The sequence below is a fragment of the Novosphingobium sp. Fuku2-ISO-50 genome (assembly GCF_001519055.1).
Classification (GTDB): Bacteria; Pseudomonadota; Alphaproteobacteria; order Sphingomonadales; family Sphingomonadaceae; genus Novosphingobium.
This window is the reverse complement of sequence record NZ_KQ954285.1, coordinates 112,949-169,408: the sequence shown is the minus strand read 5'-3', so window position 1 is coordinate 169,408 and position 56,460 is coordinate 112,949. Positions and strand designations below refer to the sequence as shown.

Sequence of the window (56,460 nt, the reverse complement as noted above, 5' to 3'; positions counted from 1 at the left end):
AAGTGCTGGGTCAGCGCGATCAGGTCATGTCGCGGCTCGATCTGGCCGCTTTGCGTGCCGATCTGTTGACTCTGCCGTGGGTCAAGGATGCGCGGGTTTCGCGGCAATTGCCCGATACGCTGGTGGTCGATGTGGTCGAGCGCAGCCCCCGCGCGGTTTTGCGCGATGCTGGCCGTTTCGTGCTGATCGACGATACCGGCCACGCGCTTGAGACGGTGCCTCCGTCGCGGGCCAAGGGCATGCTGGTGCTGGCGGGCAAGGGCGTCGAAAATCAGGTTGCGGCGTATGACAAGCTGCTCGAAGCCGCGCCCGCGCTCAAGACTCAGGTGGCCGAGGCGGAATGGGTCGGCAATCGTCGCTGGAATCTGACATTCAAGACCGGACAAGTGCTCGCGCTGCCCGAAGGCGATGACGAAGGTGCCGCTGCGCTCTTGTCGTTTGCGCGGATGGATGGGGTCGACCGGCTGATCGGCGGTAAAGTCGCCGCATTCGACATGCGCGTGCCCGAACGGGTCTATCTGCGCATTCCCGGCCATGCCGATGACATCGCCGCCGAAGCCAAAGCGGCCGCCGTGGCGCGCGCAACAAAGGCCGCCGGTGCCGATGGCCCGGCAAAATCTGCCAATCATGCCGCCAATCATGCCGAAAGCGCGACGCATGCCCTGGCGCATTCCGGCGCCACGGCGCACGACTGATGCGGAGAGTGTGAACCCCAAACGATGGCCATTCCGCGCATCACCAAAGTATTTGCCGCCGTCAATATCGGCTCGTTTCGCACGTCAGCGATGATCGCCGGGCTCGCCGAAACGGGCGATCTGGTCGTGCTCGGCTCGGGCCACCGCGCCAGCGCGGGGATCAAGCGCGGCTATGTCATCGACATGGTCGCCGCGACGCATTGCGTGCGCGATGCGATCGAACGCGCCGAAAAGATGGCCAATGCCAGCGTGCAATCGGTGTGGATCGGCTGTTCCGGGGCGGGGCTCGCCAGCACCACGGCGCGGGTCGAAGTCGAAATCGGCGGACGACGCATCGAGCAGGATGACATCGAGCACCTGCTGATCGCGGGGCGCGAAGTGATCCAGCCCGAAGGACGGCAAGTGCTTCATGCCCAGCCGGCCCATTATACGCTCGACGGCGCGCATGGGGTGCCCAATCCCAAGGGGCTTCATGCCGAACGGCTGGCGGTCGATATTCACGTCATGCTGGCCGACGGCGCGCCGATCCGCAATCTCAAGGAAACAGTCGAACAGGCGCACTTGCGAGTCGAGGCGGTGGTCGGGTCGCCGGTTGCCACCGGGCACGCCTGCCTGACGCCCGAAGAGCGCGAGATCGGCGTGGCATTGGTCGAATTCGGCGCCGAAGTGACGACGGTTTCGGTCTATGCGGCGGGGATGCTGCTCGGGATGCAGGTGATTCCGTTCGGATCGGGCGACATTACCGATGCGGTCGCCTCGGCCTTCGGCATTCGCCGCTATCAGGCCGAACGGCTCAAATGCATGTCGGGTTCGGCCATCGCCAGCCCCGCCGACCATCGCGAGATGATCCCGGTCAACGCGCCCGGCGATCCCGACGGGGCCGGGCCGGTCGCGCGCCACGCCGATGACAAGAACCGCATTCCGCGCGCCGAGCTGATTTCGGTGATCACGCTGCAACTGGGCTATTTTACCGAGGAAGTGTCCAAGGCGCTGAAGGCGATGGGCTTTACCGGGCAGCGCGGGCAACAGGTGGTGTTGACCGGCGGCGGCGCGCAAATGCCGGGGCTGGCCGATTTTGCGCAAGGGGCGCTGGGCCGCCCGGTGCGGATCGGATCGCCGCCGACGATGCTCGGCCTGCCGCCAGGCAATGCGACGCCCAGTTCCTCGACTCTGGTCGGCCTGTTGCTCTATGCTGCGGCCGAGCCGGTCGACATTCGCGCGATCGGGCCGAAGTGGAAACCCGAAGGCGATTATCGCGGGCTGGCGCTGATCACGCGAATCTGGCGCGCGCTGCGCGAGTATTTTTGAGCCGTGTCTTGCCGATTTTTCCCTTACTTTCGGCGCCGGGCGGAGGCAGACCGCGAAAACGGCACGGCTTGGCGCCGATTACGCGCTGCAATCTGTGGAAAAGCCGTGATTGACTTTGATTCGTCGAATCGTTGTGTGCCAAAGCAAGGGTTACTTTGAGCATCCAGCTTTCTGGACATTCCTTTTTTCGGGGCCTTGCCCCGGACCGTACCGGGAGACCGACATGAGCATCAACATCGGACCGCCGTCGATCGATGAACTGCGGCCCCGGATCACGGTGATCGGGGTTGGCGGCGCGGGCGGCAATGCCATCGCCAACATGATCCGCGCCGGAATCGAAGGCGTCGATTTCGTCGTCGTCAACACCGATGCGCAGGCGCTCAACAATTCGATCGCGGATACGCGCATCCAGCTCGGGCCTGCGATCACGCAAGGGCTGGGCGCGGGCGCCCGTCCCGAAGTCGGTCGCGCCGCTGCCGAAGAAACGCTGGTCGAGCTCGAACGCGCGCTCGACGGGGTGCACATGGTGTTCATCGCCGCCGGGATGGGCGGCGGCACCGGCACCGGCGCCGCGCCGGTGATCGCCGAGGCGGCGCGCCGCAAGGGCGTGCTGACCGTGGGCGTGGTGACCAAGCCTTTCCTGTTCGAAGGCGCGCGCCGCATGCGCTCTGCCGAAGCCGGCATCGAAGAGCTGCAAAAGCACGTCGATACGCTGATCGTCATTCCCAACCAGAATCTGTTTCTGGTGGCCAAGGCGGAAACGACCTTCAAGGAAGCGTTCGGGCTGGCCGACGAAGTCCTGCAGCAGGGCGTGCGCTCGATCACCGACCTGATGGTCATGCCGGGCCTGATCAATCTCGACTTTGCCGACGTGCGCTCGGTGATGGGCGAAATGGGCAAGGCGATGATGGGCACCGGCGAGGGCGATGGCCCCAACCGTGCGCTCGAAGCGGCGGAACGCGCGATTGCCAATCCGCTGCTCGACGGCGTGTCGATGCAGGGTGCCAAGGGCGTGATCATCTCGATCATCGGCGGCGACGACATGAAGCTGCTCGAAGTCGACGAAGCGGCCAATCACATCCGCGAACTGGTCGATCCCAACGCCAACATCATCTGGGGCTCGGCGTTCAATCCCGATCTGGATGGCAAGATCCGCGTCTCGGTCGTTGCCACCGGGATTGAGCAGACCTCTGAACAGGCCGAGATCGCGGCGCGCCCGGCTTCGCTGGGCAGCTCGCGCGGTCCGGCGTTCCCCGGCGCAACGCAAGGCATCGCGCCGCGCCCGCCGGTTGGTGCACAGCCCCCGGTTGCAGCGCCTGCCGCGTCGGCGCCCGTCCAGCCGCCGCTCGCCGAGCCCGTGGCGCCGCAATCGGCTCCGTCGCCGACCGCTGCGCCCGAACCGCTGGCATGGCAGGCCGCCCCGCCTGCCGCGCCCGAGGATGAACCGTTCGACCTGACGCTCGACCTCAGCGAAGAACCGGCCATCGAAGCGCCCGCGCAGCCTGCAACGGGCCTGCCGCGTTTCGGTCGCGCCGCTGCGTCGTCCGATTTCGGCGAACCGCCTGCTCCGGCACGACCGGCCGCCGGTGGCTCGACGCTGTTCGAGCGCATGGCCAACTTGTCGCGCGGCAATCGCCAGGGCGAGGAGGGTGAAGCCGAAGAGGATGGCAAAGCGCTGAATATTCCGCGTTTCCTTGGCCGTCAGAACAATCAGTAGCGGCGGGCAGTAAGCGCGGACGGTAAGCGCGATTTGCGGTTCATCGGGTTGGCGGCAGGATCCGTCGCATCGCGTCGCCGACCCGGTCCTTTTGCGTTAGAGGCGCTGACAATGATTCGGTTTGCCTCTTTGATGTCTTCCGCCGCGATGGCCCCGGCGCGCTTGCGCGACCGGGTTGTCTCGCTTTTGGTGGGGGCGGCGCTTTTGGTTGCGCCGCCGGCTCTCGCCGCCGCGCCGCAAGATGACCAGCAACCCCCGGCCAGCGTTTCGCATCCGGTGGTGGAGCCGACCGCGCCGAGCGCGGGCCGGGCGCTCAATGCCGCGCTGGGTCGGTTGGCCAAGGATCCGCGCAATGCCGATGCGCTGGTTGAAGCGGGCAACGCCGCGCTCGCGCTGGGCGATAACGAAGCGGCGCTGGGCTTTTTTACGCGCGCCGATCAGGTTTCGCCCGCCAATGCGACCGTCAAGGCGGCGATTGCCGGCGCCCGGCTTCATCTCGGCGATCCGGTCGAAGCGTTGCGCTGGTATGCCGAAGCGGAAAAGACCGGGTCCGACCCGGTTGCCTTTGCGCTCGATCGGGGCCTCGCTTTCGATCTTGTCGGCGACAATGCGGCAGCGATCGCGCAATATCGCCTCGTGCTCGCGCGGAGTTCCGATCCGGCCCTGCATGACGAGGCGACCCGGCGCGAAGCCTTGAGCCTGGCGATCGGCGGCGACCGGCGCGCGGCGGATCTTGCGCTTTTGCCCTTGCTGCAACGTCAGGACCGCGCGGCGTGGCGTGCCCATATCTTTGTGCTCGCGATTGCCGGTCGCGCCGAAGAAGCGGTCAGCGTGGCGCATGCGACAATGCCGCCCGATCTGGCCGAGGCGATTGCGCCCTATCTGCGTTTCATGGTGCGGCTGACCCCGGCGCAAAAGGCTGCCGTTGCCAGCCTTGGCCGTTTTCCGAGAGCCGCCGACATCGGGCGCGACGATCCGCGCATTGCGGCTTATGCCGCCGCGCATCCCCGCGTTCCGCTCGCGCCGTCCGTCGCGCCCGCTCTGGCGCAGGCCGCGCCATCGGCCGCCGATGCCAAAGCGGCGCGGGCACGCCACCGTCGCGGCCAAAGTGCCTCGCCCCAAGCCGCTGCGGCGACACCGGCCCCGGACGCCGACATCGCGCTGCCGCCCCCGCCGCCGCCTGTGCTCGCGGCACAGGCCACTGCTGCGCGCGGACCTGTGCCTGCCGCCAAGGCGTCGCCGCCGGTTGCCCCCGTCGCGAGCCGCACCTCGACTGCGGCACAGCCCGGTTTCGATCTCGCGCGAGTGACCGGCAGCGCCCCGGCGTCTGCAAGCGCCGAGACCAAAGTGCCGACTGCAACTGCTGCGCCGAGCGTGCCTCAGCCTACGGTGCTTTCTCGCCTCGACATGCCGCCGCCTCCGCGCCGTGCGCCTGCGCCGCCGGTGCGGGTCGCAACGGTCAGTGCGCCGCCGCCTGTCGTGCCCGTCGCTGCCGCGCCGCCGGTCCAGCCAACGGTCGCTTCATCGTTGCCCACAGTCGGGGCGCCCGCTGCGCAAACCGCTTCGGCGCCGGTTGCTTCCGAAGCGGCGGCCCCGGGCATTGTCGCGGTTCCGCTGCCCGCATCGGCCGTGGCCAGCCCCGCACCGGTCGAGGAACCGGTGATGACGCAGCATCCGGTGGTTCAGCCGATCCCGGTGGCTGCCGCCGCTCCGCCCCAGGCCGGACCGGCTTCCGACAAGCCCGTCTTCGACAGGACGGGGCACGAAGATGCGGCCGTCAAAGCGGCAGCGGTCAAGGGTAAAGAGCCCGTCGGCAAGGGCAAGACGGCCTCTGACAAGGCAGGCTCCAACAAGAACGGACGGGAAAAGGCCGCCAAAGACGAAGCCGCATCCGCCCGGTCGGCCAAGGACAGCAAGGGCCGGATCAAGGCGGGCAAGGACAAGCCTGCCGAAGATACCGGCAATACCGAGGATGTGCCTGCGAAAGGCAAGCTTGCGAAGGGCGCTGCCTCGAAAGGCTCTGCTTCGAAAGAGAGGGCTGGCGCGAAAGGCAAGGCGGCGAAGGACGAAGAGGCCGACAGCGCGCCGGCGCCGTGCAAGCCCGTCGCCGCAACCAAGGGGCGCAAGGGCAAGTCCGCAGCGAAAGTCGACAGCGCACGCGCGGCCCATGGTGCAAAGGGCAGAAAGCACGCCGCCGATGACAGCGAGACTTGCGCTGCCGTTGCGCGTGGCGACCGGCCTGACGGGCCCGCAGGCGTCTCGCGCGACAGCGACACCGAGGATAGCCGCGCCGCCAAAGGCAAGGGCAAAGGCAAAGGCGGCGAAAAGGTCACGGCCAAGGACAAGGCTAACGACAAAGCAGGGGACAGGGCCAGCGAAAAGGGCGGGCGCAAGGCGCATTATGCCAGCCGCATCTGGGTCCAGGTGTTGACCGGCGGCGATCGCGACAAGATGCCCGGCGAATGGCGCTCTCTGGTGCGCAAGGCGCATGCGCTGAAGGGGCACAAGCCCTATCTGACGCCCTGGCGCAGCAATTTCCGTCTGCTCACCGGCCCATTCGACAGCGATGCCGATGCGCAGGATTATATCGCCGAATTGCGCAAGGACGGCGTGTCGGGTTTTGAATGGACCAGCCCGGCCGGGCAAGCCGTCGACGGCCTGTCGCTTCCCTAGGAAAGCTGCGCGCCTGTCAAAAAGGCGACCGACTTCCCCTATAGGGGGTGGTCTGGAGGGGGCTGACATGCCAACTTAACCCCCATGTCCACAGGTTTTACACAGTCTTGTCGAGTTTTGCGCAAGGGGTGTGAGGCCTGTCATTGCCGATTGCCGATGCCTTGGCGATGGATCGGGGCAAGCGACAGCGGGGTTGGTTGACGTGCGATGGGCGGCTCTCAAGGGCCTTGCCTGCCATGACCGGACCGATGTACTGGAGTGCCGATGATGCGGACTGCCCACGATAATGCCGAACGCGAGGATGCCGCGCCTGTCGACATGCTTGCCTCGCTGTTCGAAGCGCGGGGCTGGCCCTTCGAATTCGTGTCCGATGACGAGATCCATGGCGAAATCCAGGGCTCCTGGGCCAATTTTCAGATCCGCTGCATCTGGCGCGAAGAAGACCACGTGCTGCAGATGCTGTGCCTGCCCGACATCCGCGTTGCCGATGACAAGCGTGCGGCGGTCTACGAGGTCATGGCGCTGATCAACGAGCAAGTCTGGGTCGGTCATTTCGACATGTGGTCGAACGGCGGCGTGCTGCTCTATCGCCACGGGCTGATGCTGGGCGATGAAGGCCTGCTCAGCCTGAGCCAGGCGCAGGCGGCGATCGAGGCGGCGGTCGATGAATGCGACCGGTTCTATCCCGCGTTCCAGTTTATCCTGTGGGGCGACAAGAGCCCGGCCGATGCGCTGGCCAGCGCGCTGGTCGACGCGGTCGGCGAAGCCTGATCCCTTTTTCCCTTTTTTGATGAGGCCCGCTTTGCGCTTTTTTCAGTTCGGCTGCGGCAACATGGGTGGGGCGATGCTGGCCGGATGGCTGGCGGGCGGGCTTGATCCGGCTGCCTTTACGGTGATCGATCCCTTCCTCGCTGCGGCGCCGGAGGGTGTGCGTCTGCTCGACGCGGCGCCGGACGAAGCATGCGCCGATGTCGTCCTGCTGGGCTTCAAGCCGCAGCAGCTGGCCACTGCCGCACCGGCTGTCGCGCCGTTGGCGGGGCCGGGCACGCTGATCCTGTCGATCCTCGCCGGGGTTGACCTTGCCACTTTGCGCGCGACGTTTCCGCAAGCCGGGGCGATCGTGCGCGTCATGCCCAATCTGGCCGCTGCGCTGGGGAAATCGCCGATCGCGCTGTTTGGCGATGCCGCAGGTGCCGCGCGCGACCGGACCGACGCGCTGATGGCGCCGCTGGGTCAGGCGGAATGGCTGGCCGATGAAGCGGACATGGATCTGGTGACGGCGCTGGCGGGATCGGGACCGGCATTTGTCTATCGCTTCATCGACGCGCTGGCGAGCGGGGCTGCGGCGCTCGGGCTTCCGCGCGAACAGGCCGATCGACTGGCGCTGGCCATGGTCGAAGGCGCAAGCCAGCTCGCGGCTGCATCGCCGCACAGCCCGGCGGAACTGGCGCGCCGCGTCGCCAGTCCGGGCGGCGTGACCCAGGTCGGGCTCGATGTGCTCGATGCCGATGCACGGCTCGCGCGGCTGATCGAGGACACCTTGCGCGGCGCGCGCGATCGCAGCGCCGAGATGACCGCAGAGGCAATCCGCCGGTTGCAAGCCTGAATCCGGACAGGCAATCGGAACAGGCCATCGCGCTTGGGCGTTCAGCGATCCGCAAGGGATCGTATGGCATGACAATATTCGCCGGTTTCGCTTGAAAGCGCGGGCAACCGGGGCGATATTGCGCTTGTGGGTCCGCTGCAGGGCCCGACACATGGAGACTTGAAGCACATGGCAAACTGGAACGACCCTCAGCCCTCGTCGACGGGCTTCGGCGCGTCCCCGAGCCTTACCGGCGCTTGGGACCGTAGCACTGTCTACGATGCCGGGCTGCGTCGGCACATGCTTTCGATCTACAATTACATGGCCTCGGGCGTGTTGCTGTCGGGTGTGGTGGCGCTGGGCTTTGCCGCCTCGGGCATGGCGGAAGCGGTGTTGATGAGCCCGCTGCGCTGGCTGATCGCGCTGTCGCCGCTTGCATTCACCATGGTGATGAGCTTTGGCGTGAACCGTCTGTCGACGTCTGCGATGCAGGGGTTGTTCTGGGCGTTCAGCGTGGCGATGGGGCTGTCGCTCTCGGCGATTTTCCTCGTCTATACCGGCCCGTCGATCGCGGTGACGTTCTTTGCTACCGCCGGTGCGTTCGCGGGGCTCAGCCTGTTTGGCTATACCACGCAAAAGAGCCTGTCGGGCATGGGCACGTTCCTGATCATGGGCCTGTTCGGCATTCTGATCGCGTCGCTCGTCAATATGTTCCTGCGCTCGCCGGGCCTTTCCTGGGGTATCAGCTTCCTTGGCGTGTTGATCTTTGCCGGGCTGACGGCCTATGACACGCAGCGGCTGAAGGATCAGTACAGCTATGTCGCGGGGACGACGATGGCCGGCAAGGCCGTCGTGCTGGGCGCGCTGCAGCTTTACCTCGACTTCATCAACATGTTCATGATGCTGCTGCGCTTCATGGGCGATCGTCGCTGATCGATCCGGTTGCCGGCTTTTTCGGCGTGATTTGAAATTCACACCCGGCGGGATTTTTGCATCCTGCCGGGTGTTTCTCTTTTTGCGCGGACGCCGTATGTGTTAACGATCTGGCGAAGGCAGTTGTAACCGGGGCTCGTTCTCCGGTGGAAAGGGCAGCGCCGAAGGGTGCGGGCCGAAAGGTGCAAATGGCCGTGAATGATAGGGATCGATTGTCGTCGGGGCGCAAGGGCCGCTCCATGGTTTGCGGCATGAGGCCCTTTGAGGCCCGCGCGCGCCGCTGGCGCATGGTTACCGGGGCTGCTCTGGCGATGGCGCTCGCCGCCTGCGCCCAGACGCCGCCTCCTCCGCCGCCGCCGCCTCCTCCCCCCCCCGTGGCCGAAATTCCGCCGCGCCCGATCCCGCCCGATGGCGCTGCGCCAGGGCTGATCACGCCGCAAGTCGATGCCGAGGGGCAGCGGGAATCGGTCAATCGCAAGGTTTCGACCAATCAGATCATGTGGAACTTGCGCTCGGCCTATACGGTTGCCGCGCTTGACTGCCAGGATCCGCGCAATGCCGAAATCGTGCCCCACTATCGCGATTTCCTGATCCGCAATGCGAAAGTGTTGAAGGCGGTCTATGACCACATGGATCACGAATTTCGGGCGAAATATGGGCGTGGCGGCGAAACGCTGCGCGACGATTACCTGACCACGCTGTACAACCATTACGCGCTGCCGCCGACCAAGGCCGAGTTCTGCGATGTGGTCGATCTGATCATGCAGGAGGGCGCCCAGATTCCGCCCGAAGCGCTCGATGCGTTTGCCGCCGCCAAAGTGCCGTTGATCGAAAAGGTCTTCGACGACTTTTACGAACGCTATGACAAATACCGCAATGCGCTTGCCGCATGGGATGAAAAATACGGTCGCGTCGGACGCGTTCGCGTTGAACCGCTGGCCGGACAAGCGCCTGCGCCGCCGGTTTTCGATCAATTGAGCCAGGCCGGTCGTTCCGCGACGCCCTGACCGTATAAAAACCGGCCAGGTAAATTTTTTCGTGTCCGGGGCTTGGCAAACGGGCAGGTCGTGCGCTAAGTGCGCGCCTCCCGACAGGCAAGGGTGACCCGGACAACGGGCCATCGGCGCCGGATCGGTATGAACACTGGAACGGGGCCGTAGCTCAGCTGGGAGAGCGCGTCGTTCGCAATGACGAGGTCAGGGGTTCGATCCCCCTCGGCTCCACCAGGGTTCGACAGGACACAGCGCATGGCCCCGGATCGCCCGGCAGGTCCCGCGATGATGAACAAGCCTGCGTCTAGCGCCTGATGCCCGGTTGCGGTCTCCCGCCGCCGGTCGCTTGCGCCAGAGGCGGGCCTCTTGCCGTTTTTGCGAAGCGGATATTTTCGCGCCCGATTGCCGGACTTTTCAAGCGATGCATTTTCTCGACCAGGCCAAGATATTCATCCGCTCGGGCGCCGGCGGCCCCGGCGCGGTCAGCTTTCGTCGTGAGAAATACGTCGAATACGGCGGTCCCGACGGCGGCAATGGCGGCAAGGGCGGCGACATCGTGTTCGAGGCGGTGGCCGGGCTCAACACGCTGATCGATTTTCGCTATACCCAGCATTTCAAGGCGCAGCGCGGCTCGGGCGGCGCGGGCAAGAACCGTTTTGGTGCGGGCGGCGAAGATCTGGTGATCAAGGTCCCGGTCGGAACGCAAGTGCTCGATGATGATCGCGAAACCGTGTTGCTCGATCTGATCGAGCCGGGCGCGCGCGTCGTGCTGCTGCGCGGCGGCGACGGCGGTCGCGGCAATGCCAGCTTCAAATCATCGACCAACCGGGCCCCGCGTCAGTGCGGGCCGGGCTGGCCGGGCGAGGAATTGTGGGTCTGGCTGCGGCTGAAACTGCTGGCCGATGCGGGTCTTGTCGGTCTGCCCAACGCGGGCAAGTCGACGTTCATCAACCAGATCAGCAATGCCAAGGCCAAAGTCGGCGCTTATGCCTTTACCACCACCCGGCCGCAGCTGGGCGTGGTGCGCCATCGCAATCGCGAATTCGTGCTGGCCGACATTCCCGGGCTGATTGCCGGGGCCGCCGAAGGCGCCGGGATCGGCGACCGGTTTCTGGGGCATATCGAACGCTGTCGCGTGCTGATCCACCTTGTCGACATCAATGGCACCGATCCGGCAGAGGCGATGCGCGTCGTCGCCGACGAACTGGCCGCCTATGGCGCCGGGCTCGATGAAAAACCGCGCTTGATCGCGCTCAACAAGATCGACACGGTCGATGGCGAATTGGTGCGCGCCTTTGCGAGCGAGCTGATCGCCGCCGGAGCCGATCGCGTGTTCCCGATTTCGGGCGCGACCGGCAAGGGCATGGATGCGCTGCTCGATGCGGTGCTCGAACACTTGCCCGCCGCGACCGCGACCGAACGCCCCGCCGGCGAAGTCGAGGATGAAGACGCGCGCGTGCCCTGGTCGCCTTATTGACGTCGCCTTATTGACGTCCCCCTGTTGACGTCACCTTGCTGCGGCAGGACTTTTCCGCGACGGACCGAGCCAAGGATGCGGGCAAGACGCTTCACCTGACCCGCAGTTTAGCCTAAGCGGGCGCGATCATGACCATTTCCCAGCTCGATCACCTCGCCGATCCCGCGCTTGCGCCCCGTCTTGTCGTCAAAGTCGGCTCGTCGCTGCTGGTCGGGGCGGATGGTGAGCCGCGGCGCGCCTGGCTTCACGCGCTGGTCGCCGAACTCGCTGCGGCGCGGGCGCGCGGGCAAGAAGTGATCGTGGTTTCCTCGGGTGCGATCGCGCTGGGTGCGCGGCGGCTGGGCCTTGCCAAAGGCGGGCGCGGCAGCCTGGCCGATGCGCAGGCGGCGGCGGCCGTCGGGCAGATCGCGCTGGCGGGAATCTGGGCCGAACTGCTTGGTCAACACGGCGCGACTGCCGCGCAAGTCCTGCTGACGCTCGATGATCTCGAAGACCGGCGGCGCTGGCTCAATGTTACGGCGACGCTGGGCACTTTGCTCGCGCGCGGCGCGGTGCCGGTGATCAACGAAAACGACACGGTCGCCACGCAGGAAATCCGTTTTGGCGACAACGACCGCCTGGCCGCGCGTGTCGGGCAAGCGGCGGCGGCGAGCGCAGTCTTGCTGTTGTCGGACATCGACGGCCTATATGATCGCGATCCGCGCGAAGCCGGGGCGACGCGCATCCCCGTGGTGCGCCGCATTACGTCCGAGATCCGGGCGATGGCGACCGGCGGATCGTCGTCGGGGCTCGGCTCGGGCGGGATGACATCGAAATTGCAGGCGGCGGACATTGCCGGGCTCGCGGGGATGGCGCTGGCGATTATCGACGGTCGCCCGCAAACGCCGATCGGCGCCGCGCTCGGTGCCGGGCGCGGCACCCTGTTTCTCGCCCGGCCGCGCAAGGCCGCACGCAAGGCCTGGCTGGGCGGCAAGATGCGCATGCGCGGCAGCGTCCATGTCGATGCGGGCGCAGCGGTCGCGCTGGGGCAGGGCGCCAGCCTGCTCGCCGCCGGGGTTACCCGGGTCGAAGGACAGTTCGTGCGCGGCGATGCCATCGCGGTGCTCGGCCCGACGGGCGATGTGCTGGCGCGGGGGCTGTCGGAATACGATGCCGCCGAATGCACCGCACTGGCCGGGCGCAACACCCGCGATCATGCCGAAATTCTCGGCTATGCGCCGCGATCGGCGCTGATTCACCGCGATCAACTGGTCCTCGTCTGATGGCTTCGCGCGCTTCGGAACTGATTGCGATTACGGGGGCGACCGGGTTCGTCGGCAGCGCGGTGCTCGATGCGGCGGCAAAGGTCGGGCTCGATGTGCGCGCGCTGGCGCGGCGGCCGCAGGAGGCGCGCGCCGGGGTCGAATGGGTCCAGGGCGATCTGGGCGACGAACGCGCGCTCCGGCGGCTGGTCACTCGCGCCAGTGCCGTGATTCACATCGCCGGAGTGGTCAACAGCCCCGACGCGCAAGGGTTCGAGGCGGGCAATGTGCGCGGCACGCTGAATGTGGTCAATGCTGCGCTGGCCGCCGGGGTCAATCGGTTTGTCCATGTCTCGTCGTTGTCGGCGCGCGAGCCGCAGTTGTCGATTTACGGCGCGTCAAAGCGCAAGGGCGAGCGCATCGTTGCCGCCTCCAGCCTCGATTGGACGATCGTGCGGCCGCCTGCGGTCTATGGCCCGCGCGACACCGAAATGTTCGAAGTGTTCCGCCTCGCGCGCAAGGGGATCGTTCCCTTGCCGCCAGCGGGGCGCATGTCGTTGATTCACGTCGGCGATCTGGCCGCGCTCCTGCTCGCGCTGATCCCTGGCGACGAGGATGTCACCGGGCTGACGTTTGAACCCGACGATGGTCATGCGGGCGGCTGGAGCCATGTCGAGATGGCGCGCGCCGTTGGCGTGGCGGTGGGCAAGCGGCCTTTCACGCTGTCGCTGCCGCGCCGTGTGCTCGAATGGGTGGCGCGGGCCGATCGCGCAGTGCGCAAGGATCGCGCCAAGCTGACGCTCGATCGGGTGGGCTATATGTGCCACCCCGACTGGACCGCCAATGCCGCGATGCAGCCGCCGGTCGAACGATGGCGCCCGCTGATCGAAACCACCGTCGGGCTGCACGCTACGGCGGGTTGGTACAAGGATATGGGCTGGCTCAAGTAACGCCCCAGGGGCATGCCGTTCAGGCATCCTCTCCCAAAACTTTCAAAGGCCGGCCAGGCAACTGGCCGGCCATTTTTTGGGATTCATCGAACCAATGGCCAGTGCCGGGTCCGCCCGGATTTGGCAGCAATATCCGGGCAATGCGCCCGCACCAACCGGTGCCGCAAGATTCGATACGGGCGATCGAATCCCCCCGTCGGTCAGCCATGGCCCACTGATCTCGGCGCCGGGATCGCCCGCCCGCGCCGGCTGTGACACCAGGCCCAGTCAAAGCATGGCGATTGCCGTGACCAGCCGGCCCCGTGCGGTATGGTGCGCGGGGCTGGTCGGCATCATTCCGCCGCCTCGGCCAGCGTCGGCGCGTCGGGCCCGACATATTCACCCGGAAACGCCCCGGTAAAGGCGCCGCGGTCGAACGTCGGCACGCCATTGACCATGGTCAGGCGCATCGGTGCAGGCTGACGGGTATAGCGATAGGTGCGCCCGCCTTCACCGTCGGGCACGTCCCAGGCCTTTTCCTCTGGCCGACGTTCGATTTCATCGAGGTCGAACACCACGATGTCGGCCTTGCGCCCGACTTGCAACACGCCCCGATCGTCAAGGTTGAAATGCCCGGCGATGCGTCCGGTCAGGTATTCGATCCCCTGTTCGATGGTCAGTTGTTTGCGTTCTCGGACATAGCGGGTCAGGAACAGGACATTGTCGCCCACGCCGCAGAACATTTGTCCGTGCGCGCCTGAATCGCACAAGTTACCGATTGCCTGGGGATCGGTCAGAAGCTTGTCGAGTGCGGATTCGTTGTTGGCAAAATCGCTGATCTTGATTGTCGAGTCGGTGCCGTTATCGAGCAGCCAGTCGGCCAGGCCATCCGAAGGATGGGTCTGGCCGTGGATATCCATATAGTCCTGCAAGGTGCCGGTTACCGGGCCGACGCCGGTGGCGCTGTCGAGGAAATGGATGTCGCAGGCATTGCGCACGGGCGAGATTTCAAAGGTCTTGTCCCAGGATTCGCGCGCCCTTGCGCGCCATTCGGGATCTTCGAGCATGGCGAACTTTGCCGCTTCGCCCCTGGCCTGGATCAGCTCGCTCCACACATAGTTGTTCGATTGCGCAAACAGCAACGAGGAATTGAAGCTGACAATGGTGGTCGGCGAAATGACATGGAACCCCGGCCAGACATCGTTGCCTTCGGCCTTGTTGCGCGCGTGCAATGCCTCGGCGCCTTCGATTGCGAACGCCTGAAACGCCAGGGTCGGCACTCCGCCGGCGATCTGCATGCGGATGCCGTGCTTTTTGGCCAGCGCGCTCATCCGTTCGGAATTGGGCAGGCCATCCAGCCGCATGAAGAAATCGACGATGACCTGCACGCTGGTGCCGGGATGCCGCGCGATCACCGCGAACAGCGCGTCGAATTCGGCATCGTCGGCCTTGCGGGTGGGGATCGGGCGGTCGTTCTTGTCATGGTCGAGCAGGTTGCTCGACATGCCAAGCGCACCGGCGGCCAAGGCGTCTTCAAGCAGGGCGCACATCCTTGCGATTTCGGCCGGTGTTGCGGCGCGGTCCCAGGCTTCGAGCCCCATCACGGCAAGGCGGATGGCGATATGCCCGACATAGGCGGCATAGTTGACCGGGATCTTCACATTGCGTTCGAGCGAGGCCCTGTATTCGCTCCAGGTCTTCCAATCCCATGGCAGCAGGTCGCGGAAAGGCTTTTCCGGGATGTCTTCAAAAAACGAGAAGATATCGACCATTTCCTGGCGGACCGCCGGATCGTCATGGACCGGCGCAGCGGCAAAACCGCAATTTCCGTTGATCGAGGTGGTCACGCCATAGCCCGGCATCGGATCGAGCGTGGGCATCCACCACATCGGTGCGTCATAATGATTATGCGTCTCGATAAAGCCCGGGGCGACATAACAGCCGGTGGCATCGATCACCCGCTCTCGCCGTTCGGGCTCCATGTTGGGGGCGATGGCCGCTATCCGGTTGCCACGCACGCGCACGTCGCACCTGTAGGCCGGCGCGCCCGTGCCATCGACAACGGTCCCGTTCTTGATGAGGTACTTGTCCTGCATGGTGATCTCTCCCCAGGTCTCGGGCCTGTCAGGGTGGCCCGCGATCCTGCACGCGCATTCTACCGCGCCATGGATCGGACGCAGACCCCCGTCATCGACCAAACGGATATTCAGATGATCCGAAACGGCCAACCTGGTGATCCCGCTCCAGCGATAGCCCGTCCGATCCTGCGCCGGGTCATGGCAAACGCGTTAGGATCACAAACGACTGGCACGGTGCAAAGCCCCGACCAGAACCACAATACGGGAGAATCGCGATGACCGAACTGTCCCCCATTCCGATGGCAACCCGTGACGACACTCCGGGCTTTGCCCGCGGTTGGTACGTTGTCGCCGAAATCGCCGATGTGCCGCCCGACGCTCTGGTTCCGCTCGCCTTTTTCGGCGAACAGTTGATCGCCTATCGCGACGAGGACGGGGCATTTCGTGTCGCCGATGCCTATTGCCCGCATCTTGGCGCGCATTTCGCCAGCTTTGACGGGCGCATTGAAAAGGGCGAGATCGTCTGCCCGTTCCACAAATGGCGCTTTTCCGCCAAAAGTGGCAAGTGCACCGCGATCCCCTATACCAAAGTGATCCCGCCGCAGGCCGCGCTGACCACGTATCCCACGCGCGAATTCGCCGGCACAGTGATGATGTGGTGGGATCCGTCAGGCGGCGCCCCCGACTATGACCCATCCGACTTGCGCGACACGTTTGCCGATCGCACCTGGATCCCCTATGCCGAAAAGCGCAAGGAAGGCCGCGCCCCGTTCCGCGACTTGTTCGAAAACCTGTTTGACACCGCGCATATCGAACAATTGCACAAATCGGTCGGCCTGCCGCAGATTGACGCGGTGACCCGCACCGCCTGGGGCATGCAGGTCGATTACGCGCCGTCGGCAGAACAGATGTTCCCGATCGGCCACATGCAGTTCAACTTTTCCGGGATCAGCTTTGTCAGCCATGTCGTGCTGGGTGAAGGGTTCGGCTTTATCCAGAATGTCTCGGCCACGCCGATCGACAAGGAACGGTTCCAGTTGCACGTGCGGATGTACATCAGCGACACCGGGTCGAAAGAGATGAACGACATGATCGGCGGCGCCTTTGTCCAGCGCGTGCTGGACGAGATTGACCAGGATTTTGAAGTGCTCAATTTCAAGAAGCACCTCAAGCGACCGCTGATCTGCGCCGGTGACGGCCCGATCATGCGCTATCGCGAATATGCCGGTGAATTCCTGCCGGCGTGAACCATCCGGACCGGGGGCGAATCAAATCGTCTCCGGCTTTCAGGGGCCCGGATTTCAAGATACCCGGTGATCATCGGTATTCCGGCCAGGTGAGCGAGGCCGCGCTGGTGTCGAGATCGACTGCGCCGACAATGCCAAGCGCTGCGCGCGCTTCGCCCAGCGGCAGGTGAAACACATCCTCGAACCGCCGCATCCAATAGGGGCCGGATTGTTCGCCCACAGTCATGCCGCAGCGCATGGCCTGCATCGCGGCGGGAAACGCGGAATGATAATGCAGCCCGGTGCGGCAAACGAGTCGCAGTGCGCCCAGCACTTGCCCTGCATTGATCAAACCGACCAGTTCCGGATCGAGAAAACGCGGCAAATTGCTCAGCCGCGCCCAATAGGGAACCAGTTCACCCAGAATGTCGAACCCGCCCCCCAGCAGGATATGTTCGAGATCATGCGTTTGCCCGCTGCGGAGCGAGAAATATTCGAACTGGTTGCGCGGGACAAATCGCGGGACGATATCGATCTCGAATCCATTGTCGCGGATATAGCGGCCAAAGATGTGTCCGAGAGATCCTTCGGGGTTGGCCAGCAGGTCTTCGACGCTGAAGCTGGAGGAAAAGCCCGCGTCGAACCACGCATCCAGTTCGGGCCGGCGCTTGCGTTCTGCGGTGAACAGCGCCTCGATCCGGTCAACGTCGAACACATCCCGGAGAATGGTGTAGAGTTTGTAGGCGTCGTGCGTCGTCGGCGAATCTTTCCCGCTTTTGCGCAGGAATGCCGTCGCCAGCCAGTCGCGCAGGCGCGGTTCGTTGAGATAATCCGACGAACTGATCAGCGTGGTGCTCTCGGTGGTGATCTTCTGGCCGCCACGCGCAAGATAGGGGGTCGTCTCGGTCATGGCCTTTATCCCTCAAGACTGGCCGCGAGCGCGGCGGGAATGCGAACAGGCATTTCCAGCAGGTGCTGGCCCATGCCCTTGGCCGCCGGGTCGAGCCGGGGCGACAGATTGATGCCGCCGCCTTGCGCTTCGTGGACGACCAGATTGAGCGCGTGGCAACCGGGCACCTCGAAGCGGTCGACCTTAGCCCCCGCGGGATCGGCAAAACAGTGGCGATACCAGTCGGCGACGGCCTGCGGGGTCAGCGCAGCGCGGATCCACGGCAGATATTCGGGCCGGCGGGCAATGGCGGCGACATTGAACAGCCGCCCTTTGTCGCCGCTGCGCGCAAAGGCCAGCCGGATCAGCGGGACGGTGCAGGTATCGGGGCCCGGATCGAGATCGCCGGGCACTGCCGGGCGCACGATCGCGGCAGGGTCGAAGCCGGGCACAACCGGATCGGCAAAGGGCACCGGCACGCCATCAAGCGTGACACGCGGAACAATGCCGTCGCGTGCAATCAGCGCGAACACCATGTCGGTCAGCGGTTGTGCGCGCGGCGCGGCGATGATCGGCGCGATCGAGGTTCCGGGCGCCATGTTCATGATCGCGGTGGTCTGTTCGCGGCCGAACAGCGCCGCAGCGGCCATCACCGGGTGATCGACAATGATCTTGAGCAGCACTTCGCGCGGGGTCAGCGCTTGCGCGCGGGGGCCATAGCCCGCCTCGGTGCCGATCACTTCGACATGCGTGCGGGTCCAGTCGCCAAGGCCGCGTTCGCCAATGATTCGGGTACACCGTTCGATCAGCGCGGCGGCCTGCCGCTCGGCCTTGGCCACGGCATCGATGCCGATCACCGGGATCAGCGCGATCGAGCGCCAGCCGGCGTCGACCGTGGCACACAGCTTGAGCATCGTCGGCGCCGGATGGCCGCGTGCGCCCGACACTTTCACGCGGTCCGCCCCGACCTGTTCCAGGCGGATCGCGGCGAAATCGCAGACCACGTCGGGCACGATATAGGCCTGCGGATCGCCGACTTCGTAAAGCAGTTGTTCGGCCACGGTAGCGACCGAGACCAGCCCGCCCGTCCGCGGCGGCTTGGTGATCACGACGCTGCCGTCGGCATGGCATTCGCCGATGGGAAAGCCGATTCCGGCCCAGTCGGGTACGCTGCGCCAGTCGGTGAAGGTGCCGCCGGTGACTTGTGCCCCGCATTCGAGCAAGTGGCCGGCCACTGTGCCGCCCGCCAGCAGGTCGTGATCGGCGGCGGACCAGCCGAATTCGTGGATCAGCGGACCAAGAATCAGCGCGCTGTCGACCACCCGCCCGGTGATCACGACATCGGCGCCCGCATCCAGCGCGGCCGCGATCGGAAAGGCGCCGAGATAGACGTGCAGGCTGGAAATGCCGCTCTTCGGAAAGGGGCGGCCATCGTACATGTCGGTCAGGCCACTTGCGCCGAGCTCGTCTGCGCGGTCGATCAGGTCATCGCCGGTGACGGTGGCGACTTTCAGATCGATCCCTTGCGCCTTGCCGCGTTCACGGATCAGCGCGGCGAGACCTTCGGGATTGAGGCCGCCAGCATTGGCGACCACCCTGATCCCGCGCGCCTTGATCTGCGACAGATAGGGGCCGATGTGCAGATCGACGAAATCGGGCAGAAACCCCGATTGCGGATTCATCCGTTTGAGATAGGCAAACAGGCCCATCGCCCCTTCGCCAAGGTAGTCGAACACGAGGTAATCCAGCCGTTCGGCGCGCAGCAGCCCCGGGACGGCAATCTCGCTGTCGTTCAGTGCGCCGCTGGCCCCGCCAATAAAGACCGGGCCGCGTGTTCCTCGCTGGGTCATCCTCGCTCCATCTGCTTTTCTTTATCGCGAATGCTAGCGCGATATATGACGCATATCGAGATCAAAATCTAGAAATACAAAGACAATGCGTAATATTTTGCGGATGGCGCAAAGGCGCGGGATGTGCCGTCGCAAGCGGTGAGCGCCTGTGGAGCTCAGCCTGCCTGTGGTCCCCGGATACGGCGGGGAACGGCCCTTTTGGCGTAGACCCTTTATCTTTGGCGCCAACCCGCCTCAAATCACGGCCTCGAATCTGTGCCCCTGGTGTTTGTGGCCGAAATGCCGCCGGCAGCATGATTGTGCGCAGATTAAAGCGCCTTGAAATTCGCAAAAGCCACTTTATAGTGTTTCATGAGCTGCAAGTGCGTCGAATCGTCGGGTTTAAAATGCCGATGCTACAAGGCCGCTGCGATACGAGAGGAGAGCCCATGCCCGCCGCAGACACGCGATCCCACGCGTTTTCGGCATATTGCCGCAGGTCATGCCCATGACCGTGCCGTCATCTGCCCAAAGCGATCCCCTTCTCGCCGAACTGACCGGGCCCGGCATGGGGTTCGAGATAGTGGAGCAGGAGGGCGCTCGCGCCTTTCGCCATGCGCCGCCGGATCTCAATCTGATGATCGAGAGCGCGCGCCGGCATGGCGACCGCACCGCGATCGTCGACTGGCGCGATGACGGCAGCGAGCGTCGCACCAGCTTTGCCGAAATCTTTGCTGCCCGCGACCGCCTTGCCGCGCAGCTTGGCGATCGGCGTGGGCAGCGCATTGCCATCTGCATGCACAACCGTGCCGAATGGATGATCGGCTTTCTGGCGGTGCTGCGCACAGGCGGGGTCGCGGCGCTGTTCAACAGTCGGGGCTCGCCCGTCGAACTGATCGCCATGATCGAGGAAGTGACTCCCTCGCTGGTTCTGGCCGACACCCGTGCCTTCGACGCCTTGAAGGTCGGCGGGTATGCCGGACCGATGATCGACCTTACCCAGCCCGATGCCGCGCCCGAGCCGGGCGAGGGGGCTGCGTCGGGCTTGATCGCCCATACGGCATCGCCCGACGATCCGGCAGCGATCCTGTTTACCTCGGGCACCACCGGGCGGCCGCGCGGCGTCGTGCTGACCCATCGCAACCTCGTTACCGGGCTGATGACGGTGCAACTGTCGGGCATGATGGTGCTCCACGGGATTGCCCAGGCGCAAGGGTTGCCGGTCGAGACGATTCTGGCGCACATGCCGCAGCAGGCGACACTGCTGGTTTATCCGTTGTTTCATATTTCGGGGCTTGGCTCGGGCTTCCTCTCGCCGTTGATCGCCGGCACGAAAACGATCATCCTGCGTCGCTGGAACCCGGCCGACGCGTTGCGGCTCATCGCCGACGAAGGGGTGACAGTGCTGTCCGGCGTGCCCACCATGCTGTGGGATCTGCTGCGTGCCGTCGAAGCGGGCGGGGCAGGGGGCGGGGCGGGCGCAGGGGGCGGGCTGGCCTCGCTGCGCAATGTCGCCAGCGGAGGACAGGCGCTGCCCGTGAATCTGCTCGATGCGATCCGCGCGGCATGCCCGCAGGCGATGATGGGCACCGGCTATGGCATGACCGAATGCGCCGGTGCGCTGGCGCAGGCGGTGGGCGCCGATTTCCTGCGCAAGCGGGCCTCGGCGGGGCGCGTTCTGCCGCTTGCCGATGTGCGCATCGTCGCGCCCGATGGCACGGTGCTTGGCCCCGGCGATACGGGCGAGATCCAGGTGCGCGGGCCGTTCGTGATGCAGGGGTACTGGAACCGGCCCGAGGCGACCGCTGCGGCGTTCACTGCCGATGGCTGGCTGCGCACGGGCGATGTCGGCTTTGTCGATGATGAACATTACATCTTCATCGTCGACCGGGTGAAGGACATGGTCATTTCGGGCGGGGAGAACATCTTTTGCGCCGAAGTCGAACGCGTGCTGGGCGAACAGCCCGGCGTGCTGGAATGCGCCGCGTTCGGCTTGCCCGACGATCGGCTTGGCGAGCGCCTCGTGGCGGTCGTCAAGGGGGATGGCGTCAAGGGGGATGGGCTCGACGCCCACACCCTGATCGAGGCCGTGGCGAGCGGCCTTGCGCGGTACAAGGCGCCGACCGAGATCGCGATCATGCATGAGCCACTGCCCCGCAACGTGCTGGGCAAAGTGGACAAGAAGGCGCTGCGTCAAACGTGGCCGAACCTCAAGGGGGAGAAATGACCATGGGCATGCCCACCGACATCAAGATCATCGACTGCATGCTGGGGATCCCCGATACGGAGGACCGTTCCGACTGGTTCGCCCCGTTCCGTCCGCTGATCAAGGATCAGCAGACGCTGCAGCAGTTTGCGATGCCCGCGCAATATATGTTCAAGGACATCCCGCAGACCGGTCAGCAGGATGATTACATCCGCTGGACCGTCGAACAGATGGACAAGCACGGTATCGAACGCGCGCTGGTCGGGTGGAACGACAATGCCACCTCGCGCCGCGCCAGGGAAATGTATGGCGACAGGTTCTTCTTCGACCTGCCGTGCGACCCCAACGGCGGCATGGACGAAGTGCGCCGGATCAAGCGGATCCATGCCGAAGTCGGCCTTTCGGCGATCAGCGTGTTTCCTGCGGGCACGCTTCCGCAAGTCGCGATCAACCACAAGTACATGTTCCCGCTTTACGCGACCGCCTGCGAACTGGGTCTGCCGATCCTGCTCAATGTCGGGATTCCGGGGCCGCGTATCCCGATGGAAACGCAAAAAGTCGAACATCTCGACGAAGTTTGCTGGTTTTTTCCTGAACTGAAAGTTGTCATGCGCCATGGCGCCGAGCCATGGCAAGACCTTGCCGTGAAGCTCATGCTGAAATGGCCGAACCTCTATTATTCGACCAGCGCGTTCGCACCAAAGCACTACCCGAAGGCGATCATCGACTACGCGAATACGCGCGGAGCCGACAAAATCATTTATGCCGGATATTTTCCGATGGGCCTGAGCCTCGACCGGATCATGGGCGATATGCCCAGTGTTCCGTTCAAGGATGATGTCTGGCCGAAATTCCTGCGCGAAAACGCGCGCAAGGTATTCAATCTTCCATAAATGAAAGGGATCTGACGATGACCGAGGCAGCAACCGACGCCCGCACGCCACCGGTGGCAGTGTGGCAGATTCTCGAGAAACTGAAGGGTGATGCGCTCAAGGAATGGCGCCTGGCCGAAGTCAAGGGGCTCGCCTCGGTCGAGGAGCGCGGGCTCGACATCGGCTTTCCGTTTGGCTGGTATCCGTTGCTGCTCTCGTCCGAACTGGCGCCGGGCGAAGTCAAGCCGCTGCGCTATTTCGGCAAGGATCTGGCGATCTGGCGCGGCGAAGACGGCGAAGTGCGGATGCTCGATGCCTATTGCAAGCATCTGGGCGCGCATATGGGGCATGGCGGCAAAGTGCATGGCAACTTGCTCGAATGCCCGTTTCACGCCTGGCGCTATGACGGTGCCGAAGGCGTGGTGGCCGAAATCCCCTATGCCCGCACCATCCCGCCGCAAGTAAAGCGCAAGTGCATCCGGACCTGGCACGTGACCGAGGCCAACCGCTGGATCTGGGCCTGGTATCACCCCGAAGATGTCGCCCCGCTGTTTGACGTGGCGCACTTGCCCGAATGTTCCGACCCCGATTGGACCGAATTCGACATCTATGAATGGAATGTCTGGGGCTCGATCCAGAATATGGCCGAAAATGGCGTCGATGTGGCGCATTTCCGTTATATCCACGGCACGGCCAATGTGCCGCTGGGCGATCTGCGCTGGGGTGACTGGGGCCGCGGCGCCGATGTGAAGGCGAAGATGGGCACGCCCTGGGGCGAAGTCGATGGCTGCATCAGCTATGACACGATGGGCCCGGGGCAAAGCTGGACGCGCTTTACCGGGATTTCGGAAACGCTGCTGGTCGCCTGTCTGACACCGGTGGAGCTGGACCACGTCCACGTGCGGTTCTGCTTTGCCCAACCGCGTGCACAGGCCGAGGGCGAACGCGCCGGGGTCGCCCGCGCCATCGTGCGCGATATCTGCAAGCAGTTCGACCAGGACAAGGTGATCTGGGATCGGCAAAAATACGAAACCAACCCGATCATCTGCGATGGCGACGGCCCGATTCCGCAATTCCGCAAATTCTACGCGCGGTACTACGCATGATTTCAAGACGCACAGTGCTGGCGGGTGCGGCGGCCACGATGACGGCTGCCGTGCCGCGAGGGATCATGGCAAAAACGACAAAGTCCGGGAGCGCGGGAATGATCGGAGATTTGCTGGCAAGCGATGATGCGCTTGGCCTGGCGGAACGCATTCGGCGGCGCGAAGTCAGTGCCGCCGAACTGCTCGACGCGGCGATTGCCCGCGCCGAGGCGATGAACCCGCGTTTCAGCTTCATGGCGCAGCGGTTGTACGACCGGGCGCATGCGGCGGTTGCTGCCGGGCTGCCCGAAGGGCCGTTTTCCGGGGTGCCGTGGCTGTTGAAGGATCTCAACACCCATATCGCCGGCGAACGTACCGGCAATGGCAGCCGGTTTTACGCCGATTATCGGGCGACCGAGACGTCGGAACTGGTGCGCAGGGTGGAGCGCGCGGGCTTTGTCATTTTCGGCAAGACGACGACCCCCGAATTCGGTCTGACCGGCACGACCGAAAACAAGGTGACCGGCGCCACCCGCAACCCTTGGAACCCGGCGCATACCACCGGCGGATCGTCGGGGGGCGCGGCGACGGCGGTCGCGGCCGGCGTGTTGCCGGCTGCCCATGCGACCGATGGCGGCGGGTCGATCCGCATCCCCGCATCGTGTTGCGGGCTGTTCGGGCTGAAACCGAGCCGGGGCAGGGTGCCGATGGGGCCGGCGCGGACCGAAGGCTGGGGCGGACTGTCCGTGCATCACGCGGTGACCCGTTCTGTGCGCGATTCCGCTGCGATCCTCGATGCGACGCAGGGCGTGGAACCGGGCTCGCGCTATGGCGCGCCGACGCCCGACGGGACATTCCTCAGTCAGGTCGGGCGCGATCCGGGCAAATTGCGTGTCGCACTGATGACCCGGCCGAATTCGGGATCGCCGGTTGATCCCGAAGTGCTGGCAACGCTCGAAGCCACGGCCAGGCTGCTTGAAAGTCTTGGTCATCATGTCGAGGAAGCCGCGCCGAAGCTTGATGCGGCGGCGATCGGCTGGGCCAGTTTCGTGCTCATGGGCTCGTCGGTGGCGGCGGACGTGACCGATCGGGCGCGCGCCACCGGGCTCGTCGTCGGGCCCGATACGCTCGAATCGATCACGCTGGCGATGATCGCCTTTGGCGAAAAGTGCAGCGGCATGGACTTTGCGCGCGCCAACAACACCTTGCAGGCCGCCGCCGTAACCGTCGGCCAATTCATGGACCGTCATGATGTGATCCTGTCGCCGACTCTGGCCGCGCCGCCGCTGCTGTTGGGCGAAATCAATCTCAGCCCCGGGGTCGGGTTCGAGGAATGGGGTCGCCGCGTAAGCACCTGGTCGCCGTTTACCCAACTGGCCAACATGACCGGCCAGCCGGGGATGTCGCTGCCGCTGGGGATGAGCCGCGACGGATTGCCGATCGGGGTCATGGCGATGGGCCGCTATGGCGAGGAAGCGCTGTTGTTCCGCCTGGCCGGGCAGATCGAACGCGCGGCGCCCTGGGCCGGGCGCAAGCCGGTATAAGCCTCAGGTCAGTTTTGCGATGTCCTCGACCGTGGCGATCGGGCCGATTGTCGCGTCGTACTTGATCGTTTGCAGGACAAGTTCGCTTTCCGCGTCGCGAATGCCTTCGAGCGCGAGCACCGCATTGGTCATGGCCGCGACTTCGGCCAGACTGTCGACCAGGCAGATCGCGACGAGCCGGTGCGCGGCATTGGCATCGTAGAGCGCGTCGACCCGGGGCATGGCGAGCAGGGCGTCGCGCACACGGTCAAGCCATCCGGCACGGCAGCGCATGGTGATAAACGCCATGTGCCTGCCGGGCGAGGCGGGGGTATCGTCATCGCTGCTGGCGATGTCGATGATCGGTTGCAGCCGCAGCAGACCGGCTGTTTGCAATCGCTTGACGCGCGCGCGCACGGTGCCTTCGGTCACGCCGACTTCGCCTGCGATCTGGCGAAAGCTGGTGCGTGCATCGCGTGCGAGCAGGGTGGCAATCTGGCGGTCGAGTAGGTCGGTGGGGGGGGATTCGACGCTCATGCCTCTTCTCTCCCATGGCCGGCGATCGGGCCGATGGCGGGGCGATAGCGATAGACGGTGTTGAGCAATTCGACATCGACGTCTTCCACCCCGGCAATCCCGGCAGAAACGTCGCGCGCCGCCTCGATCATGTCGCGCGCGCTGGCAAAGGCATAGAGACAACTGACCGGATAGCGACCCGACGTCAGGTGCACCGACAGCACGTCGTCGCGCATGGCCAGTTCCCGCGCGACGTCGTGCGGTGAGCGACCGTTTACCTGAAGGCGGATTCGCGCCAGCATGCGATAGCCGTGGACGCGGTAATCGGCCACCGCGACCACGCGCATCGTGCCCGCCGCATCCATCGCCCGGATGCGGTTGGCCACAAGATTTCCCGACAGGCCCAGATCCTCGCCGATCGCGGTGCTCTGGGCGCGTCCGTCGCGGCGAAGCGCGATAATGATGCGACGGTCGATCGCATCAAGCGCGCCACCACGTGCGCGGCGAGCGGGGCGGGAATCGCCGGCCAAAGCGGATCAACCCGGCATGTAAAGTTGCGCCGCCTTGCCGCCGTCGACCGGCAGTGCGACCCCGGTGATATAGCTGGCTGCGTCGGACAGCAGGAAAGCGATCGCCTCTGCCAGTTCATCGGGTTGCCCGCCGCGGCCCATCGGTATGGCATCGGTGGTACGCGCGGCGGCTTCGGGCGCATGCGTGTTGTATTCCACGGTGGCCGGGGTTTGCACCTGGCCGGGGACGATCGCATTGACCCGGATGCCCTGGCGCGCGCCTTCCATCGCGGCAACGGCGGTAAACTGGATCAGGGCGGCCTTTGATGCGGAATAGCTGGCCATCATCGGCGCGGCGCGGATGCCGCATGTCGAAGAGATGTTGACGATCGCGCCCGAGCCTTGCGTGGCCATCACGGCCATCGCGGCCTTGGTGCCGACGAACACCGCATCGGCATTGACGGCAAAATCCTTGCGCCAGTGGTCGAGCGTCAGGCGGGCGATCGGTGCGTAATGGACCGACATCGCGTTGTTGACCATCATGTCGAGCCGTCCGTGACGCGCCGCGACATCGGCGACCAGCGCGGCAAAGGCATCGGCGTCGGAGACGTCAAGCTGGTGCGCTTCGACCGTGCCCTCGGCCGCGATGGCCGCACGTGCGGCTTCGAGCCGGTCGGGCCGCCGCGCGCAGATCGCCACGATTGCGCCGCGCCGGGCAAGCAAGCGCGCAGTGGCAAGCCCGATGCCGTCGCTGCCACCGGTGATGAACGCCACTTTCCCTTGGAATTGGTGTGACATGGCCAGGATCCTCATTCTCTTGCTGGTTGGTTGCGACGCATATAGGCACATATAGCGGGCTATTGGAAGTGTTTTGCGTAAAAAGTGAGTGATTGAAATCCGTATTCGTGGGCGTGGTTCATGCCCGGTGCGGTTGCTCCGGGGAAAATTGCCGACGCGCACATGTCCCTTGGGGCTATGCGTGATTTGTCTGATGGAAAACTCGCGTCTTTCATAATATATGCGATATGTTATCGAATAATGCGAAGCATGATACTGCTTATGGTACGCATGAATCGTTTGGGGAGAAAGTGCATGGCAATTTCCGCGTCCACGCTGGAACTGGTGGCTGCGCGGGCCGACGAAGGACGGCGAAACCGGCGTATTGCCGACGATGTGGTGAATGCCGTCATCGCCGAAGGATTGATCCGCCACTTCACGCCCGTCGCGCATGGGGGGCTGGAGGGTAAGCCGCAGGACTTCTTTCTCGACCAGATTGCGATTGCCGAGGCGGACATGAGCACGGCCTGGGCGCTGGGCATCATTGCCGTGCACAATTACCAGATCGCGCTGATGGACCCGCGTGCGCAGGCCGAAGTATGGGCGCCGGGCCCTGACGCCATGGTGTCGAGTTCCTACAATCCGGTCGGCGCGTGCGCGCAGGCAGTCGAAGGCGGGGTCATGCTGTCGGGCCGCTGGGGCTGGTCGAGCGGCAGCCTGCATTGCAACTGGGTGCTGCTGGGCGGGGTGATCCCGGAAGAAGGCTATCGCACCTTCCTCGTGTCGGCGACGGACTATCGCATCGAGGATACGTGGTACACCATGGGCCTGCAGGCGACGGGGTCGAATGACATCGTCATCGACACGCCGGTGTTCGTGCCCGATTATCGTACCCATCGACAGATCGACGGCTTTCTCGGCGTGCATCATCAGCCGCCCGGCTATTACGACTTGCCCTGGGCGCAAGTGTTCATCCGCGTGGTCAACACCAGCGCGATCGGTGCGGTGCGCCATGCCCTTTCGCTGTTTCGCGATCGCGTCGGCCTTGGCACCACCGACATGACCAAGAGCGCGGGCGATCCCGATGTGCTTGACCGGATCGCGCGCGCTTCGCTGCTGGCAGAAACGAGCGCCAAGGTCATGGTCCGCAATTTCGAGGAAATGGAGGCTGCCGGCTTCAAGCCATCGATCCTCGACCGCGTGCGCTATCGCTATGAGGCAAGCCTTGTCGGCGATCGTTGCATCGAGGCGATGGACCTGTTGATGGACGTGGCCGGGGGGCGTTCGGTCTATACCGGCAATGCGTTCCAGGACTTGTGGCACGATGTGCGTATGGCGCGGGCCCATGTCGCCAACAACCCGGCAGGCTTTGCCCGCAACTATGGCGCGGTGTTGATGGGGGCGGAAAACACGGACATGTTCCTGTAATGGGCCGCTGCGACCGGAACCTCACGGATCCGGTCGTTGGCGCGATCTGCGCGCGGGCCGGTCAACCGAACCGAAGTTCGCTCTGATCGGGGTGGCGGGTCATTTTCCAGTAATCGGCGAGCCGGAACGGGCAGGAGATGATATTGCGCCCCGCAGAATTGAGATAATAGCTCTTTGCGCGCGGATGCGACCAGATCATCTGCTTCATCTGTTCTTCGACCCTGGTGTTCCACGCCTGATAGGCGGGGATCGTCGGTTCGACTTGCCGCGTTCCTTTCGCGACCATCAGATCGAGCGTTTCAATCATCCAGTTGATCTGGGCCTCGATCACCATATTGACCCCGGCGGCATGGTTGGGCGCGCTGTTGGGCCCCAGCACGAAAAAGAAGTTGGGATAGCCCGGCGCCATCACGCCCAGATAGGAACGCGGGTCATCCGCGCCCCAATCGTCCTGGATCCGGCAGCCGCCACGCCCGACGATGTCGAGATCGCCGACCACTTTGGCAATGTCGAACCCGGTCGCCAGTGCCAGCACGTCGGCTTCGACCCGCGTTCCGTCACGCAACACTACCGCATCAGGTTCGATATGGTCGATCGTGCGGGTTTCCAGCGTGACATTGGGGCGCCTGAGCGTGTCGAGCCAGCCGCCATCGGCATCAAGCACGATGCGCTTGCCATAGATCGGATAGTCGGGAACCAGCTTTTCAATCAGGTCGGGGCGATCGGCCAGCTTGGTGTGGATATAGTGCAGCGCGTAATTGCGCACCGCATCGTTTTGCGGCGAAATCGACACGTCCTGCTTTGGCCAGTCGGGCTCCATCTTGACGTTGCCATAGAGCCCGTCGCCCGTGAACCAGTAAACGCGAAAACGGAACCATTCCTTGTAATGCGGGATGGCGCGCAACGCGAAGCGGACATTGTCATTGACGCCGGTGTTGATGTCCGGGTTGTTCAGGACCCAGTGCTTTGACCGCTGGAAAACAGTCAGATGGCTGACCTGATCGGCGATCGCGGGTGCGAGTTGCGCCGCGCTGGCGCCGGTGCCGATCACGGCCACGCGTTTGCCCTTCAGATCGACCGAAGTATCCCAGCCGGCGGTGTGCATCTTTGGCCCGGCAAAGGATTCAAGTCCCGGGATCCCGGGCATTGACCAGCGGTTGAGCACGCCATGGGCCAACAGCACCGCGCTGACCGCGCGTTCGCTGGTGGTGCCGTCGCGATGGCGCAGGCTGACATGCCACTTTGCGGTCTTTTCATCCCAGACGGCACCGGTCACGCGGGTTTCGAACACGACGTGGCTGCGGATGCCGTTGCGGTCGGCGACCCCGGTCAGGTAGTCCTGAATCTCCTGGCCCTTGGGGTGATAATGGCTCCATTCGGGATTGAGTTCGAACGAATAGCTGTAGAAATGGCTGGGGGTGTCGACGCCCACGCCCGGATAGCGGTTTTCCCACCAGGTGCCGCCCAACTCCGCGTTCTTTTCGATGATCGTGAAGGAATAGCCCGCCTCGGCCAGCTTGATGCCCGCCGCGATGCCGCTCATCCCGCCGCCGATCACCAGCACGTCAAAGTCGGCAGGCGGCATCTTGCGTCCGGGAATGTCCTTGCGTGGCACCGCGCGCTCGAAGCCCATTTGGTCATAGAGCACCGGGACGAGGCCCGCATCGACATCTTCGCCGACACTGACGCTCATCATATGGCGCAGGAATTCCGGATCGAGGGGCGGTTCACGCGGCGGGGTGGGCGATGTCAGCAGCGCAAACAGGCGGTTGCGCAAGTCTACGGCCATCGGCTCAGGTACGGTCGACGGCATTTCGGCGGTATAGAGCGCGGTCAGATAGGGGGCAAAGCTGTCGAGATAGGCGCGATCCTGCACAAAGGTGGTGTAGACCATCAGCAGCGTCGGCAGGTTGGCGTCGTTCAGTGCGCGGCGCAATCCGGCGTGATCGGTGATCGGCAGGTTCGGTGCAGGAGCCTTTGAAATGGCGTGCATGGCGGTCCTCTCCAGAATGGCGTTCGTTTGCTGTTTTTATTATAAGTGAGTAAACACTTATAATTATGTCCAGACGCTGTCAAGCGGGTTCGCGGTGCATGGCCCTGTGCCGAATGAGCCGATGACGCTGGCGACCTGTACGCCGTGCCGACAGCAGATCCCGCGCCATGCGGCGGCGATATCCATGTATTGGGGAAAGGTTTCCCAGGTCCACGGCAACCCTTCGGTCAGCGCGGGGGGGGAATGTCCTCCACCCCTTCCATCAGCCGCACCATGGCATCGCGCGATGCCGCATCGGCACGGCACGGGGCAAAACCCACCCCGCAATTGCCGATCACAGCGGTTGTCACCCCGTGAAAGGACGACGGCGCAAGCCGGTTATCCGAGGTGACCTGCCCATCGTGATGCGTGCGTCGACAAAGCCCGGGTGACCAGCCTGCCAGGCTTGGGCCAATGGCGGCTATGCGGCCCGCGCGGATCGCGACGTCGGCGGGGCGCCTGTGCCATCAGCCACGGTTCCGCCGCGAATGACCGTGTCAAACCGGATCATGCCCCGATCTCCGGACCTTGGGCAAGGTCGATGATCCGCCCCATTGCCACGGTGCCCTTGATCGTGGTGCGGTGAACAATGCGGATCTGGTCGACCGGATGGCCGAATGCCATGTGCATCGTGCGGCGGTTGTCCCACAGCACCATGTCGTTGTTTTGCCAATCGTGGATATATTGGAACCGCGGGTCGAGCGTGTGGTCGAGCCAGACCTGCCGCAACGCCGCTGCGGTTTCGGGTGGAATCGTGCCGGTGATGTCGAGGCCGGATATTTCCCGGCCGAATCCGTCGTTCAATTCGTGTATTGCAAAGCTCATCGACGCCGCCTTCTGGACAAGGGTGAATGGGTGCGATGGTCATGACGGCAATGTGCGGGCCCCACATCATGCAAACGCACGATCGGGGTCAGATGAACCAGCTTCCCCCGTTGATCGTGACGGTGCTGCCGGTGGCAAAGCTGGCGTCGGGCCCGGCGAGGAAAGCGACGGCGCCGGCGATTTCATCAGGTTGGGCAAGGCGCTTCATCACGCTGTCGGCGGCGACCGCGTCTTTTACCTCTTGCGGCAGGGGGGCATAGATCGGGGTTTCGGTCGCGCCGGGATGCACGGCGTTGACGCGGATGCCGCGCGGGGCCAGTTCGCGCGCCATGGCGCGGGTCATGCCGATGATTCCCGCCTTTGCGGTGCAATAGGGAACGGGGCCGTTGCCCGCGACCGCGGCGGTCGAGGCGATGTTGATGATCGCGCCGCCCGTGCCTTGTTCGGCCATGATCCGCACGGCCGCGCGGCTGCAGCGGAATGCGCCGTCGAGCGTGATGGACATGACCCGCAGCCAGCCTTCATCAAGACAATGGATCGTCTGGTCGGCGTGGGCGGCAGGATCGGTCGCCTGGGCGGCCTGTCCGGCGTAATATTCGGCCATGCCGTCGCCCGGCGCCGATCCGATCCCGGCGTTGTTGACCAGGATGTCGATCCCGCCGAGCGCAGCGCGCACTCCGGCAAAGGCGGCATCGACCGAGGCGGTATCGGCGACATCGCAGGCAAAGCCGGGATGCGGATCACCGAGCGCGGCGGCAGCCTTGGCCGCGTCGAGATCGAGCACCGCAACCACGGCGCCCTCGCGCGCAAGGCGCCGTGCGATGGCCGCGCCGATCCCCTGTGCGCCGCCGGTGACTACCGCGCGCTTGCCTTGCAAAGTCTGCCCCATGGAATTTCCTCTCAGTGTGCCGGGGGATAATCGGTATAGCCGCGCGCATCGTCGCCATGGCCGGTGTAGCAGGTGGCGCGGTCGGCCTTGGCCAGCGCGGCGCCTGTGCGAAAGCGATCGACGAGGTCGGGATTGGCGATGAAGGCATAGCCGAACGAGGCCGCATCGGCCTTGCCCGCGCGGATCAGGTTTTGCGCCTTGTCGAGTGTCAGTCCGCCGTTTTCGATGACCGGCCCCGACCAGTTGGCGCGCACGAGGTCGAGCGCATCGAACCCCGCATTGGGGATATGGATCAGGTGGCACCAGGCAAGACCCAGGCCATCGACCGCGCGCAGCAATGCGGTATAAGTCTCGGCCGGGTCGGCATCGGCCATGCCGTTGAACGTGACCCCGGGGCAGATGCGAAATCCGACGCGGCCCGGCCCGATCGCGGCAGCCATCGCGGTCAGTGTTTCGACGACGAAACGGATGCGGTGTTCGACCGGGCCGCCCCAGGCATCGTCGCGCAAGTTGGAATTCGACGACAGGAACTGCATCGGCAGATAGCCGCTGGCGCAATGCAGCTCGACCGCGTCGATCCCGGCCTCGCGTGCATGGCGCGCGGCGGTCACATATTCGGCGATCACCTGCGGAATTTCCTCGGACAGCAGCGCACGCGGCATTTCGGTCGGCACCGGCACCCCGTCGGGGCCGGGGATCGGGTCGGGGCAGGGGATCGCGCTGGGGGCGACAGTTTGTGCATCGGGCGCCTTGTTGGCGCGCACACTGGCCCGGCCGACATGCATCACCTGCATCGCGATGCGCCCGCCCGCCTGATGCACCGCCTCGGCGACGCGGGCCCACCCGGCGATCTGTCCCGGCGTATGAATGCCGGGTGTGCGCCAATAGCCCTTGCCCGCAGGCGACGGCTGCGTACCTTCGGTGATGATCAGCCCGGCCGAGGCGCGCTGCCGATAATATTCGACCATCAGGTCGGTGGGTTCATCCTCGGGCCCGGCGCGATCGCGGGTCATCGGTGCCATGATCACGCGGTTGGCCAATTCGATGTCGCCAAGCCGGACGGGGGAAAACAGGTCTGTCATGTCGATCAGCTCCGCACGCGCGGTTTGGGCAGCGCCGCGCCGCGCCGCATCGTCTCGATGAAGCGTTCGAGCGGGGCCGGGGGCTCGACCGGGCCGTCGTGCGGTTTGCCTTCGCGCGCCCAATAGGTTTTCCAGCTGGGAAACAGGTCGTGGAAACTGCCGTGATAGGGCGGCACGCCGGGCCAGCGCATCTTGCGATCGCCGACCGGCGGCTTGTTGAGATCGCTGGCATACCAGTACAGCGGCAGACGGCGGCGGAAGTACCAGCGTCCGTCCATGCGTTCGTACTGATCGAAATACATCATCTGCATGATGACCCATTCGGCGCCGCATTCGTGCTCGTTCTTCGAATAGACCACGCCTTGCGCATGGTCGGGGTCGTCGAAATCGATCACATGGCCGCCGATGTGGTGGCTGGTGCCGTCGAATTGCATCGAATGGGTCTCGTCAAACCAGTCGCGCAGCGCCTTGCGGCCCTGTTTGCCGCCGCCGACGCGCACGTCTTCGGGAAACAGGTTCACCCAGGCATCGCCGTCGCGCATGTCGAGCGCGAGCGAATATTTGGCCGGCAACTGGCGGATGGAATCGAGCGATTCAAGCCTGTCGATCCGCGCCAGCAAAGCGTCCGTGTCGGTCATCGTGATAGTCTTTCAGGATAGGGGATGCAGGCGGCCAGGCGCGCCATTGGCCCAGCCCAGAATATCGTTGCTGTCGGAAGTGAACAGATCGGTGACTTCGCCGATGATCACATCATGCGTGCCATAGCCGACGCGTTCACGCATGGTGCAGAACAGGTTTGCCGGAGCATCGTCGATATACCACATCCCGTCGCGGGCGCGCCGACGCCAGTCGGCTTGCGCAAAGCGGCGATCGCGCGCGGCGGGATCGGCAAAGGGGGCGATATGCGCGTCCTGATCCGGACCGAGCAGATTGATGCAGAACTGCCCGGTGCGGACCAGCGCGTCATGCGCCGATCCCTGCCGGTTGACACAGATCGCCATCGCGCATGGATCCAGGCTGACCGGCATCAGCGCCGACATGGCAAGGCCGACCGGCGCGCCGCTGTCGGGATCCACACTGGTCACGATCCCGACCGGCGCAGGCATGAACCGCAAGACGCGTTTGAGCCGCGCTTCAAGCGCGATGGTGGCGACGGATGACAAGCCTGGCTCCCCCAGCATGGCAGTCAGGGCAGCGCCGGCGGGCGCGTGGTCATGGCTGCGCAGATTATATGCGCTTTTATATAGCCACCATTTTACGCAAATGCAAAGGCAGTATGTGTGTCGTGACGTACATACGCTGCGTAATCAGTCTTCTTCGACGATTTCCTCTGGGGGCGTAATTTTTGCCATGCGCGCGTTGTACTTGACCGTCTTGACCGCGATCGAGGTTTCGACGTGGTGCACGCCGCTGATCGTCAGGATTCGGTCCGAGGCAATCTCGACCAGCGCGTCGAGCTCATCGACCAGACACATCGCGGTGATGTTGAACTGGCCCATGGTGATCAGCACCGCGTTGACTTGCGCCAGATCGGCAATCGCGCGTGCCACTTCGCGCACTTTGTCGACATCGGCCTGCACATTGATAAACGCGAGCCGCGCGCGTTTGCCCATTTCAAACCCGGTGATCGCGGTAAAGGCGATCAGGCCGTCCTGTTGCAGCCGCTTGATGCGGCCGCGCACGGTGCCTTCGGTCACGCCAAGTTCGGCAGCGATCTTGCGGTTGGACACGCGCGCATCGCGCGACAGCAGGTCGATCAACTGTTCGTCGAGCGTGTCGATCAAAGGGGTAGCCATGACGTTTATTCCTTCGCCTCGATCGGTGCCACGTCGAACTGGTAACTGCAGATGTCGACGACAATGGCCGGGGTCAGCGAACGGATGCCGTGAATTTCCGACAGGCGATCAAGCAGGAAATGCGCGAGATCTTCGAAATCGTGCAGCGCCACCAGCATGTCGATGTCGTAGCGCCCGGTGACGATATGCACGGCAAACACTTCGGGAAGATCGGCCAGTTCATGCGCGACATCCGAAGCGGGGCGCCCATCCACTTCGACCGATATACGCAAAAGGACGTTGAACCCGTGCGCCGAAAAATCGGACACCGCGACCACGCGCAGCTGGTTGGCGTCTTCCATCCGCTTGATCCGGGTGGACACCGTGGTTGCGGTCAGCCCCAGCTTTTCGGCAATCTGCTGGTTGTTTGCGCGGCCGTTCAGTCGCAATTGCTCGACAATATTAAGGTCGGTGGCGTCGAAACTGAAAGATTGCGTCATAGGCCCCGGCATTTTTCCCGCATTGGACTGCCCGGGCGGTTTGCGCATCGACTCGCGTGTCGTCAACCTCATTGTTGGGCGATGGCGCGAACGGCCTCGGTCGCGCTGTGGATCGCGCCTTCGATATAGCCTACGCCCCGCGCATCGCCGACGGGATGCACGGTGAAGCCCGCTGCGGCAAATGCCTCGGCCAGCGACAGATCGCCTTGCGCCCCGCGCGCCACGATCACATTGTCGGCGGCCACGGTCAGGCGTGCGCCCGAAGCATCGGTGAATGCGACACTGGTCTTGTCGATCACCACATCGCGCGCCCCGCCGTACAGGCCGACGCCATGTTCGGCCAGTTCGGCCATCAGACGCATGCGTCGCACCAGAGTCAGCCCTTTGCCAAGGCGGGGCGCTTCTTCGATCACCTGTACCGTGCGCCCGCGCTCGGTCAGGAATTCGGCAAGTTCCAGCCCGACCAGTTCGCCACCGATAATGGCGATCGATTGACCCAGCGGCATCCATGCATGCGTCGCCTTGCGCACCAGCGCAAGGTTGGCTGTGGCGCCGGTCGCCGCGCCGACTTTTGTGGCGATGCGCGTGAACAGGCCGGTCTTGCGCTTCAATTCGTCCGAGCTTTCGCCCAGCATCATCGCGCGCATGTCGTCGCCGGAATAGACATGATCCTGATCATTGCCGGGGATCGGCGGCATGCCGCGAATGGCGCCGGTCGCGACGACCACGCAGGCGATACCAAGTGAACGGAGCAAGTCCGGCGTGGCCCTGGTCGACAGGCGCACATCGACACCCGCATCGCGAACCTCGCGCCGCAACCATTCGAGCAGGCGTTCGTTGGGTTCATAGGCAAGCCCGGCAAAGCGCAGCGTGCCGCCCAGCCGATCCGATTTTTCGAACAGCACGACCTTGTAGCCCAGCGCCGACAGCCTGCGGGCCGCCTCCATTCCGCCGGGGCCGCCGCCCACGACGCCGATCGGCGCAGCGTCGGTCGCGGCTGAAGGCGGCGTGCCGTCGCATTCGTGGCCCAACGAAGCATTGACCGCGCAACGCGAAGGCTGGCCCATGTAGATCGCGCTGACGCAGGTGTAGCAATAGACGCAAGGGCGCACCTTTTCCGGTTCGCCGCGCATCAGTTTTGCCGGCAGATGCGGATCGGCCAGCAGCTTGCGCCCCATGGCGATGAAATCCGCATCCCCCCGGCCGATCGTGGTGTCGGCGGTGGGGACTTCGATTCGGCCCGACCCGATCACCGGGATCGAAACCAGCCGCTTGATTTCGGCCGTGGCGGGCAGGTTGGTGTCCTCGATATGCGGGATGTTCGATGCCGAATGCAGCTTGCCATTGCCGGTGTCGTGATAGGCGGTGACGGTGATGGCATCGACACCGGCGGCTTCGACCAGTTTCGCCGCCGCCTTCGCGTCTTCGATGGTGATCCCGCCGGGCTTGCCGACTTCGCGCGAATCCAGCTTGATCCACACCGGATAGTCGCGGCCGACTTCTGCGCGGATTGCCGCGATCACTTCCAGCGTCAGGCGCAGGCGGTTTTCCAGGCTGCCGCCGTAGCGGTCGGTGCGACTGTTGGTATAAGGCGAGGTGAACGAGGACAGCAGGTAGCCATGCCCGCCGTGGATCTCCACCCCGTCAAACCCGGCCTCCTTTGCGCGCCGCGCCCCGGCGGCGAACTGGCTGACGACGAGATCTATGTCCGCCTGTTCGAGAATTTTGAGTTCAGGCACTTTCATGCCGGCAAGGCCCGCCAGTTCCTCCATCAGGAAATATTCGGTGAAATTGCCTTTGGGCGCGGGCGGCACCGCCGGCCCCCACAGCGGATGACCCCAGCGGCCATGAGAATAGGCCGCGACAAAGCCGCCATGATGCAATTGCGTGGCGATCTTTGCGCCATGCGCATGGACGCGGTCGGTCAGGCGGCGCAAGTCGGGGATAAAGCGGTCGTCAGAGATCGCGGTCTGGCCCAGCGCCACTGCACCGACCGGCCAGGCGACCCCGGCCACGCCCGAAATGATCAGGCCGGCCCCGCCCTTTGCCTGTTCCTCGTGATAGGCGATCAGTCGTTCGCCCACGGTGCCATCGTCTTCCGACAGGCTGACCCCCATGGCCGTGACCGCAATGCGGTTCTTCAACTCCAGCGTGCCAATGCGGCCGGGGGACAGGAGATGGGGGTAGAGATTCGAGGTCATCGTCTCACGGGTCCTTCAGTCGGGGCCGCGCAGCGTTGTGAATTTGCTGCCGGAAAACCGCATTTATCCTCTCATGGCGCCATTATATCTTGCCATTGCGTAGTGCATGATTGATCGTGCTACGATAATCAAGGAAAACTGGTGGGGCATGGGATGTGCAACAGACTGCGTGGCAAGGCCATCATGGTGATCGGTGCCGGGACAGGAATTGGAGCGGCCACAGTGGCGCGGCTGTGTGCGGAGGGGGCACGGGTCTGCGCGGCCGATGTCAACCTGCCTGCTGCCGAGGCGGTTGCGGAACGGATGACCGCCCTGGGGCACGATGCCTTTGCCGTGGCCATCGATATCATCGATGAAGCTTCGGTCCAGGCGGCCTTTGCCGATGCCATCGCGTGGCTCGGCGGTCTTGACGGGGTGCACGTCAATGCTGCCGATTTGCGCACCATCTTTGCCGACAGCAATGCGCTGGAGGTGGATCTTGCGGTCTTTGACCGGACGATCGCGGTCAATTTGCGCGGGCACTTGCTGTGCACGCGTGCGGCCCTGCCGCATCTGCTGGCCGCCCGCGGCGGCGCACTGGTCTATACGAGTTCGGACGCTTGCGATTCCGGAGAGCCGGAGCGGCCCTCGTATGCCATGTCGAAAAGCGGGCTCAATGGATTGATGCGCCATGTGGCAAGCCGCTGGGGCCGCCAGGCCATCACTGCCAACGCGGTGGCGCCGGGCTTTGTCATGACACCCGAAATGATTGCCGGGGGACAAGTGCCGCCCGAATGGATCGATCACTGCATCGCCCAAACCCGCAGCACGCGGCTGGGCAAGGCCGAGGATATTGCCGGGGTGGTCGCCATGCTGCTGTCCGAGGACGGTCGCTGGATCAATGGCCAGGTGTTCCACGTCAATGGCGGCGCGCTCCTGCATTGACGGGATCTAACCCCATCGGGTGATGTGTGGCCAGATGCGGCCCGGCAACAGCGGTGCACAGACAAGCCAATGGGAAGAGGATTGCAATGAGCGCAAAACAGGGCACGGCCCTTCGATATGCCATCGTCGGGGCAGGCATGGCCGGCATTCTTGCCGCGATCAAGCTCCGCGAAAAGGGCGAAGCCTTTACCGTATTTGAAAAGGCCGAACGCATCGGCGGAACCTGGCGTGAAAACCGCTATCCGGGGCTGACCTGCGACGTACCGGCGCATGCCTATACCTATTCGTTCGAGCCCTATCCCGAATGGCAGGCCTATTATGCCACCGGCGGCGAGATCCAGACCTATTTCGAAAAGGTCGTCGACAAGTACGCCATCCGGCCGGCGATCCGCTTTGGCGCGGAAGTCACCGCGCTCGACTGGGATGACGCGGCGGCCGAATGGACGCTGACGCTGGCCAGCGGCGAGCGGCAGGTGTTTGACGTGGTGATTGCCGCATCGGGTGTGTTGCATCATCCGCGCATGCCTGAAATCCCCGGTCTGGACAGCTTTGCCGGGCCCGCGTTCCACACCGCGCGCTGGGACGATACGGCGCCGATCGACGATGCCAAAGTGGGCCTGATCGGCTGCGGCTCGACCGGTATCCAGATCGTTACCGCGATCAACACCCGGGTCGCCAATCTGGTCCATTTTCAGCGGTCGCCGCAATGGATCATGCCGGTGCCGCAGTTTGCCTACACCGAAGAGGAACGCGCCGCATTCCGCGCCGATCCCGCGCTGATCGACGCGATCCGGTTCAGCGACGAATATATCGGCAACGTGCGCCGCTTTACCGACGCGATCACCGATATCGACGGGCCGCAGATGAAGATGATCGAGGAAGCCTGTCTGCAGAACCTCGAAAATTCGATAAAAGATCCGGTGCTCAAGGAAAAGCTGCGCCCCACCTATCGCGCTGCGTGCAAGCGGCTGATCTATTCGTGGTCTTATTATGATGCGGTGCAGAACCCGGCCGTTTTCGTCGAAACCGGGCGGATCGCGCACGTTGAGCCAGGCGGCGTGCGCATGGCCGACGGCACGTTCCACGAACTCGACACGCTGATCCTGGCCACGGGGTTTCAGGCCGATCGCTTCATCCGCCCCGCCGGGGTTACCGGGCGCGACGGGGCGACGCTCGATACCTTCTGGGCGCGCCGACCGACCGCGCATTATGCCGTCACGTTGCCCGGATTTCCCAATTTCTTCATGCTCAACGGACCCACCGGGCCGGTCGGCAATTTCTCGCTGATCGACATTGCCGAGCGGCAGTGGGATTATATCGATCAACTGATCGACCTGTTGCGCCGGGGCGAAGGGCGCGCGGTGGCGCCGACCGCGGCGGCGCACGCCGATTACGAGGAGCGGCGGATAGCGGCGGCCAGGACCACGATCTTCGGGTCGGGTTGTTCAAGCTGGTATCTCGATGGCGAAGGCGTACCGGCCAGTTGGCCGTGGTCCTACGACGCCTTTGACGAGGCGATGCGCCAGCCGAAACTGGAGCAATACGCGGTCACCGCGTAACCGGGTTTCGGGCCGGACACTCAGCCCCCTGCCGTGAGCAGGGGGTCGAGATGCCGGTGAATCACGGCATCGCCCATGCCGATCCCGCGCAGGCAGAACCATGTGGCCTGGCGCACCAGGTCGCCTCCGGTCACGCCATAGGGCTGGGCCGCCGGGGGTAATGCGCCGATCGCGGCGATCATCGTACCGACATGTTCGACAAACATGGCGGCGGCCGGCACGTTGAGCGCTTCGCCCGACAATCCGCCATCGGCACGGGCGGCGGCATAGGCTGCCTCCATCTCCTTGCCGTTGCGCCGTTGTGATCGGCGGTAGATCAGGCTGGCATAGGACCCGTTGCCGGCAAGGCTGGCCAGCGTCATGCGGTGGGTGTCGAGCCGTTCCGGATCACTGGCATCGGCAACCGAGGCCGCAATAAACCCGTGGATCGCCTGCACCAACCCGGCTGTCCCGGCATCGCGAATGCCCTGTTCACGCCAGCGGTCGTCCTGTTCGGCAAAGACCTGGCGCAGCACCGCGCGATAGAGCGCCAGTTTCGAGGGGAAGTGGCGATAGACCAGCGCTTCGGATACATTGGCCTCGCGCGCTATCTGCAGCGTCTTGGCCCCGTCATAGCCATGTTGGGAAAAGACGCGCCGCGCCGCCGTCACGATCTGGGCGCGTCGTTCGGTGCCGGGAATGCGCTTTCTTGTCATGAATGCTTACTCACTTGGCGGATGCAGCCTGTCAATCCCGCAGGGGCTATCCCCCGAGCGACGCGATCAGCGCGACCAGTTGCGCCTGCCGGTGTACCCCGGTCTTGGCAAAGACCGAGCGCAACTGCACTTTGGCCGTGTTGTGCGCGATGCCGATCGTCTGCGCCGCGTCGACCAGCGTCGATCCGCGGGTCAGCGCTGCGGCCAGCCGCGCCTCGGCAGCGGTCAGGCCGAACAGATCGCGCAAGGTCTGCGGATCGGTCGGCTTTTCCGGGCCGGGCCGCGCGAAAAACAGCGCCAGTGCCCCGGTTCCGGCGTGAATTGCGGTCAATTCGAGTGGACGCGCGGTGATCACCACGTCGCCGTGTATCGGGCGTTCGACGCGAAACCGGGTGAGCGGGGCGGCCGGGTCTCTTTCGCCCAGGAGTGCGATCACCGTGCGCTGATGGTCGCTGCGGGCAAAGACCAGTTCTTCGCCGCGCCGCCGCAGCCCTTCCGCTTCGGCAAGGATGTGGTCGGCGAGCGGATTGCTCGACACGATGCGACGGCTGCGATCCAGCACCACGACGGCCAGACCCAGCCCTTGCGCCGCGCTGTGAAACACACCGTGTTCGGCACCGGCGAATTGCAGCCGCTCGAACAAGTCGACCGCGATGCGCAAATGAACGACGATGTCCTGCAGGCGCATCCGTTCGGCAGGGGTGAATTCGGGCAGGCTGGTATGCCGGCTGATGCGAAAACGCGCCTCGAACCGGCCGGAAAAGCGCAAATCTATGCCCAGCACCTGATCGAACCCGGTGTCATGCATGATCGCGCGGTATTGCGCCGCTTCGTCATCGGGGCGGTTGGCCATGAACTCGCCGTAGCTGGTCACTTGTCCGTCGGGCAGGCCCTGGAACGGATCTTCGGCGAACAGTGTGCTGGCGTATGTGGCGTTGAATGCGACATCCGCGCCGGGGGTCAGGAACGTGGCCGGATGGCGCCGCCCCGGGGCCGAAATGATGATCGTGGCAAAGCTGGCATCCATCCAGCGCGCCAGCGCTTCAAGGAAATCCTGCCACGGCCGATCGCTCGCCACGCCGGCATAAAGCCGGGCGAGCAGATCGGAACATGCAGGATCGATGGCGCCGCCCATGCCCTTTGCATAGGCGGCGCCGTGTGATTGGGCCAGAGGACTTGTTGCCCGTGCCTTATTCCGCAGCTTCGCATTCGGCGGAGTCTGCCGCCTCGATCGCGCGGAAATGCGGGATGACCTTTTCGCCGATGTTGCGGATCGTTTCCATGATCACATCGTGCGGAATGCCGCCCATCTGGAACATGAACAGGATTTCGTCGGCGCCCGCGTCCTTCAGCCGCTGGACATAGCGGATGCAGTCGTCGGGCGTGCCGTAGGCATCCTGCGCGATCGTATAGTTCGACAGGTGTTCATCGCCCACCGGGATCGCTTCTTCGGACAAGTAGGCGATGGTTGCCTGTTTGCCGGCTTCGAGCACTTTGGCATGGTCTTCGGCGCTCAGGTTGTCATCGACAGTCGGCCGGGGCCCGCCCTGATACCAATAACCGATCGATTCGGCGAAGAAACGTTGCCCGCGCAGCCCCACCTTGCGCGCCTTTTCGCGATCGTCGAGCACGGTTGCGGCACACAGCGCGGCCAGATGCTCGGTCGGGCGGAAACCGACCTGGTCCTCGGCCTTGCGGTTCGCCCAGGCCTCGCGATAGATCGCATTCTTCCGGGCTATTTCCTCTGGCCCTGAAAACCCCAGAACCAGCGCGCCGATGCCGCGCGAACCGGCCGCAAGCAGCGTGTTTTCGCGCGTGCAGGCCATATACATCGGCGGATGCGGATCCTGATAGGGGCTGGGGTGGATCGGCCGTTTGGGGATCTTGATATAAGTCCCGTCGTGCTCGATTTCGTCCTGCACCATGATCTTGGGGATCAGGTACATCGCTTCATCGATCATCGGCTGCAATTCGCCGAGGTCATAGCCGAATGTGCCTGCCTCCTGCTGCGTGCCGCCCTTTCCGACGCCGAAATGCAACCGGCCCTGCGACAGGATATCGAGCGTGGCGATGCGTTCTGCCACTTTGACCGGGTGATTCATCGCGGGCGGCAGGCAGACCACGCCGTGGCCGACATGGATGCGGCTGGTCGCCCCGGCGATGAACGCCAGCACGGTTTCGGGTGCGGACATATGGGCATATTGGGTCAGCGCGGTGTGTTCGACGCACCAGATGCAGTCGAAACCCATCGTTTCGGCATATTTGGCCTGTTCGACGATCTGCAGGAACACCGCCTGTTCGTTGGCGCGGCTGGTGTCCACCATCTGCGCTTCATAGATGATCGAGAATTTCATGGCTCTCTCCCCTGGCGCCCTGACCGGACGCGCATTCTGTGTGATTGAACCCAGGGTATCGCCTGGCAGGATCCGATGCATAACCCGTTTGGGTTATGAGCTGGATCAGCGTCCGTGCGAAGAGGTCGGCCATGGACGTTTGGGCGATTGACTCCGGCTCGTGCGGCCCGCTAAAGTGAGTAAACACTAATAATAATGGACCGGGAGAGAGACGCAACAATGGCCGTCGATCCGCAAATTGCCGCCATGCTTGCCGCCATGCCCGAATGGCCTGGGGTGCGAAACGTGTCGCTCGACCTGTTGCGTCAGTCGGTGCACGACAGTTCGGTGGCCATTCCGCCCGCCGCCGATGCTGCGGTCGCCCGGGTCGAGGATCGCGCAATCGACGGGCCGTTGGGGCCGATCGGTCTCAGGCTCTATTGGCCCGAAGGCGCAGGGCCGTTCCCGATCACCGTTTACATGCATGGCGGCGGCTATGTCGTCGGTGATCTCGACACGCAGGACATGATCGCCCGTGCGCTGTGCGCCTGGGGGCAGACCATGGTGGTATCGGTCGATTACCGGCTGGCCCCGGAACACCGCTTTCCGGCGGGGCCCGAAGATTCCTATGCCGCGCTTGCGTGGATCGCGGCCAATGGCGCCACGCTGGGCGGTGATCCGGCGCGGATCGCGGTGGCTGGCGACAGCGCCGGCGCCAACCATGCCTGCGCGCTGGCCTTGATGGCGCGCGACCGGGGCGGTCCGCCTTTGCGCGGCGTGGTCAACATCTATGGCTCGTGCACGTACCCTTCGGACGACACGCCTTCGGCCCGTGAATTCGCCGATGGTCCGATCCTGCGCGGCGACGATGTCGCCTGGTTCTGGGAACAGTATCTGGCCGACCCTGCCGATCGTGACGATTATCGCGCCTCGCCCCTTCGTGCCGCCAGCCATGCCGATCTGCCGCCGCATTTCGTCGGTACGGCCGAATGCGATCCGACCCGCGACGATGCCGAAGCCTATGCGGCAAAGCTGGCGGCGGCGGGCGTGGCAGTGACCACGCAACGCTATGCCGGGATGGTCCATGGGTTTGCTTCCTGGGTCGGTTTCCTGCCCGGCGCGCGGGCGGTGCTGGGCGATGCGGGTACCTTTCTCAAGGCAGTGTTTGCCCAGTGACGGAGAACAGTCGAATGGCGCGTGACGTGGACGTTTTCGCAGGCGGCGTGGCGGTGGTGACCGGGGCCGGTTCGGGTATCGGGGCAGGGCTGGCGCAGCGCGCCGGGGCGCTGGGCATGACCGTGGTCGTGGCCGATGTGAACCTGGCCACGGCACAGGCAACGGTCGATGCCATCGTTGCTGCGGGCGGCAAGGCCGAGGCGATCACGGTCGATGTATCGCGCCCCGAAGAGCTCGACCGGTTGGCCGAAACGGTGTTCGAGCGCCATGGCGAAGTGCGCCTGTTGATCAACAACGCCGGGATCGAAACGGTCGGCTATACCTGGGAAGTGCCGACGGCACGCTGGGAAGCGACGCTCGCCATCAACCTTCACGGCGTGATCCACGGCGTGCGTGCGTTCGTGCCGCGTATCATCGCCAGCGGCAAGGAGGCCTGGATCGGCAACCTGTCGTCGGTCGGCGCGTTCGGCCAGATGCCGGGCCAGACCGCCTATACCGTGACCAAGCACGCGGTGCAGGCGTTCAGCGAATGCCTCTATCTGGAAATGGAGCTGAAAAACCTGCCGATCCACGTGTCCTCGATCGTTCCGGGGATGATCCGCACCAACATCTTCAACGCCGAACATGGCGCAGACGAACCCGGCCAGTCGCAGGGCCATCGCCGCGCGATGTTCGAAATGATGCGCGATTATGGCATGGACCTGGATGAAGGGTGCCGCCTGTTCCTCGAACAGATCGCCGAAAATCGCTTCTGGGTGCACAGTCAGCCCGAAATGAGCGCGCAGATCATCGCCGGACGCGTGAAATTCCTGACCGAACAGACTCCGCCGGTCATGCCCGACCTTGCCCGGCAGATCGCGGTCGACTGAGCAGTCCGGTATTTGCGGATGGGGAAACCACAATGGGCAAAATGCGCTTTGACGGCAAAGTTGCCATTGTCACCGGTGCCGGTGGCGGGTTGGGCAAGGAATGGGAATTATATACGAAAATAAGCCGGAATAAAAAGTTGATAGTAGTCCGAAAGGATTCTGATATTTGCGCACCACCTAGCCGAGAGCGGTAGCAAATGTCAGAATCGAATCGCTAGGAAAATCGGACACAATCGGCCAATATTGAATTAACTTCTCTATATATTGATTGACTATCAAAGGGTACGGCATGGACTTGCGCCAGTTGCGCTATTTTTCGGTGCTTGCCGAAACGCTCAATTTCCATCGCGCGGCAGAGCGGCTGCATATTTCGCAACCGCCGCTGACCGTTGCGATCCGCAAGCTGGAAGAGGATCTGGGCACGCCGCTGTTCGTGCGCGAACCGCGTGGTGTGCGCCTGACTGCGGCGGGCGTGGCGGCGCTGCCGTCTGCGCGCGCGGCGCTGGCGGCGGCGGAAGGCTTTCGCGATTCGGTGCGGCAGGGCGCAGCGGGCTTGCGCGGGCGGCTGGGCATCGGCTTCATCGGTTCGGCGATTGGACAATTGCTGCCCCGCATCATCAGCCCCTACCGCGCCGCCTATCCGCTGGTCGAACTGGCGCTGGAGGAAATGAACAGTGTCGAGATCGTTGCCGCGATCGCCGCGCGGCGGCTTGACCTCGGGCTGGTGCGCCTGCCGCTGATGGATGCCTCTGCGGTCGAGATCGCGGTGATCGAACGCGATGAACTGGCCGTGGCATTGCCCACGCACGATCCGCTGTCCGGGCGCACCTCGTTACCGCTGGCCGCGCTGGAACAGCACGGGTTCATTATCTACAGCCCAATCAGCGTGCTCAATGCAACGATCCGCCTGGCGTGCCGGCGTGCCGGGTTTACCCCGCGCGTAGCGCAAGAGGCCGTGCAGGTGCAGACGATCCTCAGCCTTGTCGAGGCGGGGCTGGGCGTCGCGCTGATCCCGTTACGCAGCGCGCGCTTCGCCACGGCCCGGGTGCGGATCGTGCCGCTCGACGATCCGATCCCGATCGAAATGGGGCTTGCCCACGCGCTCGACGCGGGGCCGCTGGTGCGCAATTTCGTGGCGGCGGCGCTGGCGGTCCAGGGCGTAAACTCATAAACCGCACCATCGAGGCGGTTTATGAGTTTACGCCCTAATCCCAGGCTTTGCGGTATAGCGCCTCGATCGTAGCTGCGTCGGGCACGCGGGGGTTGTTCGCGGGCGATCCCGAATCCAGTGCCTGCTGCGCCATTACCGGCAGCAATTCGGTCCAGCGCGCGGGGTCGATGCCATGGCTGCGCGGGCTGGGCACTGCCAGGCTGCGGTTGATGGCATGCAAGGCTTCGATCAGCCGGGCAACGCTCGCCTGATCGCCTTCGCCGGGCTGTGCCAGCCCCATCGCGCGCGCGCAATCGGCATAGCGATCGAGCGCCGCCGGGGCGGACCATCCGGTGACCACCGGCAACAGCATGGCGTTGGACAGGCCATGCGGCACATGAAAATGGGCCCCGATCGGGCGGCTCATGCCGTGCACGAGTGCGACCGAGGCGTTGGAAAAGGCGATGCCCGCCTGCAACGAGCCGAGCATCATGGCTTCGCGCGCGGGGCGGTTGCCGGGATCATCGCACACCACCTGGAGGTTGGCCCAGATCGCCCGCATCGCCGCGATCGCCATCGCATCGGAGAACGGGTTGGCGCGGACCGAAACATAGGCCTCGATCGCGTGGGTCAGCGCATCGATCCCGGTGTCGGCGGTCAGGCGCAGCGGCTTGGTCAAGGTCAATTCATAGTCGACGATCGCCAGAATCGGCACATAGGCAAGGCCCGCGCAAAGCATCTTTTCATCGTTCGCCTCGTCGGTGATGATCGTGAAGCGGGTCGCTTCCGATCCGGTCCCGGCTGTGGTGGGGATGGCAATGATCGGCAGGCCGGGCCGGTTTTCCTGGTGCGGTGCCTTCAACGCACGCAACGACCCGCCTTGTGTGGCGAGCACCGCGACCGCCTTGGCGGTATCGATCGAACTGCCCCCACCCAGCCCGATGACGCAATCGTGCCGGCCTTCGCCGACAAAGGCTGTTGCTGCCGCGACCCCCGCGACGGTAGGGTCGGGGGTCACCGCAGTGTAGGCACGCGCAGTCATCCCGGCGGCGGCAAGGATGGCGATCAAGCGATCGAGCACCCCTGACGCGGCGATCCAGCCATCGGTCAAGATGGCGGGCGCGCCAAGACCCATTTGGGCAAGCGCCTCGGGCACTTCGTTCAGCGTGCCGCCGCCGATCCGCATCGCGCGCGGCAAGACGATTGTGGCCATCCTTCCCCATCCCTGTCATTCTGGTTGTTATCTCGGCAATATCGAACATTGCCGGCCAAAGGCAATCGGCGATCACCGTACATTGCGATATTCAAAACCTATCGCTTGGCGCAAATTAAATATTTGATTACAGCCCGGCGCGCGCCCAACGCCAAACATTGCAATCGGTAAAAAGAGGAGCCGCCGCACGTGTTCGATACACTGACGCTTGCGACATTGCCCGAACAGGACGAAGCCTTGCGCAGCGTGGTGCGCGATCTGGTTGCCCGCCATGTCGCGGGCATTTCCATCGATCGGCGGGCGCGGTCGTGGCAGGGGTTCGATGCGGGGTTCAGCCGCGCACTGGGCGCGGCGGGGCTGCTCGGGCTTACTTTGCCGAAGGCTTATGGCGGGCAGGAACGTGGGCCGTTTGCCCGGTTCGTGGTGGTCGAGGAATTGCTCGGCGCCGGGGCGCCGGTCGCCGCGCACTGGATCGCCGACCGCCAAAGCGCACCGTTGATCCTGCATTTCGGCACCGAGGCGCAGCGGCAATGCTATATTCCGGGCATATGCCGGGGCGAATTGCTGTTCTGCATCGGCATGAGCGAGCCCGGTTCAGGATCTGACCTCGCCAGCGTGCGCACGCGTGCCGAGCGGACGGAAAAGGGCTGGCTGCTCAACGGGCAGAAGATCTGGACCAGCAACGCGATGCATTCCGATTACATGATCGCGCTGGTGCGCACCTCGGGCACGTCGGACGACCGCCACGCCGGGCTCTCGCAAGTGATCGTCGATCTGAAAGCGCCGGGCGTGACCGTGCGCCCGATCGTCGACCTGACCGGGGATGCGCATTTTGCCGAAGTGTTCTTCGACAATGTCGCGCTGGGCGAAGACGCGCTGATCGGGCGCGAGGGCGAGGGGTGGAAACAGGTCGGCGCGGAACTCGCGTTCGAACGCTCGGGGCCCGAACGGATCTATTCGAGCGTCGTGCTGCTCGACGCCTGGGTGCGCCATCTTCAGGCAATAGGGCGCAATGACTGCGCGCCGTTGGTCGGACGCCTCACGGCAGAACTGGCGACGCTGCGTGCCATGTCGATTGCCTGCACCGCGCGGCTCGCTGCCGGGGAAAGCCCGGTGGTCGAGGCGAGCATCGTCAAGGATCGCGGCACCGGTTTCGAACAGGAATTGCCGCTGGTGATCGGCGACGATCTGGCTGCCCATCCCGATGAACCGGTGAGCGAAGAGCTTTATCGAACGCTGCTTTATGTCACGCATGTCGCGCCGAGTTTTTCTCTGCGCGGGGGCACACGCGAAATCCTGCGCGGGATCATTGCGCGCGGGATGGGGCTGCGGTGAGTGGGGGAATGACGATGCAGGACATGGATCTTCTGGGCCCGTTCGTGCGGCTGCTCGATGATGTTGCCGTCCCCGCTGCGGTTCGCGCGCTCGAAGCCGGTGGATCGATCCGTCCGATTTGGCAGGTCATCGTGGATTCGGGCTATCTCGACGCGCTTGTGGGCGAGGATCGGGGCGGGGCAGGGCTTGCGCTGGGCGAGATCGCGCCGTTGGTCGAAGCCTTGGGCGCCCATGCCTTGCCGCTGCCGGTGGCTGATACCATGGTGGCGCGCGCGCTTCTGGCGGAGGCCGGGATCGCGGCGCCTGCGGGGCCGATCGTGCTGGTTTCATCGCTGGCGCAGCCGGTGCCGGGCGCATTGCTTGCCGACCATGCGCTGGTCGATACTGGCATGGTGGTGGTGCTGTCGCCGATCGCCGCGCTCGATCCGCAGCCGACTGGGGTGCATGGCTCGGTCTCGGCAAAGCTGTCGGGCGTGCCGCAAGGTCCGTCGCTTGCGCGCCCCGCAGGCGGGCTCCGCGCTGTCGCGGCGGTGCTGCGGGCTGCGCTGATCGCGGGCGCGACAGCGCGGTTGACCGAAATGAGCGCGGCCTATGCCAATGAGCGCGTGCAGTTCGGCAAGCCGATCGGACGTCAGCAGGCGCTGCAACAGATGCTGGCCGTCATGGCCGAGGACATGATCGCCTGCCGCATTGCCGCGCGCATGGGGGCTTCACACGGGATCGCGGTGCCGGTCCACCTTGCGGCCAGTGCCAAAATCACCACGTCCATTGCCGCGTCGCGTGTCGCCGGCAGCGCCCATGCCGTGCATGGCGCCATCGGCATCAGCGAGGAATACGATCTGCAACTCCTGACCCGCCGGCTGCACGAATGGCGCCTCGCCGAAGGGTCCGAAGGCTATTGGTCGGGCCTGCTCGGCAAGGCGCGGCTTGATTCTGCCGCGCCGACAGTCGACTGGGTCCGCGCCGAAGTGTTCGGCTGACCAGGTTTCGCGCCAGTTGCGCCGATCAGTATATCCGCGCGTAGCAAGGCGTCGACAAGTGTTGATGCATGGCGGCCTTTTTCTGAGTTGGTATTACATGCCACCTTTCCCGGCGAGTTCGGAATTTTCGGCGACGAGTATCTGGCCGGGCTTGCCGGGCAGCGGCGCGTCGACTTGGCCGCTGATCGCGACGCTGACCGGCAAGCCGGCGGACGCGCCGTCGCTGCTTGCCACGCAGAAACGGCTGCTCAGCGGTTTTGTCGAATCATTGCGATGACCTGTCCGATCCGTGTCGTGAAACCACGCACGAGACCGATCACATCATGACTGCCCATGGCCCTTGTCCGGCGATCAGGACGCCTGCTCTGTTCCGCGACCTGCGCCATGGAGAAAAATGCGGACCACCACCCTGGCCTGTCGTTCCATGTCGGCCCGCGTCATTGGCGGGCCGCCGAACAGGAGACGACGCTGCCATTCACCAAGGGCCATGGCGACGAACTGCGTGGCCTCGTCGCGCAGGGAAGGGCCGGTCATGCCGTGGCGGCTCAGGATATCGACCACCGGATCGACCTGGTAGCGTTCGAATTGCAGACGCGCGATTTCGCGCACGGCGGCGAATTCGGCGCCTTCGCGATAGAGCAGCGCGGCAATCTGGCGGCTGCGTTCCTGTGAAAGCTGTTCCTGCACCGCGACGACATGCGAGACAAGGTTGCCGGCCAGATCTGCGCCGGCCGCAGGCACGTTTGACGGTGCCGTCTGCAAGGTAAAGCGGCGCAACTGCGCGCTTGATGCTTCAAGACAGGCCGCAAACAGCGCGAACTTGTCGGGATAGCGATTGTACAGCGTGCGGGTTGATATGTCCGCCTTGCCTGCGATGGTGCGCAAGGACGCGCCGCGAAAACCCCGGCTGGCGAATTCCTCCAGCGCCGCCTCGATCAACGCGGCGTGCTTGCGCTCCGCCTCTTCGGCGCTGGGCCGGCCCGCGCCTTTCCTGGCCGGTTCGCTGGTCGTCGTCGCCCCTGTCATTCCTGTCCTTTTGCCGACCGCCGCTTTTTTCGCAAGCCACCAAAGCTGCGTTGACTAAATGCACACATCGTTGTAATTAAAAATCCAACGGCGCCAAAGAGCGCGATTTTCCAAGGAGCCGAGGATGCAGGCCCAGTTCAAAGGCGATGTTGCAAAGCTTGATGAGGCGATTGCCGCGCTCGATCCGGTGGTCGCGCTGCTGTCCCTGATCCAGATCACCGGTGATCGCACGCTGCTGCACACGCTGAAGGACGAATTCGATCCTTATCCCTATTCCTATGAAGGCCTGTCGTCGGTCGGTGTGACCGAAGCCGCGACGCGCGCCTTTGTCGACGAGATGGATACCAATCTGGCCCATACCGCGTGGGTCCAGTGCGGCGAAGCCCACGGCTATTACCGTGACAAGGGCAAGAAGGTGGTCCTGGCCGTGCCGCGCCACAATTCGCACATATGGCACGTGACCCGCTCGCCGCGCACCGAGGATTTTGTGATCACCCGCGCGCCAGGTGCAGAGCCGGTCCAGGTTCGCGAAATGGACCTTCTGACGATCTGACCCGGTCCCCGGGCCGGCATCTGGTCGGCCCGGGGATTGAATGATCACAAAAACGACAATCCGGGAGAAATGACCATGGCCCAGCAGATTCCCAGCGCCAGGGCGCTCGATACCGATTTCATGTTCACCAAGCTGAACGTGCATGATCTTGAAGCCGCGACCGCGTTTTATTCGTCGGTCACAGGGTTGGTCGAAATGACGCGCGTCGAAGCGGTCATCGCCGGTCGGCCGGTTACCGAAGTGGTCTATATGCCCACATATCCCGGCGGCCCGATGTTCATCCTCGCCCATTTTCACGATGTGACAACGCCAGCCACGGGCGAACTGATCATGGGCTTTGCCTCGCAAGACCTCGATGCATTTGTTGCCCGCGCGGAACAGGCCGGTGGCAAGGTGATCGAGGCCGCTCGCGAGATCCCGGGTGCCGGCATGCGCGTCGCATTCGTCGCCGATACCGAAGGTCATGTCCTGCAAGTTACGCAAATAATTGGGTAACTAATTTTCAAAGCAAGACGGAACTGACGGATTTTGCAGTAAGGATGCGCGGTCATGGCTGAAGGATTGATCCTGGCGGCGGGGAAAAGATACCAGACAAAGGCGGGCGCGACCGCAACGGTCACTGTCGGGTGTGACCCGTCCGGGCCGGTCACGCATGACCTGCCGGCCGGAACCGTGGTCGTTTGCGCCGAAGTTTCAGTCGATGCGCAGCGTGTGCGGATCAGCAGTCCGGCGGGCTGGCTGGATGCCGCCGTGCTGGAAACAGCCGGGCCCGCGCCTGTGCTGAAACTTGACTTCGAAACGTTTCAGCAACGCCACGGGCAAGTTCAACCCGGCGATACGTACGGCATCGAATTTCCCTTTTCGCTTGCCATGCTGGAACAATTCGGTCCGGAATTCCTGACCCGCGCCTTTCATGCGTCGGGCGTGATGGGTGCCGACAACCGGGTGACAGCGATCCTTTCGGTAAAGCCGATCGAGGTCATGGGGGCATCGGAAAACGCGCTGGTGACGATTGCCTATGCCAAGGACGATCCCGCGATTGCCGCTGAACTGTTCGTGAAGATGCCGCCTGCCGATACGGTGCGCAAGTTTGGGCTTGCCGGGATGTCGCATGGCGAGGTGCAGATGGCGCAGCTTTCGCAAAAGGGCATCGTGCCGGTCGAGACGGCAAAATATTATTTCGCCGATTATTGCACGCACACCGCCAACTATATCCTGATCACCGGCAAGATCGCGTTCGGGGTCGATCCGATCGAACCCGCGCACCACAAGGGCCGGGACTTCATGGTGCCCGATGCGGACGACCATTATCGGGTCTTGACGCATTCGCTGGCCCGTCTTGTCGCCGCGCACAAGGTTGGCGCGATGGGCCATGATATCGAGGCGCACTTTCCTTATGCCCGCGCGGCGCGCGACTTCTGGCCATCAGCCGAATCTGCCGGCCGGCTCGACCGGCTGGTCGATTTCATCGGGCGGATCGCACCGCAGTTGTTCATTGCCGAGGGGACCGATCCCGCCTTTCTGCAGCAATGGCGCGAAGATGTGCTGTTTGGCCTTGCCAACAAGGATACGGTGATCGCCTGGCTCCACGCCGATCCCGACTATACCGGGTTGTGCCATTCCAACCTCAACATCGACAACGCCTGGTACTGGCGCGACGAGGCGGGCAAGCTGCATGTCGGCCTGCTCGACTGGGGCGGGACCGGGCAGATGAGCATCGGTCAGTCGCTCAGCAGCATGCTGATGATGCCCGAACCGGAAGGCTACATCGCGCTGCAACGCGAAACGATCGCCACGTTCATCGCCGAATACCGCGCAGCAGGCGGCATTGCGCTCGATGCCGAAACGCTGCGTTTCCATTACAAGGCCTCGGTCTATTCGACGGCGATCTGGATCATCGTCGATTACATCACCGACATGCTCTTCCAGTTTTCCGAGGAAGACTATGCCGGGATGAAGAACCGGCATGACGAGCGCTTGACCGGGACCGGGCTCTACAGCGCGATCATCTGGATCGACAACATGCTGCGCGACTGGCTGGACGATCTGACCCCGGGCGACGCCTGCCGCCGGATCATGGCAGGAAACACGTCATCGCGCTGGCTCGGACTCTGACACAACTCACCAAACAAGCCTGAGGTGGGTGCGAGCCAGACGCTGCGAAATTTCTGCGTGCCTGTGGCCATTGAATACTGACGAACCTCGTTCCTTGCACTTGTAGCTTCGGAGAAACCTGCCATGATTCACCAACTTGCTGAAAACTTTCGCCCGGTTGCCCCACCGCAACTGATCGACGATGCCTATAGCGCGGACCAGCACGCCCGCTTGCTCAAGGTCGTCCGCGACAACGGCCCCTGGCCGCTGATCATGGCGGAAAACTTCAAGACCCCCGAAGAAGTCGTTGCGACGATTTCGGGTTCGATTCCTGCCGGCGTAAAACTGACCTGGGACATGATCGGGCTGAATCCGGTGTTTCGCGGCTATCTGGGGCGGGGCGGAGTGTGCCTCTACCCCGAACTGGAAGATTGCTATTACAATTCGCGCTTCCTCGACCTTGTACGCAAGTACTGGGATTGCCAGTATGCGGAGCCAGAGACGTTCCTGTTCAACATCCAGGGTCCGACTCCGATCGGCGGGCCGCCGCATCTCGATGGCACGGTGTTCCGCGGCATGACTATGGAAAACACCCCGCTGTGGCTTCTGTTGACAATGGCCAAGTCGTGCCTGTTCGATCGCTGGCGCTCGAAAAAGGGGCAGGTCATTGCCTGGTACTACAATGGCAAAGTCGGTGGCGGTTTCAATTGCTGGCCCAATGGTCCCAGCGCAGAGCCGTTGCAGATCAACGCGCCGATGTGGGGCAAGGCCGTGGTCGTGGAAAACGAGATGATGTTCCACCATGGTCAGGCCACCGGCCCTGTCGCGCAGCGCAAGCCGCAGGGGCTGGACATCACATCCACCTTTGGCGCCGATCCCGAAGATCCCACTGGTTGGCAGGTGGAAACCTTTGGCAAGGTCAATCAGAAGGTTCCCGGGCAGGAAATGCGCTTTCTCGTTCACTGGGGTGCGCGCCTGTTCAAGGACATGGCCGACCTGAAGCGAACCTATGAGCACACCGACGACATCAGCGCCGAAACGGCGATCACCATGCTGATCGATGACATGAAAAAGCGCGGGGTCGCCTTCGAAGTGCCGACTGACCCGCTGCACGACAACGTTTTTGTCGGCGTGCTGGCGCAGGCCTACAATATCGGCGGGCCGACCAACATTCCGCCCGACGCAATCGACGAAGCCGCCTGACGCCTGGACCCTGTGGGGAGATAACGCCATGGCAGTCTTGGCCTTTGCCCGCGCCAAGCTCAAAGTCGGCGATATCTCTTCGCTGGAGGCGTTCTATACCGGGGCCTTTGGCTTCGTGGTGACCACCCGCATCGCGGTGGACGTGGCACATGGCGGCCGTGATCTGACAGGGGCGATCGAGATACCCGAATGGGCGATGCGGCCGGCATTTGTCTGCGATCCCGGTGGCCACCAGATCGAACTGATACAGGCGACCGCATGACCCAGCCCCCCCGTCAACCGGGTATGGCGCATCGCGCGGCCGATGGGTCCGGTTCCGGGTCCGGAGGACTTTGCCCTGTCGCGAGAACCTTTGCCAGAGCCCGGGCCGGGGCAGATCTTGCCGCAGTCGGACGGTCAGCCTTTACCGGGTGGGTCGGCTATCGCCGGTTCTGCGGCGCGAAGGCCGGCGAAACCATGGTGGTATCGGCAGCCGCCGAGGCGGTCGGAATGACCGTGGTGCAGATAGCAAAGGCCGATGGACTGCGCGTGATCGGGATCGCCCGCGGGCCGCAAAATGCGCGTTCGTGACCGGTCAACTGGGCGTGGACGCCTGTATCGACCGGCTGGATGGCGGGCTGGAATCGAGCACTCTGCCCACAGGGCTGATCCTGGCCGAGCGCCTGCGCATCAGGGGGTTTGTCGTGCTCGATCACGAAGGCGACTACCCTGCGTTCCGCGCCGCATGCGCCGAAAGGAACAGATTGCGACGCCAAATGCACGGGGTGCGCGTGGCGGCCGTTGCGCGCGCGGACAGACCGGGCCAATCTCCAATAAAATGATAATGAAAGGTATTTGGGGTGAGTGGTGAATTTCCGAGCGGGGCGGCCATCGTGTTCGGGGGCAGCGGCGGGATTGGCCGGGGCGTCGCGCTGGAATTGGCCAGGGCCGGCAGCGATCTGGCCGTCGTCTACCGTTCCAAGGCGGATGTGGCCGAAGCGGTTGCCGATTCGATCCGCGCGCTGGGGGCAAAGGCCAGTGTCCACCGCGTGGACGTGCGCAACCGTGCCGAAGTCGAGGCAGGCTTTGCCGAAGCGGTGGCGGTGCATGGCCGCATTCACACCGTGGTCTGGGGGGCAGGGCCGGTCGTGCCGCAAGTGCGCATTGCCGATTGGGGCGAAGACATGTTCCGCCAGTCGATGGAAATCGAGGCCTTCGGCTTCAACAACGCGGTACACACCGCCTTGCCGCACTTGCGCGCCCATGGCGGCGGAAGTTTCGTGCATCTGGGCAGCGCGGGGCATGACTGGTGGCCGCAACTCGATGGGCTGTCGGTCGCGCCAAAGGCCTGCAACGAAGCGCTCGTCAAGGGGATCGCGAAGGAAGAGGGGGTCCACGAGATCCGCGCCAATTCGATCCTCGTCGGCGTGATCGACGCCGGGCAGTTCAGGGTCGGGCAGGAGGCGGGCACGTTTACCCCCGAATGGGAGGCTGCCGTCAAGGCGATGCTGCCGCTCAAGCGATGGGGCACGCCAGAGGATATCGGTCAGGCGACCGTGTTCCTTGCCGGTCGGCGTGG

53 protein-coding genes, 1 tRNA gene and 1 pseudogene (2 of these 55 only partly in view) are annotated in these 56,460 nt (G+C 64.2%); 34 read left to right on the top strand and 21 right to left on the bottom strand.

The genetic code is table 11. The features are described 5' to 3' along the window. From AQZ50_RS00785 to AQZ50_RS00730, 12 genes are all read left to right on the top strand, one after another. Positions 1-695: the 3' portion of a cell division protein FtsQ/DivIB gene (locus AQZ50_RS00785; RefSeq protein WP_082703325.1), read on the top strand. 337 nt of this gene lie to the left of the window's left edge; 695 of the gene's 1,032 nt are visible here — the last part of the coding sequence; the start codon falls outside the window, past its left edge; it ends in the stop codon at positions 693-695. Between the two features lie 24 nt (positions 696-719). Further along, complete coding sequence (gene ftsA / locus AQZ50_RS00780) at positions 720-2,003, top strand: cell division protein FtsA (RefSeq protein ID WP_067741273.1); 1,284 nt, start codon at positions 720-722, stop codon at positions 2,001-2,003. A 223-nt stretch (positions 2,004-2,226) separates the two neighbouring features. After that, on the top strand, positions 2,227-3,720 hold the full coding sequence (ftsZ, locus tag AQZ50_RS00775) for a cell division protein FtsZ (RefSeq protein WP_067741270.1): 1,494 nt from the start codon (positions 2,227-2,229) through the stop codon (positions 3,718-3,720). Between the two features lie 132 nt (positions 3,721-3,852). Further along, positions 3,853-6,393 carry a tetratricopeptide repeat protein gene (locus AQZ50_RS00770; protein ID WP_231730040.1) on the top strand — a complete coding sequence of 847 codons (2,541 nt, stop codon included), beginning with the start codon at positions 3,853-3,855 and terminating at the stop codon, positions 6,391-6,393. A gap of 267 nt (positions 6,394-6,660) precedes the next feature. After that, on the top strand, positions 6,661-7,164 hold the full coding sequence (locus AQZ50_RS00765) for a type III secretion system chaperone family protein (protein ID WP_369801363.1): 504 nt from the start codon (positions 6,661-6,663) through the stop codon (positions 7,162-7,164). A 31-nt stretch (positions 7,165-7,195) separates the two neighbouring features. Beyond that, complete coding sequence (locus AQZ50_RS00760) at positions 7,196-7,999, top strand: pyrroline-5-carboxylate reductase family protein (protein WP_067741261.1); 804 nt, start codon at positions 7,196-7,198, stop codon at positions 7,997-7,999. A 168-nt stretch (positions 8,000-8,167) separates the two neighbouring features. Then, entirely contained in the window at positions 8,168-8,911 is a 744-nt protein-coding gene (locus tag AQZ50_RS00755; RefSeq protein WP_067741259.1) for a Bax inhibitor-1/YccA family protein, read from the top strand. 251 nt (positions 8,912-9,162) lie between these two features. Next, the gene (locus tag AQZ50_RS00750; protein WP_156427188.1) at positions 9,163-9,918 is read left to right on the top strand and encodes a hypothetical protein; all 756 of its coding nucleotides are present in this window, start codon (positions 9,163-9,165) and stop codon (positions 9,916-9,918) included. A 143-nt stretch (positions 9,919-10,061) separates the two neighbouring features. Beyond that, a tRNA-Ala gene (locus AQZ50_RS00745) sits at positions 10,062-10,137 on the top strand. Positions 10,138-10,324: 187 nt separating this feature from the next. Beyond that, the gene (gene obgE / locus AQZ50_RS00740) at positions 10,325-11,380 is read left to right on the top strand and encodes a GTPase ObgE (protein ID WP_067741253.1); all 1,056 of its coding nucleotides are present in this window, start codon (positions 10,325-10,327) and stop codon (positions 11,378-11,380) included. A 128-nt stretch (positions 11,381-11,508) separates the two neighbouring features. Further along, entirely contained in the window at positions 11,509-12,642 is a 1,134-nt protein-coding gene (gene proB / locus AQZ50_RS00735) for a glutamate 5-kinase (protein ID WP_067741250.1), read from the top strand. Next, positions 12,642-13,571 carry an SDR family oxidoreductase gene (locus AQZ50_RS00730; protein ID WP_067741248.1) on the top strand — a complete coding sequence of 310 codons (930 nt, stop codon included), beginning with the start codon at positions 12,642-12,644 and terminating at the stop codon, positions 13,569-13,571. Before proB ends, AQZ50_RS00730 begins: the two co-directional genes overlap by 1 nt. Before the next feature lie 332 nt (positions 13,572-13,903). On the opposite strand, the gene AQZ50_RS00725 is transcribed toward AQZ50_RS00730, so the two are convergent. Beyond that, complete coding sequence (locus tag AQZ50_RS00725) at positions 13,904-15,646, bottom strand: N-acyl-D-amino-acid deacylase family protein (RefSeq protein WP_067741245.1); 1,743 nt, start codon at positions 15,644-15,646, stop codon at positions 13,904-13,906. Between the two features lie 257 nt (positions 15,647-15,903). On the opposite strand from AQZ50_RS00725, the gene AQZ50_RS00720 reads away from it, so the two are divergent. Beyond that, entirely contained in the window at positions 15,904-16,875 is a 972-nt protein-coding gene (locus tag AQZ50_RS00720) for a Rieske 2Fe-2S domain-containing protein (protein WP_067741242.1), read from the top strand. A 70-nt stretch (positions 16,876-16,945) separates the two neighbouring features. On the opposite strand, the gene AQZ50_RS00715 is transcribed toward AQZ50_RS00720, so the two are convergent. Together AQZ50_RS00715 and AQZ50_RS00710 are read right to left on the bottom strand one after the other, a co-directional pair. After that, the gene (locus AQZ50_RS00715) at positions 16,946-17,764 is read right to left on the bottom strand and encodes a Coq4 family protein (protein ID WP_067741240.1); all 819 of its coding nucleotides are present in this window, start codon (positions 17,762-17,764) and stop codon (positions 16,946-16,948) included. Between the two features lie 5 nt (positions 17,765-17,769). Beyond that, positions 17,770-19,593 (bottom strand): acyclic terpene utilization AtuA family protein, encoded by a 1,824-nt coding sequence (locus AQZ50_RS00710; protein WP_067741238.1) that lies wholly within the window; start codon positions 19,591-19,593, stop codon positions 17,770-17,772. Between the two features lie 487 nt (positions 19,594-20,080). Here AQZ50_RS00710 and AQZ50_RS00705 point away from each other — a divergent pair, with 487 nt between their 5' ends. The 4 genes from AQZ50_RS00705 (at position 20,081) to AQZ50_RS00690 (ending at position 25,279) form a co-directional block, all read left to right on the top strand. Then, positions 20,081-21,799, top strand: coding sequence for a class I adenylate-forming enzyme family protein (locus AQZ50_RS00705; protein WP_067741236.1), 1,719 nt, complete (start codon positions 20,081-20,083; stop codon positions 21,797-21,799). Next, positions 21,796-22,671 carry an amidohydrolase family protein gene (locus AQZ50_RS00700; RefSeq protein WP_369801351.1) on the top strand — a complete coding sequence of 292 codons (876 nt, stop codon included), beginning with the start codon at positions 21,796-21,798 and terminating at the stop codon, positions 22,669-22,671. The genes AQZ50_RS00705 and AQZ50_RS00700 overlap by 4 nt, the downstream gene beginning before the upstream one ends. A gap of 17 nt (positions 22,672-22,688) precedes the next feature. Further along, the gene (locus AQZ50_RS00695) at positions 22,689-23,756 is read left to right on the top strand and encodes an aromatic ring-hydroxylating oxygenase subunit alpha (RefSeq protein WP_197412345.1); all 1,068 of its coding nucleotides are present in this window, start codon (positions 22,689-22,691) and stop codon (positions 23,754-23,756) included. A 98-nt stretch (positions 23,757-23,854) separates the two neighbouring features. Continuing rightward, positions 23,855-25,279 carry an amidase gene (locus tag AQZ50_RS00690; protein WP_067742277.1) on the top strand — a complete coding sequence of 475 codons (1,425 nt, stop codon included), beginning with the start codon at positions 23,855-23,857 and terminating at the stop codon, positions 25,277-25,279. Positions 25,280-25,282: 3 nt separating this feature from the next. Here the strand turns inward: AQZ50_RS00690 and AQZ50_RS00685 are convergent, their stop codons facing one another. Genes AQZ50_RS00685 through AQZ50_RS00675 form a run of 3 tightly spaced genes read right to left on the bottom strand, consistent with a single transcriptional unit; the run spans position 25,283 to position 27,081 of the window. Further along, positions 25,283-25,795, bottom strand: coding sequence for an Lrp/AsnC family transcriptional regulator (locus tag AQZ50_RS00685; protein WP_067741231.1), 513 nt, complete (start codon positions 25,793-25,795; stop codon positions 25,283-25,285). Next, positions 25,792-26,304: an Lrp/AsnC family transcriptional regulator gene (locus tag AQZ50_RS00680; RefSeq protein ID WP_067741228.1), complete on the bottom strand. Its 513-nt coding sequence runs from the start codon at positions 26,302-26,304 to the stop codon at positions 25,792-25,794. Before AQZ50_RS00680 ends, AQZ50_RS00685 begins: the two co-directional genes overlap by 4 nt. A 6-nt stretch (positions 26,305-26,310) precedes the next feature. Continuing rightward, positions 26,311-27,081, bottom strand: a complete 771-nt coding sequence (locus AQZ50_RS00675; protein WP_067742274.1) for an SDR family NAD(P)-dependent oxidoreductase — start codon at positions 27,079-27,081, stop codon at positions 26,311-26,313. A gap of 294 nt (positions 27,082-27,375) precedes the next feature. On the opposite strand from AQZ50_RS00675, the gene AQZ50_RS00670 reads away from it, so the two are divergent. Beyond that, positions 27,376-28,488: an acyl-CoA dehydrogenase family protein gene (locus tag AQZ50_RS00670; protein WP_067741225.1), complete on the top strand. Its 1,113-nt coding sequence runs from the start codon at positions 27,376-27,378 to the stop codon at positions 28,486-28,488. A gap of 61 nt (positions 28,489-28,549) precedes the next feature. On the opposite strand, the gene AQZ50_RS00665 is transcribed toward AQZ50_RS00670, so the two are convergent. From AQZ50_RS00665 to AQZ50_RS00625, 10 genes and pseudogenes are all read right to left on the bottom strand, one after another. Then, the gene (locus tag AQZ50_RS00665; protein WP_067741223.1) at positions 28,550-30,481 is read right to left on the bottom strand and encodes a flavin-containing monooxygenase; all 1,932 of its coding nucleotides are present in this window, start codon (positions 30,479-30,481) and stop codon (positions 28,550-28,552) included. A gap of 180 nt (positions 30,482-30,661) precedes the next feature. Continuing rightward, positions 30,662-31,031 (bottom strand): annotated as a pseudogene (locus AQZ50_RS20850) (D-aminoacylase); the annotation flags it as partial. Continuing rightward, positions 31,028-31,345 (bottom strand): TauD/TfdA dioxygenase family protein, encoded by a 318-nt coding sequence (locus AQZ50_RS00660; RefSeq protein ID WP_067741220.1) that lies wholly within the window; start codon positions 31,343-31,345, stop codon positions 31,028-31,030. The pseudogene AQZ50_RS20850 and the gene AQZ50_RS00660, both read right to left, overlap by 4 nt. A gap of 88 nt (positions 31,346-31,433) precedes the next feature. Next, on the bottom strand, positions 31,434-32,234 hold the full coding sequence (locus AQZ50_RS00655; RefSeq protein ID WP_067741218.1) for an SDR family NAD(P)-dependent oxidoreductase: 801 nt from the start codon (positions 32,232-32,234) through the stop codon (positions 31,434-31,436). Positions 32,235-32,245: 11 nt separating this feature from the next. Further along, entirely contained in the window at positions 32,246-33,316 is a 1,071-nt protein-coding gene (locus AQZ50_RS00650; protein ID WP_067741216.1) for an alkene reductase, read from the bottom strand. Positions 33,317-33,321: 5 nt separating this feature from the next. Next, on the bottom strand, positions 33,322-33,954 hold the full coding sequence (locus AQZ50_RS00645) for a nuclear transport factor 2 family protein (protein WP_067741213.1): 633 nt from the start codon (positions 33,952-33,954) through the stop codon (positions 33,322-33,324). Positions 33,955-33,966: 12 nt separating this feature from the next. Then, positions 33,967-34,479, bottom strand: coding sequence for a flavin reductase family protein (locus AQZ50_RS00640; RefSeq protein ID WP_231730039.1), 513 nt, complete (start codon positions 34,477-34,479; stop codon positions 33,967-33,969). Between the two features lie 144 nt (positions 34,480-34,623). Beyond that, the gene (locus tag AQZ50_RS00635; protein WP_067741208.1) at positions 34,624-35,112 is read right to left on the bottom strand and encodes an Lrp/AsnC family transcriptional regulator; all 489 of its coding nucleotides are present in this window, start codon (positions 35,110-35,112) and stop codon (positions 34,624-34,626) included. A gap of 5 nt (positions 35,113-35,117) precedes the next feature. Further along, entirely contained in the window at positions 35,118-35,591 is a 474-nt protein-coding gene (locus AQZ50_RS00630; RefSeq protein ID WP_067741205.1) for an Lrp/AsnC family transcriptional regulator, read from the bottom strand. 68 nt (positions 35,592-35,659) lie between these two features. Then, positions 35,660-37,792, bottom strand: coding sequence for an oxidoreductase (locus AQZ50_RS00625; protein ID WP_067741202.1), 2,133 nt, complete (start codon positions 37,790-37,792; stop codon positions 35,660-35,662). A gap of 153 nt (positions 37,793-37,945) precedes the next feature. Here AQZ50_RS00625 and AQZ50_RS00620 point away from each other — a divergent pair, with 153 nt between their 5' ends. Next, positions 37,946-38,716, top strand: coding sequence for an SDR family NAD(P)-dependent oxidoreductase (locus tag AQZ50_RS00620; protein ID WP_067741199.1), 771 nt, complete (start codon positions 37,946-37,948; stop codon positions 38,714-38,716). Between the two features lie 86 nt (positions 38,717-38,802). After that, complete coding sequence (locus AQZ50_RS00615; RefSeq protein ID WP_067741196.1) at positions 38,803-40,275, top strand: flavin-containing monooxygenase; 1,473 nt, start codon at positions 38,803-38,805, stop codon at positions 40,273-40,275. A gap of 20 nt (positions 40,276-40,295) precedes the next feature. Here the strand turns inward: AQZ50_RS00615 and AQZ50_RS00610 are convergent, their stop codons facing one another. Genes AQZ50_RS00610 through AQZ50_RS00600 form a run of 3 tightly spaced genes read right to left on the bottom strand, consistent with a single transcriptional unit; the run spans position 40,296 to position 43,324 of the window. Continuing rightward, positions 40,296-40,970, bottom strand: coding sequence for a TetR/AcrR family transcriptional regulator (locus AQZ50_RS00610; protein WP_067741193.1), 675 nt, complete (start codon positions 40,968-40,970; stop codon positions 40,296-40,298). Positions 40,971-41,016: 46 nt separating this feature from the next. After that, positions 41,017-42,105: a helix-turn-helix transcriptional regulator gene (locus AQZ50_RS00605; protein ID WP_067741190.1), complete on the bottom strand. Its 1,089-nt coding sequence runs from the start codon at positions 42,103-42,105 to the stop codon at positions 41,017-41,019. Positions 42,106-42,160: 55 nt separating this feature from the next. After that, on the bottom strand, positions 42,161-43,324 hold the full coding sequence (locus AQZ50_RS00600) for an LLM class flavin-dependent oxidoreductase (RefSeq protein WP_067741186.1): 1,164 nt from the start codon (positions 43,322-43,324) through the stop codon (positions 42,161-42,163). A gap of 219 nt (positions 43,325-43,543) precedes the next feature. On the opposite strand from AQZ50_RS00600, the gene AQZ50_RS00595 reads away from it, so the two are divergent. The 3 genes from AQZ50_RS00595 (at position 43,544) to AQZ50_RS00585 (ending at position 46,519) form a co-directional block, all read left to right on the top strand. Beyond that, positions 43,544-44,479 (top strand): alpha/beta hydrolase, encoded by a 936-nt coding sequence (locus AQZ50_RS00595; RefSeq protein WP_067741183.1) that lies wholly within the window; start codon positions 43,544-43,546, stop codon positions 44,477-44,479. 26 nt (positions 44,480-44,505) lie between these two features. Beyond that, a complete protein-coding gene (locus AQZ50_RS00590; protein ID WP_231730038.1) occupies positions 44,506-45,348 on the top strand; it encodes an SDR family NAD(P)-dependent oxidoreductase in 843 nt (280 codons plus the stop codon). Positions 45,349-45,637: 289 nt separating this feature from the next. After that, entirely contained in the window at positions 45,638-46,519 is an 882-nt protein-coding gene (locus AQZ50_RS00585; RefSeq protein ID WP_067741177.1) for a LysR substrate-binding domain-containing protein, read from the top strand. A gap of 34 nt (positions 46,520-46,553) precedes the next feature. On the opposite strand, the gene AQZ50_RS00580 is transcribed toward AQZ50_RS00585, so the two are convergent. Further along, on the bottom strand, positions 46,554-47,711 hold the full coding sequence (locus AQZ50_RS00580) for an iron-containing alcohol dehydrogenase (RefSeq protein ID WP_067741174.1): 1,158 nt from the start codon (positions 47,709-47,711) through the stop codon (positions 46,554-46,556). A 189-nt stretch (positions 47,712-47,900) separates the two neighbouring features. Between AQZ50_RS00580 and AQZ50_RS00575 the strand changes: the two genes are divergently transcribed. From AQZ50_RS00575 to AQZ50_RS00565, 3 genes are read left to right on the top strand one after another with little or no spacing between them, the layout of a single operon-like run. Then, a complete protein-coding gene (locus AQZ50_RS00575; protein ID WP_067741171.1) occupies positions 47,901-49,046 on the top strand; it encodes an acyl-CoA dehydrogenase family protein in 1,146 nt (381 codons plus the stop codon). Positions 49,047-49,054: 8 nt separating this feature from the next. Next, on the top strand, positions 49,055-50,026 hold the full coding sequence (locus tag AQZ50_RS00570; RefSeq protein ID WP_231730037.1) for an acyl-CoA dehydrogenase family protein: 972 nt from the start codon (positions 49,055-49,057) through the stop codon (positions 50,024-50,026). Between the two features lie 58 nt (positions 50,027-50,084). Continuing rightward, positions 50,085-50,303, top strand: a complete 219-nt coding sequence (locus AQZ50_RS00565; protein WP_156427187.1) for a hypothetical protein — start codon at positions 50,085-50,087, stop codon at positions 50,301-50,303. Between the two features lie 74 nt (positions 50,304-50,377). Here AQZ50_RS00565 and AQZ50_RS00560 read toward each other — a convergent pair whose 3' ends face one another. Continuing rightward, positions 50,378-51,052, bottom strand: a complete 675-nt coding sequence (locus tag AQZ50_RS00560) for a TetR/AcrR family transcriptional regulator (protein ID WP_067741165.1) — start codon at positions 51,050-51,052, stop codon at positions 50,378-50,380. 124 nt (positions 51,053-51,176) lie between these two features. Between AQZ50_RS00560 and AQZ50_RS00555 the strand changes: the two genes are divergently transcribed. The 8 genes from AQZ50_RS00555 to AQZ50_RS00525 form a co-directional block, all read left to right on the top strand. After that, on the top strand, positions 51,177-51,605 hold the full coding sequence (locus AQZ50_RS00555; RefSeq protein WP_067741162.1) for a hypothetical protein: 429 nt from the start codon (positions 51,177-51,179) through the stop codon (positions 51,603-51,605). 75 nt (positions 51,606-51,680) lie between these two features. Continuing rightward, entirely contained in the window at positions 51,681-52,100 is a 420-nt protein-coding gene (locus AQZ50_RS00550) for a VOC family protein (RefSeq protein WP_197412344.1), read from the top strand. A gap of 54 nt (positions 52,101-52,154) precedes the next feature. Beyond that, the gene (locus AQZ50_RS00545; RefSeq protein ID WP_067741156.1) at positions 52,155-53,720 is read left to right on the top strand and encodes a hypothetical protein; all 1,566 of its coding nucleotides are present in this window, start codon (positions 52,155-52,157) and stop codon (positions 53,718-53,720) included. A gap of 123 nt (positions 53,721-53,843) precedes the next feature. Next, the gene (locus tag AQZ50_RS00540; protein ID WP_067741154.1) at positions 53,844-54,902 is read left to right on the top strand and encodes a hypothetical protein; all 1,059 of its coding nucleotides are present in this window, start codon (positions 53,844-53,846) and stop codon (positions 54,900-54,902) included. Between the two features lie 28 nt (positions 54,903-54,930). Then, on the top strand, positions 54,931-55,164 hold the full coding sequence (locus AQZ50_RS00535; RefSeq protein ID WP_067741152.1) for a hypothetical protein: 234 nt from the start codon (positions 54,931-54,933) through the stop codon (positions 55,162-55,164). Continuing rightward, the gene (locus tag AQZ50_RS21210; RefSeq protein WP_156427186.1) at positions 55,161-55,472 is read left to right on the top strand and encodes a hypothetical protein; all 312 of its coding nucleotides are present in this window, start codon (positions 55,161-55,163) and stop codon (positions 55,470-55,472) included. Before AQZ50_RS00535 ends, AQZ50_RS21210 begins: the two co-directional genes overlap by 4 nt. After that, positions 55,469-55,723, top strand: coding sequence for a hypothetical protein (locus tag AQZ50_RS21205; RefSeq protein WP_067741149.1), 255 nt, complete (start codon positions 55,469-55,471; stop codon positions 55,721-55,723). Before AQZ50_RS21210 ends, AQZ50_RS21205 begins: the two co-directional genes overlap by 4 nt. A gap of 18 nt (positions 55,724-55,741) precedes the next feature. Further along, a protein-coding gene (locus tag AQZ50_RS00525; RefSeq protein ID WP_067741147.1) for an SDR family NAD(P)-dependent oxidoreductase crosses the window boundary here: on the top strand, positions 55,742-56,460 show its 5' portion. The gene runs 52 nt beyond the window's last position; only the first 719 of its 771 coding nucleotides appear in the window; the start codon lies at positions 55,742-55,744; the stop codon falls past the right edge of the window.

What these genes read in the sequence shown, in the direction of transcription:
- AQZ50_RS00645 (WP_067741213.1), bottom strand. Translation starts at nt 33,954, where the DNA reads ATGACCGACACGGACGCTTTGCTGGCGCGGATCGACAGGCTTGAATCG.
- AQZ50_RS00670 (WP_067741225.1), top strand. Translation starts at nt 27,376, where the DNA reads ATGGCAATTTCCGCGTCCACGCTGGAACTGGTGGCTGCGCGGGCCGAC.
- AQZ50_RS00705 (WP_067741236.1), top strand. Translation starts at nt 20,081, where the DNA reads ATGACCGTGCCGTCATCTGCCCAAAGCGATCCCCTTCTCGCCGAACTG.
- AQZ50_RS21210 (WP_156427186.1), top strand. Translation starts at nt 55,161, where the DNA reads ATGACCCAGCCCCCCCGTCAACCGGGTATGGCGCATCGCGCGGCCGAT.
- ftsZ (WP_067741270.1), top strand. Translation starts at nt 2,227, where the DNA reads ATGAGCATCAACATCGGACCGCCGTCGATCGATGAACTGCGGCCCCGG.
- AQZ50_RS00690 (WP_067742277.1), top strand. Translation starts at nt 23,855, where the DNA reads ATGATCGGAGATTTGCTGGCAAGCGATGATGCGCTTGGCCTGGCGGAA.
- AQZ50_RS00695 (WP_197412345.1), top strand. Translation starts at nt 22,689, where the DNA reads ATGACCGAGGCAGCAACCGACGCCCGCACGCCACCGGTGGCAGTGTGG.
- AQZ50_RS00550 (WP_197412344.1), top strand. Translation starts at nt 51,681, where the DNA reads ATGGCCCAGCAGATTCCCAGCGCCAGGGCGCTCGATACCGATTTCATG.
- AQZ50_RS00750 (WP_156427188.1), top strand. Translation starts at nt 9,163, where the DNA reads ATGAGGCCCTTTGAGGCCCGCGCGCGCCGCTGGCGCATGGTTACCGGG.
- proB (WP_067741250.1), top strand. Translation starts at nt 11,509, where the DNA reads ATGACCATTTCCCAGCTCGATCACCTCGCCGATCCCGCGCTTGCGCCC.
- AQZ50_RS00605 (WP_067741190.1), bottom strand. Translation starts at nt 42,105, where the DNA reads ATGGGCGGCGCCATCGATCCTGCATGTTCCGATCTGCTCGCCCGGCTT.
- AQZ50_RS00610 (WP_067741193.1), bottom strand. Translation starts at nt 40,970, where the DNA reads ATGACAAGAAAGCGCATTCCCGGCACCGAACGACGCGCCCAGATCGTG.
- AQZ50_RS00635 (WP_067741208.1), bottom strand. Translation starts at nt 35,112, where the DNA reads ATGGCTACCCCTTTGATCGACACGCTCGACGAACAGTTGATCGACCTG.
- AQZ50_RS00535 (WP_067741152.1), top strand. Translation starts at nt 54,931, where the DNA reads ATGGCAGTCTTGGCCTTTGCCCGCGCCAAGCTCAAAGTCGGCGATATC.
- AQZ50_RS00715 (WP_067741240.1), bottom strand. Translation starts at nt 17,764, where the DNA reads ATGACCGAGACGACCCCCTATCTTGCGCGTGGCGGCCAGAAGATCACC.
- AQZ50_RS00585 (WP_067741177.1), top strand. Translation starts at nt 45,638, where the DNA reads ATGGACTTGCGCCAGTTGCGCTATTTTTCGGTGCTTGCCGAAACGCTC.
- AQZ50_RS00545 (WP_067741156.1), top strand. Translation starts at nt 52,155, where the DNA reads ATGGCTGAAGGATTGATCCTGGCGGCGGGGAAAAGATACCAGACAAAG.
- AQZ50_RS00650 (WP_067741216.1), bottom strand. Translation starts at nt 33,316, where the DNA reads ATGACAGACCTGTTTTCCCCCGTCCGGCTTGGCGACATCGAATTGGCC.
- AQZ50_RS00655 (WP_067741218.1), bottom strand. Translation starts at nt 32,234, where the DNA reads ATGGGGCAGACTTTGCAAGGCAAGCGCGCGGTAGTCACCGGCGGCGCA.
- AQZ50_RS00555 (WP_067741162.1), top strand. Translation starts at nt 51,177, where the DNA reads ATGCAGGCCCAGTTCAAAGGCGATGTTGCAAAGCTTGATGAGGCGATT.
- ftsA (WP_067741273.1), top strand. Translation starts at nt 720, where the DNA reads ATGGCCATTCCGCGCATCACCAAAGTATTTGCCGCCGTCAATATCGGC.
- AQZ50_RS00580 (WP_067741174.1), bottom strand. Translation starts at nt 47,711, where the DNA reads ATGGCCACAATCGTCTTGCCGCGCGCGATGCGGATCGGCGGCGGCACG.
- AQZ50_RS00685 (WP_067741231.1), bottom strand. Translation starts at nt 25,795, where the DNA reads ATGAGCGTCGAATCCCCCCCCACCGACCTACTCGACCGCCAGATTGCC.
- obgE (WP_067741253.1), top strand. Translation starts at nt 10,325, where the DNA reads ATGCATTTTCTCGACCAGGCCAAGATATTCATCCGCTCGGGCGCCGGC.
- AQZ50_RS00770 (WP_231730040.1), top strand. Translation starts at nt 3,853, where the DNA reads ATGTCTTCCGCCGCGATGGCCCCGGCGCGCTTGCGCGACCGGGTTGTC.
- AQZ50_RS00600 (WP_067741186.1), bottom strand. Translation starts at nt 43,324, where the DNA reads ATGAAATTCTCGATCATCTATGAAGCGCAGATGGTGGACACCAGCCGC.
- AQZ50_RS00630 (WP_067741205.1), bottom strand. Translation starts at nt 35,591, where the DNA reads ATGACGCAATCTTTCAGTTTCGACGCCACCGACCTTAATATTGTCGAG.
- AQZ50_RS00725 (WP_067741245.1), bottom strand. Translation starts at nt 15,646, where the DNA reads ATGCAGGACAAGTACCTCATCAAGAACGGGACCGTTGTCGATGGCACG.
- AQZ50_RS00625 (WP_067741202.1), bottom strand. Translation starts at nt 37,792, where the DNA reads ATGACCTCGAATCTCTACCCCCATCTCCTGTCCCCCGGCCGCATTGGC.
- AQZ50_RS00560 (WP_067741165.1), bottom strand. Translation starts at nt 51,052, where the DNA reads ATGACAGGGGCGACGACGACCAGCGAACCGGCCAGGAAAGGCGCGGGC.
- AQZ50_RS00755 (WP_067741259.1), top strand. Translation starts at nt 8,168, where the DNA reads ATGGCAAACTGGAACGACCCTCAGCCCTCGTCGACGGGCTTCGGCGCG.
- AQZ50_RS00730 (WP_067741248.1), top strand. Translation starts at nt 12,642, where the DNA reads ATGGCTTCGCGCGCTTCGGAACTGATTGCGATTACGGGGGCGACCGGG.
- AQZ50_RS00675 (WP_067742274.1), bottom strand. Translation starts at nt 27,081, where the DNA reads ATGTCACACCAATTCCAAGGGAAAGTGGCGTTCATCACCGGTGGCAGC.
- AQZ50_RS00615 (WP_067741196.1), top strand. Translation starts at nt 38,803, where the DNA reads ATGAGCGCAAAACAGGGCACGGCCCTTCGATATGCCATCGTCGGGGCA.
- AQZ50_RS00595 (WP_067741183.1), top strand. Translation starts at nt 43,544, where the DNA reads ATGGCCGTCGATCCGCAAATTGCCGCCATGCTTGCCGCCATGCCCGAA.
- AQZ50_RS00665 (WP_067741223.1), bottom strand. Translation starts at nt 30,481, where the DNA reads ATGCACGCCATTTCAAAGGCTCCTGCACCGAACCTGCCGATCACCGAT.
- AQZ50_RS00570 (WP_231730037.1), top strand. Translation starts at nt 49,055, where the DNA reads ATGACGATGCAGGACATGGATCTTCTGGGCCCGTTCGTGCGGCTGCTC.
- AQZ50_RS00660 (WP_067741220.1), bottom strand. Translation starts at nt 31,345, where the DNA reads ATGAGCTTTGCAATACACGAATTGAACGACGGATTCGGCCGGGAAATA.
- AQZ50_RS00700 (WP_369801351.1), top strand. Translation starts at nt 21,796, where the DNA reads ATGACCATGGGCATGCCCACCGACATCAAGATCATCGACTGCATGCTG.
- AQZ50_RS00620 (WP_067741199.1), top strand. Translation starts at nt 37,946, where the DNA reads ATGTGCAACAGACTGCGTGGCAAGGCCATCATGGTGATCGGTGCCGGG.
- AQZ50_RS00540 (WP_067741154.1), top strand. Translation starts at nt 53,844, where the DNA reads ATGATTCACCAACTTGCTGAAAACTTTCGCCCGGTTGCCCCACCGCAA.
- AQZ50_RS00720 (WP_067741242.1), top strand. Translation starts at nt 15,904, where the DNA reads ATGACCGAACTGTCCCCCATTCCGATGGCAACCCGTGACGACACTCCG.
- AQZ50_RS00710 (WP_067741238.1), bottom strand. Translation starts at nt 19,593, where the DNA reads ATGACCCAGCGAGGAACACGCGGCCCGGTCTTTATTGGCGGGGCCAGC.
- AQZ50_RS00765 (WP_369801363.1), top strand. Translation starts at nt 6,661, where the DNA reads ATGCGGACTGCCCACGATAATGCCGAACGCGAGGATGCCGCGCCTGTC.